General features: G+C 53.4%; 64 protein-coding genes, 2 tRNA genes and 1 pseudogene. 48 read left to right on the top strand and 19 right to left on the bottom strand.

Annotation, left to right across the window (positions count from 1 at the left end):
* Positions 1-7: 7 nt before the first annotated feature.
* Both V7775_RS15505 and V7775_RS15500 read left to right on the top strand, forming a co-directional pair.
* Positions 8-81 (top strand) — tRNA-Gly (locus V7775_RS15505).
* 80 nt (positions 82-161) lie between these two features.
* A complete protein-coding gene (locus V7775_RS15500; protein WP_335752815.1) occupies positions 162-1,418 on the top strand; it encodes a cation:proton antiporter in 1,257 nt (418 codons plus the stop codon).
* Between the two features lie 68 nt (positions 1,419-1,486).
* Here the strand turns inward: V7775_RS15500 and speB are convergent, their stop codons facing one another.
* Entirely contained in the window at positions 1,487-2,446 is a 960-nt protein-coding gene (gene speB, locus V7775_RS15495) for an agmatinase (protein WP_335752814.1), read from the bottom strand.
* 135 nt (positions 2,447-2,581) lie between these two features.
* Between speB and guaB the strand changes: the two genes are divergently transcribed.
* The 3 genes from guaB (at position 2,582) to V7775_RS15480 (ending at position 7,639) form a co-directional block, all read left to right on the top strand.
* Entirely contained in the window at positions 2,582-4,030 is a 1,449-nt protein-coding gene (gene guaB / locus V7775_RS15490; RefSeq protein ID WP_335752813.1) for an IMP dehydrogenase, read from the top strand.
* 3 nt (positions 4,031-4,033) lie between these two features.
* Complete coding sequence (locus tag V7775_RS15485) at positions 4,034-5,197, top strand: RsmB/NOP family class I SAM-dependent RNA methyltransferase (RefSeq protein ID WP_335752812.1); 1,164 nt, start codon at positions 4,034-4,036, stop codon at positions 5,195-5,197.
* A gap of 129 nt (positions 5,198-5,326) precedes the next feature.
* On the top strand, positions 5,327-7,639 hold the full coding sequence (locus V7775_RS15480; RefSeq protein ID WP_335752811.1) for an ATP-binding protein: 2,313 nt from the start codon (positions 5,327-5,329) through the stop codon (positions 7,637-7,639).
* Here the strand turns inward: V7775_RS15480 and V7775_RS15475 are convergent.
* Complete coding sequence (locus tag V7775_RS15475; RefSeq protein ID WP_335752810.1) at positions 7,636-8,235, bottom strand: gamma-glutamyl kinase; 600 nt, start codon at positions 8,233-8,235, stop codon at positions 7,636-7,638. The genes V7775_RS15480 and V7775_RS15475 overlap by 4 nt on opposite strands.
* Positions 8,236-8,438: 203 nt before the next feature.
* Between V7775_RS15475 and recA the strand changes: the two genes are divergently transcribed.
* From recA to V7775_RS15460, 3 genes are all read left to right on the top strand, one after another.
* Entirely contained in the window at positions 8,439-9,509 is a 1,071-nt protein-coding gene (recA, locus tag V7775_RS15470) for a recombinase RecA (RefSeq protein ID WP_335752809.1), read from the top strand.
* Positions 9,510-9,650: 141 nt separating this feature from the next.
* Positions 9,651-12,305, top strand: a complete 2,655-nt coding sequence (alaS, locus tag V7775_RS15465) for an alanine--tRNA ligase (RefSeq protein ID WP_335752808.1) — start codon at positions 9,651-9,653, stop codon at positions 12,303-12,305.
* Positions 12,306-12,310: 5 nt separating this feature from the next.
* Positions 12,311-12,598, top strand: coding sequence for a DUF1330 domain-containing protein (locus V7775_RS15460; protein WP_335752807.1), 288 nt, complete (start codon positions 12,311-12,313; stop codon positions 12,596-12,598).
* 83 nt (positions 12,599-12,681) lie between these two features.
* Here V7775_RS15460 and typA read toward each other — a convergent pair whose 3' ends face one another.
* The 4 genes from typA to V7775_RS15440 all read right to left on the bottom strand — a co-directional run bounded on the left by typA (position 12,682) and on the right by V7775_RS15440 (position 15,644).
* Positions 12,682-14,499, bottom strand: coding sequence for a translational GTPase TypA (gene typA / locus V7775_RS15455; protein WP_335752806.1), 1,818 nt, complete (start codon positions 14,497-14,499; stop codon positions 12,682-12,684).
* A gap of 103 nt (positions 14,500-14,602) precedes the next feature.
* Positions 14,603-14,935, bottom strand: a complete 333-nt coding sequence (locus V7775_RS15450; RefSeq protein WP_335752805.1) for a DMT family transporter — start codon at positions 14,933-14,935, stop codon at positions 14,603-14,605.
* 12 nt (positions 14,936-14,947) lie between these two features.
* Complete coding sequence (locus V7775_RS15445; protein ID WP_335752804.1) at positions 14,948-15,406, bottom strand: Lrp/AsnC family transcriptional regulator; 459 nt, start codon at positions 15,404-15,406, stop codon at positions 14,948-14,950.
* Positions 15,407-15,497: 91 nt separating this feature from the next.
* Positions 15,498-15,644 (bottom strand): hypothetical protein, encoded by a 147-nt coding sequence (locus tag V7775_RS15440; protein WP_335752964.1) that lies wholly within the window; start codon positions 15,642-15,644, stop codon positions 15,498-15,500.
* On the opposite strand from V7775_RS15440, the gene V7775_RS15435 reads away from it, so the two are divergent.
* Both V7775_RS15435 and V7775_RS15430 read left to right on the top strand, forming a co-directional pair.
* Positions 15,582-15,728: a DUF6356 family protein gene (locus V7775_RS15435; RefSeq protein WP_335752955.1), complete on the top strand. Its 147-nt coding sequence runs from the start codon at positions 15,582-15,584 to the stop codon at positions 15,726-15,728. The two genes, V7775_RS15440 and V7775_RS15435, sit on opposite strands and share 63 nt — an antisense overlap.
* Positions 15,729-16,544: a class II glutamine amidotransferase gene (locus V7775_RS15430; RefSeq protein WP_335752803.1), complete on the top strand. Its 816-nt coding sequence runs from the start codon at positions 15,729-15,731 to the stop codon at positions 16,542-16,544.
* Between the two features lie 47 nt (positions 16,545-16,591).
* Here V7775_RS15430 and V7775_RS15425 read toward each other — a convergent pair whose 3' ends face one another.
* The 4 genes from V7775_RS15425 to V7775_RS15410 form a co-directional block, all read right to left on the bottom strand.
* Positions 16,592-17,806, bottom strand: coding sequence for an NADP-dependent isocitrate dehydrogenase (locus tag V7775_RS15425; protein WP_335752802.1), 1,215 nt, complete (start codon positions 17,804-17,806; stop codon positions 16,592-16,594).
* A gap of 91 nt (positions 17,807-17,897) precedes the next feature.
* Complete coding sequence (locus V7775_RS15420; protein ID WP_335752801.1) at positions 17,898-18,485, bottom strand: HD domain-containing protein; 588 nt, start codon at positions 18,483-18,485, stop codon at positions 17,898-17,900.
* Between the two features lie 176 nt (positions 18,486-18,661).
* Entirely contained in the window at positions 18,662-18,898 is a 237-nt protein-coding gene (locus tag V7775_RS15415) for a hypothetical protein (protein WP_335752800.1), read from the bottom strand.
* Positions 18,898-19,551 carry an alpha/beta hydrolase gene (locus tag V7775_RS15410; RefSeq protein WP_335752799.1) on the bottom strand — a complete coding sequence of 218 codons (654 nt, stop codon included), beginning with the start codon at positions 19,549-19,551 and terminating at the stop codon, positions 18,898-18,900. Before V7775_RS15410 ends, V7775_RS15415 begins: the two co-directional genes overlap by 1 nt.
* A gap of 171 nt (positions 19,552-19,722) precedes the next feature.
* On the opposite strand from V7775_RS15410, the gene V7775_RS15405 reads away from it, so the two are divergent.
* The 12 genes from V7775_RS15405 to V7775_RS15350 all read left to right on the top strand — a co-directional run bounded on the left by V7775_RS15405 (position 19,723) and on the right by V7775_RS15350 (position 29,004).
* Positions 19,723-20,181, top strand: a complete 459-nt coding sequence (locus V7775_RS15405) for an Rrf2 family transcriptional regulator (protein ID WP_335752798.1) — start codon at positions 19,723-19,725, stop codon at positions 20,179-20,181.
* Between the two features lie 33 nt (positions 20,182-20,214).
* Positions 20,215-21,315 (top strand): cysteine desulfurase family protein, encoded by a 1,101-nt coding sequence (locus tag V7775_RS15400; RefSeq protein ID WP_335752954.1) that lies wholly within the window; start codon positions 20,215-20,217, stop codon positions 21,313-21,315.
* Positions 21,316-21,334: 19 nt separating this feature from the next.
* Entirely contained in the window at positions 21,335-22,855 is a 1,521-nt protein-coding gene (sufB, locus tag V7775_RS15395) for a Fe-S cluster assembly protein SufB (RefSeq protein ID WP_335752797.1), read from the top strand.
* Positions 22,855-23,043 (top strand): hypothetical protein, encoded by a 189-nt coding sequence (locus V7775_RS15390; RefSeq protein ID WP_335752796.1) that lies wholly within the window; start codon positions 22,855-22,857, stop codon positions 23,041-23,043. Before sufB ends, V7775_RS15390 begins: the two co-directional genes overlap by 1 nt.
* Positions 23,044-23,253: 210 nt before the next feature.
* Positions 23,254-23,568 (top strand): YbjQ family protein, encoded by a 315-nt coding sequence (locus V7775_RS15385; protein WP_335752795.1) that lies wholly within the window; start codon positions 23,254-23,256, stop codon positions 23,566-23,568.
* Complete coding sequence (locus V7775_RS15380; protein WP_335752794.1) at positions 23,568-24,365, top strand: polysaccharide pyruvyl transferase family protein; 798 nt, start codon at positions 23,568-23,570, stop codon at positions 24,363-24,365. The genes V7775_RS15385 and V7775_RS15380 overlap by 1 nt, the downstream gene beginning before the upstream one ends.
* A 55-nt stretch (positions 24,366-24,420) precedes the next feature.
* A complete protein-coding gene (sufC, locus tag V7775_RS15375; RefSeq protein WP_335752793.1) occupies positions 24,421-25,176 on the top strand; it encodes a Fe-S cluster assembly ATPase SufC in 756 nt (251 codons plus the stop codon).
* Positions 25,176-26,456 carry a SufB/SufD family protein gene (locus V7775_RS15370; protein WP_335752792.1) on the top strand — a complete coding sequence of 427 codons (1,281 nt, stop codon included), beginning with the start codon at positions 25,176-25,178 and terminating at the stop codon, positions 26,454-26,456. The genes sufC and V7775_RS15370 overlap by 1 nt, the downstream gene beginning before the upstream one ends.
* Position 26,457: 1 nt before the next feature.
* The gene (locus V7775_RS15365; protein ID WP_335752791.1) at positions 26,458-26,946 is read left to right on the top strand and encodes a YIP1 family protein; all 489 of its coding nucleotides are present in this window, start codon (positions 26,458-26,460) and stop codon (positions 26,944-26,946) included.
* Positions 26,943-27,533: a YIP1 family protein gene (locus tag V7775_RS15360; protein WP_335752790.1), complete on the top strand. Its 591-nt coding sequence runs from the start codon at positions 26,943-26,945 to the stop codon at positions 27,531-27,533. The genes V7775_RS15365 and V7775_RS15360 overlap by 4 nt, the downstream gene beginning before the upstream one ends.
* Complete coding sequence (locus V7775_RS15355) at positions 27,526-28,746, top strand: cysteine desulfurase (protein ID WP_335752789.1); 1,221 nt, start codon at positions 27,526-27,528, stop codon at positions 28,744-28,746. Before V7775_RS15360 ends, V7775_RS15355 begins: the two co-directional genes overlap by 8 nt.
* A 181-nt stretch (positions 28,747-28,927) precedes the next feature.
* Positions 28,928-29,004, top strand: a tRNA-Arg gene (locus V7775_RS15350).
* 30 nt (positions 29,005-29,034) lie between these two features.
* Here V7775_RS15350 and V7775_RS15345 read toward each other — a convergent pair.
* From V7775_RS15345 to V7775_RS15315, 7 genes are all read right to left on the bottom strand, one after another.
* Positions 29,035-29,874: a tyrosine-type recombinase/integrase gene (locus V7775_RS15345; RefSeq protein WP_335752788.1), complete on the bottom strand. Its 840-nt coding sequence runs from the start codon at positions 29,872-29,874 to the stop codon at positions 29,035-29,037.
* Positions 29,875-30,089: 215 nt separating this feature from the next.
* Complete coding sequence (locus V7775_RS15340) at positions 30,090-30,329, bottom strand: DNA-binding protein (RefSeq protein ID WP_335752787.1); 240 nt, start codon at positions 30,327-30,329, stop codon at positions 30,090-30,092.
* 51 nt (positions 30,330-30,380) lie between these two features.
* A complete protein-coding gene (locus V7775_RS15335) occupies positions 30,381-30,602 on the bottom strand; it encodes a hypothetical protein (protein ID WP_335752786.1) in 222 nt (73 codons plus the stop codon).
* A complete protein-coding gene (locus V7775_RS15330) occupies positions 30,602-32,452 on the bottom strand; it encodes a ParB/RepB/Spo0J family partition protein (RefSeq protein ID WP_335752785.1) in 1,851 nt (616 codons plus the stop codon). Before V7775_RS15330 ends, V7775_RS15335 begins: the two co-directional genes overlap by 1 nt.
* 14 nt (positions 32,453-32,466) lie before the next feature.
* Positions 32,467-32,769 carry a hypothetical protein gene (locus V7775_RS15325; RefSeq protein WP_335752784.1) on the bottom strand — a complete coding sequence of 101 codons (303 nt, stop codon included), beginning with the start codon at positions 32,767-32,769 and terminating at the stop codon, positions 32,467-32,469.
* Between the two features lie 47 nt (positions 32,770-32,816).
* A complete protein-coding gene (locus V7775_RS15320) occupies positions 32,817-33,023 on the bottom strand; it encodes a hypothetical protein (RefSeq protein WP_335752783.1) in 207 nt (68 codons plus the stop codon).
* Complete coding sequence (locus V7775_RS15315; protein ID WP_335752782.1) at positions 33,020-33,364, bottom strand: hypothetical protein; 345 nt, start codon at positions 33,362-33,364, stop codon at positions 33,020-33,022. The genes V7775_RS15320 and V7775_RS15315 overlap by 4 nt, the downstream gene beginning before the upstream one ends.
* A gap of 209 nt (positions 33,365-33,573) precedes the next feature.
* Here V7775_RS15315 and V7775_RS15310 point away from each other — a divergent pair, with 209 nt between their 5' ends.
* Positions 33,574-34,329 (top strand): hypothetical protein, encoded by a 756-nt coding sequence (locus tag V7775_RS15310; protein ID WP_335752781.1) that lies wholly within the window; start codon positions 33,574-33,576, stop codon positions 34,327-34,329.
* Here V7775_RS15310 and V7775_RS15305 read toward each other — a convergent pair.
* Positions 34,267-34,911: a hypothetical protein gene (locus V7775_RS15305; protein ID WP_335752780.1), complete on the bottom strand. Its 645-nt coding sequence runs from the start codon at positions 34,909-34,911 to the stop codon at positions 34,267-34,269. The two genes, V7775_RS15310 and V7775_RS15305, sit on opposite strands and share 63 nt — an antisense overlap.
* A gap of 199 nt (positions 34,912-35,110) precedes the next feature.
* Positions 35,111-35,548, bottom strand: coding sequence for a helix-turn-helix domain-containing protein (locus tag V7775_RS15300; RefSeq protein WP_335752779.1), 438 nt, complete (start codon positions 35,546-35,548; stop codon positions 35,111-35,113).
* Positions 35,549-35,599: 51 nt separating this feature from the next.
* Here V7775_RS15300 and V7775_RS15295 point away from each other — a divergent pair, with 51 nt between their 5' ends.
* The 25 genes and pseudogenes from V7775_RS15295 to V7775_RS15175 all read left to right on the top strand — a co-directional run.
* Positions 35,600-35,773 (top strand): hypothetical protein, encoded by a 174-nt coding sequence (locus V7775_RS15295; RefSeq protein ID WP_335752778.1) that lies wholly within the window; start codon positions 35,600-35,602, stop codon positions 35,771-35,773.
* A gap of 337 nt (positions 35,774-36,110) precedes the next feature.
* Positions 36,111-36,830, top strand: a complete 720-nt coding sequence (locus V7775_RS15290) for a DNA-methyltransferase (RefSeq protein ID WP_335752777.1) — start codon at positions 36,111-36,113, stop codon at positions 36,828-36,830.
* A gap of 57 nt (positions 36,831-36,887) precedes the next feature.
* Positions 36,888-37,343: a hypothetical protein gene (locus tag V7775_RS15285; protein WP_335752776.1), complete on the top strand. Its 456-nt coding sequence runs from the start codon at positions 36,888-36,890 to the stop codon at positions 37,341-37,343.
* Complete coding sequence (locus V7775_RS15280) at positions 37,340-38,017, top strand: hypothetical protein (protein WP_335752775.1); 678 nt, start codon at positions 37,340-37,342, stop codon at positions 38,015-38,017. The genes V7775_RS15285 and V7775_RS15280 overlap by 4 nt, the downstream gene beginning before the upstream one ends.
* Positions 38,018-38,133: 116 nt before the next feature.
* Positions 38,134-38,790, top strand: coding sequence for a hypothetical protein (locus V7775_RS15275; protein WP_335752774.1), 657 nt, complete (start codon positions 38,134-38,136; stop codon positions 38,788-38,790).
* Positions 38,787-39,470: a hypothetical protein gene (locus tag V7775_RS15270; protein ID WP_335752773.1), complete on the top strand. Its 684-nt coding sequence runs from the start codon at positions 38,787-38,789 to the stop codon at positions 39,468-39,470. The genes V7775_RS15275 and V7775_RS15270 overlap by 4 nt, the downstream gene beginning before the upstream one ends.
* Positions 39,471-39,614: 144 nt before the next feature.
* Positions 39,615-39,977, top strand: coding sequence for an HNH endonuclease (locus V7775_RS15265; protein WP_335752772.1), 363 nt, complete (start codon positions 39,615-39,617; stop codon positions 39,975-39,977).
* A 72-nt stretch (positions 39,978-40,049) separates the two neighbouring features.
* Complete coding sequence (locus V7775_RS15260) at positions 40,050-40,529, top strand: hypothetical protein (RefSeq protein ID WP_335752771.1); 480 nt, start codon at positions 40,050-40,052, stop codon at positions 40,527-40,529.
* Positions 40,513-42,225: a terminase TerL endonuclease subunit gene (locus V7775_RS15255; RefSeq protein ID WP_335752770.1), complete on the top strand. Its 1,713-nt coding sequence runs from the start codon at positions 40,513-40,515 to the stop codon at positions 42,223-42,225. Before V7775_RS15260 ends, V7775_RS15255 begins: the two co-directional genes overlap by 17 nt.
* Positions 42,222-43,451, top strand: coding sequence for a phage portal protein (locus V7775_RS15250; protein WP_335752769.1), 1,230 nt, complete (start codon positions 42,222-42,224; stop codon positions 43,449-43,451). The genes V7775_RS15255 and V7775_RS15250 overlap by 4 nt, the downstream gene beginning before the upstream one ends.
* Positions 43,448-44,287 carry a head maturation protease, ClpP-related gene (locus V7775_RS15245; protein WP_335752768.1) on the top strand — a complete coding sequence of 280 codons (840 nt, stop codon included), beginning with the start codon at positions 43,448-43,450 and terminating at the stop codon, positions 44,285-44,287. Before V7775_RS15250 ends, V7775_RS15245 begins: the two co-directional genes overlap by 4 nt.
* Positions 44,288-44,297: 10 nt before the next feature.
* Positions 44,298-45,614 carry a phage major capsid protein gene (locus tag V7775_RS15240; RefSeq protein WP_335752767.1) on the top strand — a complete coding sequence of 439 codons (1,317 nt, stop codon included), beginning with the start codon at positions 44,298-44,300 and terminating at the stop codon, positions 45,612-45,614.
* A 57-nt stretch (positions 45,615-45,671) separates the two neighbouring features.
* Positions 45,672-46,103, top strand: a complete 432-nt coding sequence (locus V7775_RS15235; RefSeq protein WP_335752766.1) for a hypothetical protein — start codon at positions 45,672-45,674, stop codon at positions 46,101-46,103.
* Positions 46,103-46,396 (top strand): head-tail connector protein, encoded by a 294-nt coding sequence (locus V7775_RS15230; protein WP_335752765.1) that lies wholly within the window; start codon positions 46,103-46,105, stop codon positions 46,394-46,396. Before V7775_RS15235 ends, V7775_RS15230 begins: the two co-directional genes overlap by 1 nt.
* Positions 46,393-46,731 (top strand): phage head closure protein, encoded by a 339-nt coding sequence (locus tag V7775_RS15225; RefSeq protein ID WP_335752764.1) that lies wholly within the window; start codon positions 46,393-46,395, stop codon positions 46,729-46,731. Before V7775_RS15230 ends, V7775_RS15225 begins: the two co-directional genes overlap by 4 nt.
* Entirely contained in the window at positions 46,728-47,066 is a 339-nt protein-coding gene (locus tag V7775_RS15220; protein WP_335752763.1) for a hypothetical protein, read from the top strand. Before V7775_RS15225 ends, V7775_RS15220 begins: the two co-directional genes overlap by 4 nt.
* Complete coding sequence (locus V7775_RS15215) at positions 47,066-47,476, top strand: DUF3168 domain-containing protein (RefSeq protein ID WP_335752762.1); 411 nt, start codon at positions 47,066-47,068, stop codon at positions 47,474-47,476. Before V7775_RS15220 ends, V7775_RS15215 begins: the two co-directional genes overlap by 1 nt.
* A gap of 101 nt (positions 47,477-47,577) precedes the next feature.
* Positions 47,578-48,024 carry a phage major tail protein, TP901-1 family gene (locus tag V7775_RS15210; RefSeq protein ID WP_335752761.1) on the top strand — a complete coding sequence of 149 codons (447 nt, stop codon included), beginning with the start codon at positions 47,578-47,580 and terminating at the stop codon, positions 48,022-48,024.
* Positions 48,024-48,374 (top strand): GTA-gp10 family protein, encoded by a 351-nt coding sequence (locus V7775_RS15205; protein ID WP_335752760.1) that lies wholly within the window; start codon positions 48,024-48,026, stop codon positions 48,372-48,374. The genes V7775_RS15210 and V7775_RS15205 overlap by 1 nt, the downstream gene beginning before the upstream one ends.
* A gap of 206 nt (positions 48,375-48,580) precedes the next feature.
* A complete protein-coding gene (locus V7775_RS15200; protein WP_335752759.1) occupies positions 48,581-50,920 on the top strand; it encodes a hypothetical protein in 2,340 nt (779 codons plus the stop codon).
* The gene (locus tag V7775_RS15195; RefSeq protein WP_335752758.1) at positions 50,920-51,654 is read left to right on the top strand and encodes a hypothetical protein; all 735 of its coding nucleotides are present in this window, start codon (positions 50,920-50,922) and stop codon (positions 51,652-51,654) included. Before V7775_RS15200 ends, V7775_RS15195 begins: the two co-directional genes overlap by 1 nt.
* Complete coding sequence (locus V7775_RS15190; RefSeq protein WP_335752757.1) at positions 51,639-52,229, top strand: hypothetical protein; 591 nt, start codon at positions 51,639-51,641, stop codon at positions 52,227-52,229. The genes V7775_RS15195 and V7775_RS15190 overlap by 16 nt, the downstream gene beginning before the upstream one ends.
* Entirely contained in the window at positions 52,226-52,648 is a 423-nt protein-coding gene (locus V7775_RS15185; RefSeq protein ID WP_335752756.1) for a DUF6950 family protein, read from the top strand. Before V7775_RS15190 ends, V7775_RS15185 begins: the two co-directional genes overlap by 4 nt.
* Positions 52,639-55,158 carry a hypothetical protein gene (locus V7775_RS15180; RefSeq protein WP_335752755.1) on the top strand — a complete coding sequence of 840 codons (2,520 nt, stop codon included), beginning with the start codon at positions 52,639-52,641 and terminating at the stop codon, positions 55,156-55,158. Before V7775_RS15185 ends, V7775_RS15180 begins: the two co-directional genes overlap by 10 nt.
* 17 nt (positions 55,159-55,175) lie before the next feature.
* Positions 55,176-55,536: pseudogene (locus V7775_RS15175) on the top strand (hypothetical protein); the annotation flags it as partial.

The raw sequence follows: 55,536 nt of genomic DNA, 5'->3' as shown, positions 1-55,536 counted from the left end.
TCAGTGAGCGGGTATGGTGAAAAGGTATCACGGCAGCTTCCCAAGCTTTAGTTACGAGTTCGATTCTCGTTACCCGCTCCAGCTAATCCCACAATTTCACCATCATTGCGCGCAGACGTTTTGCGTGCGACTTATGCGCAATCTGAAACGGAGCGCGCGCCATGAATTTCCTTCAAATCACCTCCTTGTTGATTGTCCTTGCCGGGGGATTTGGTGCGATTAACCATCTGTTTCTCAAGCTGCCATCGGCGATTGGCATTCTTGCTGTTTCGCTGCTGGCATCGTTTGTGCTGCTTGGCCTTGACGTTATGCTGCCTGCCTTGGGGATCGCGGACAACGTGCGCGGCATCGTTACGGGCATCGATTTTTCTGAGGCTTTGTTAGAAGGCATGTTGGGTCTTTTGCTGTTTGCGGGTGCTCTGCACGTCAAACTGGGAGATCTACGCGCGCAGTGGCGGGTAGTGTTTTTGATGGCTACGTTGGGTATTGCACTCTCAACGGTTATTGTTGGCATTGGCTTTTCGTGGCTCACGGGAATGCCTATCCTTATCGCATTGGTGTTTGGTGCGTTGATCTCGCCAACTGATCCGGTTGCCGTGCTGGGTGTGTTGCGCGAAGCGGACCTACCCAAAGCCTTGGAAACGAAGATCGCAGGGGAAAGCCTGTTTAACGACGGCGTTGGGTATGTGGTGTTTTTGGTCCTTGTGGGTCTTGCGTTCCCGCATGAAGATTCGCACGGCGCGGCTTCCAATCCAATCACAGGCGCTGCCATTCTGTTCTTCCAAGAAGCTGTTGGCGGTGCCGTACTGGGGATTGTACTGGGGTGGCTGACCTTCCGCGTTATGCGCCGTATTGATGATTACCCTTTAGAAGTTCTGCTGACCCTTGGTCTGGCGTTTGGCGGATATGAGCTGGCGGTTTGGCTACATGTTTCAGCCCCGATTATGGCGGTTTGTGCAGGGCTTTTGATTGGCGATGTCGGCACGTCAAAAGGTATGTCTGAACAGACCCGCATTTACGTCGCTGGGTTTTGGGAGCTGATCGACGAAATCCTGAACGCGGTTTTGTTCCTACTCATTGGATTCGAGGTCTTTGCCATTGCCTTTGATGACGACGTATTGCTTACGGCCGCTGCGGCAATTGCATTGGCTTTGTTCGCGCGGTTTGTTGCGGTTTACGTGCCGATCACCCTGTTGCGTCCTTTCCGCAGCTTTAACACAGGCGTGGTTCCTATTATGACATGGGGCGGCCTAAAGGGCGGCATATCGGTCGCGCTGGCCTTGTCGTTACCAGACGGGGAATGGAAGCCGCTGATCCTAACGTGTACCTATGTTGTCGTGATTTTTTCGATCATCGTTCAAGGGCTGACGGTTGCGAAATTGGCCAACCGTGTAGGCCGCGCCCCTGACATGATGTAACAGGTTTTGGCTTAACAGGGCTGAGTTCCCATTCAGATGCTTAATGGAAGCTCAGCCAGTGATCAATTTCAGGTTTCCCGTCGCGCATGGAAAATGAAACCTAGAAAATTCAACAAGATCTGCGCCGCTAGGATCTGAGTGGAACCTGATGGATCGTAATCAGGGGCGACTTCAACCAAATCCATGCCAACAACTTCGTGACGCTCGGCCACGGCCTTGAGCAGTTCCAAAACTTCGTAGTACAAGAACCCCCCATGCGAAGGGGTCCCTGTTCCCGGTGCAATGGACGGACAGAATGCATCGATGTCCAATGTCACATACACCCGGGCATCTGCGGGAATATGGGCCATCACGCCGCCCACACCCATTTTGCGGGCTTGGCGCACGCTGATGATGTCTGATCCCATGGAACGGGCATCTGCATAGCCTTCCTTGGCGGTTGAACTGACGTTGCGAATGCCAACTTGGGTTAGGCCCGTGACATAGTCGTGCTCGGCTGCGCGGCGCATAGGGTTGCCGTGACCATGACGCACGCCGTGGCGTTCATCTACAAAATCCAGATGTGCGTCGATTTGAAGGATGTGAATATCACCTTGGCCGTCAAATGCGCGGATACAGGGAATATTGATTGAGTGATCACCGCCGATAATGACGGGCAGGGCGGCGGCCTCTAGCGCGGCGCGCACACCTGTTTCGATATTGGCATGGCTGGTTTCGGTATCTGTGTGGATGATGTCGGCGTCGCCCATGTCGACGATGTTCACATCACCAGGCAGATAGGTCGCATCATCCTCGTGGTCATAAGCGCCAGCGTGGCCAAAGCTAAACAGGGTGGAAGCCTCACGTACAGCACGCGGACCAAACCGTGCGCCTGCGCGAAACTGCGTGCCTGCATCATATGGGGCCCCAAGGATTGCAACATCAGCATCCAGCTTGGCCCAATCGGGTTCATAGGGGCGTTTACCAAAGGTTGAAATCCCAACAAAGGGCAGGTCCAGCCTGCCGCCCTCATAGCCATGTTTGCTCATTACGTACTCCTGTTTGGCCGCAGCTTTGGCCAAGCTTGCACTGATTGCAAGAGATCACGCCATCAGCCCTTTTCAAACCCGCGTATCCGTGAAATAGCAAACCGCCAAATGAACCCATTCCCTATGGAGGTTTTTATGGAGATTCGTGAGGCCCTGACGTTCGATGATGTGTTGCTTGTTCCAGCCGCATCCTCGGTCCTGCCCAGCACCGCAGACACCCGTACACGTGTGACACAGTCCATCGCGCTCAACATCCCGTTGTTGAGTTCTGCAATGGATACCGTCACCGAAGGACGCATGGCCATTGCCATGGCCCAAGCGGGTGGCATGGGTGTAATCCACCGCAATTTGACAATTGACGAACAAGCCCGCGAAGTTCGCCGCGTAAAGCGTTTCGAGAGCGGGATTGTCTATAACCCGATCACGTTGACCGCCAACCAAACACTTGCTGACGCCAAAGCGCTGCAAGCGCGCTATCGCGTCACCGGGTTTCCCGTGGTTGACGAAATTGGTCGCGTGGTTGGCATTGTCACGAACCGTGACATGCGATTTGCCCATGATGATGCAACGCCCGTCCATTTGATGATGAGCACCGACAATCTGGCGATCCTTCACGAACCTGCCGACCGTGACGAAGCGATCAGCCTAATGAAGGCCCGCCGCATTGAAAAACTGTTAATCACTGACGGCGCGGGCAAACTTACGGGTTTGCTGACGCTTAAGGATACAGAACAAGCGGTACTGTTCCCGACAGCCTGTAAAGACGAGCTTGGCCGCCTGCGTGTGGCAGCAGCGACAACAACGGGTGATGCGGGCTTTGAACGCTCACAGGCGTTGGTTGATGCTGGTGTAGACATGATTGTCATCGACACCGCGCATGGTCACTCCGAAGGGGTGGCAATCGCAGTTGAGCGCGCCAAAAAGCTCAGCAATGAAGTTCAGGTGGTTGCAGGCAATGTAGCGACTGGCGAAGCAACCCGCGCGTTGATTGGTGCTGGTGCTGACGCGGTTAAGGTTGGTATCGGACCAGGCTCTATCTGTACCACACGTATGGTTGCAGGTGTTGGTGTTCCGCAGCTGACTGCGATTATGGATTGCGCTAAGGCTGCGGGTGATATCCCTGTGATTGCCGATGGTGGCATCAAGTTCTCTGGTGATTTTGCTAAGGCAATTGCTGCAGGCGCGTCCTGTGCGATGGTTGGATCAATGATCGCGGGCACCGATGAAAGCCCCGGAGAAGTTATCCTGTATCAAGGCCGTAGCTTTAAGAGCTATCGTGGCATGGGCAGCCTTGGCGCCATGGCCAGCGGTTCTGCCGATCGGTATTTCCAAAAAGATGCCGCCAGTGACAAACTGGTGCCAGAAGGCATCGAAGGTCAGGTCGCTTACAAAGGCACTGCAGCAACTGTCGTTCACCAGATGGTCGGCGGTTTGCGCGCGGCGATGGGTTACACTGGTTGTGCTACTGTTGATGAAATGCGCAAGAATTGCTCGTTTGTCAAAATCACCGGTGCCGGGCTCAAAGAGAGCCATGTGCATGACGTTCAAATCACCCGCGAAAGCCCTAACTACAGGATTGGTTAACCCATGACACCTGCCGCACGGGTGGCTGCCGCCATCGAAATTCTCGACATGATTGGCGATGGTCTGCCCGCCGAGCAGGTGCTGACCCGCTGGGGTCGTGGCAACCGCTATGCCGGTTCCAAGGACCGCGCTGCCATCCGCGATTACGTTTTTGACGTATTGCGGGTTCAGCGTAGTGCCGCATGGTTGGGCCGCGCCTCTACGGGTCGTGGCCTAATGATCGGCCTGTTGCGTGGGCAGGGCGTTGATGTTGATACCTTGTTCACAGGCGAAGGTCATGCGCCTGCGCCGCTGGTGGATTACGAGGTTGAACTGGCTTCAGGTGAGATGCCAACTGAAGAGGCGTGGAATCTTCCTGACTGGCTTATTTCACGTTTTGAGGATTCTCTGGGGGATAATGCTGCTGATACAGCAAAGGCCCTCCAAGAGCGTGCACCTATTACATTGCGCGTAAATACAGCAAAAACAAATACTTCAGATGCGACCCTGATGTTGCGAGAGGCCGGAGTAGAAGTAACGGCCAATCCCCTCAGCCCAACTGCGCTTACGGTTACTGAAGGGCCGCGACGTATTCGAAATTCACCAGCCTACCTTGAAGGTTTCGTTGAGCTTCAGGACGCAAGCAGTCAGGCAGTGGTTGATGCATTACCTAAGGTGGCGCGCGTTTTAGATTACTGCGCAGGTGGTGGCGGTAAATCCCTTGCGGTCGCTGCACGCGGAGACGTACGAGTGTTTGCCCACGATATTGAAGCTGCACGCATGCGTGATCTCCCTCTCAGAGAGGCCCGTGCGGGTGCTGAAATCACTCAGCTGGGTACTGGTGATCTAGCCGATCAAGGTCCATATGATCTGGTCTTGGTGGATGCGCCTTGTTCGGGTAGCGGATCATGGCGGCGTGCGCCTGAAGCTAAATGGCGCCTTACGCCCGATGAGTTGGAAAAAACCATGGGTGTGCAGGATGATATTCTTGATGCAGCAATGCGATTGGTGACGCCAGAGGGAACGCTTGCTTATGCGACGTGCTCGATCCTGAAAGAAGAGAACGCAGCGCGTGTTGAGGCGTTTCTAGAGCGCCACACAGGCTGGCGCTGCACATGGCAGCATACCTATGATGTGACTGAATTAGGTGACGGTTTTTATACTGCACACTTGACGCAGAGCAAATAATAGCCAAACCTCAACCGACACGGGAATTACTACGATTTTCTGGTGTCGGTTAATCGCTGATTAACCCTTCAAGGCAAATATAAAAGAACGATTCGGGCTATTGCTCCGGACGTTTCTGGAAGGGGAGACATGCAGCACACCACCAGCGTTTCGTTAACTGAACGGCTGCTCCTAATCGCGCCGCAGCGATTAGGCATTTTGGCTGGCTTGGCCTTACTGCTTGGGGGTGCCGCATGGATGACGCTAGAAGGGCTAGGTCAACGCGCCGCAATCGCCGCTGCGCTTAGTCTTATCTGTGTTGTTCTCATTCTAACATTAGCGCGGTCTGGGTATGGGATTGCCCGCGATCAAAGCCAGAAATCAGTTTCCCATTTTATATCCAATGACAGTGCGCCTAGTTTTATTACCGCATCTGACGGTCAAATCACATCTGCAAACCCTGCCGCGGACCGTGTATTTGGTCAGACACAAGATAAGACACTCGCATCGGTGTTGTCTGAACGGATGGTTAACCCCAGTGCAATCCTGTTTCGACTTCAATCGCGCGCTGAGGTGGGCGGAGCTGCCCGAGAAGAGATCATTACAAACAGCGGTCAGCTTTTGTTGGCGGTTCATGCTATTGGGGCAGGCAGTTTTGCTTGGCGTGTAGAACCCCAAAACACTCAAGCAAGCGGAGCGCTTCCTAGCGATAACCGAATTCTTCCTATGATGATGGTCGGACGAAGCGGCGCAATTTTATCTATGAATCAAGCTGCAAGGCAATTCATCGGTGCGCGGTGCAAATCGTTGGACAACGTATTTGTTGAACAAGTTGTTGTGCCCGGGACAGTGATGAAGATTGCTACCACCTCTGGAAACCAGATGGCTTTGGTCGCACAAACAGACGCCGGAGCAGGACGGCGGGCACTCTACTTTTTGCCACCCCCGGCGACTGATGATGTTGCACAAGATCCCGACTGGCAGGCCTTTCAAGATATGCCGATCCCAATGGTTAAAATTGCACCGGATGGCACCGTTCAGGCATTCAATAAACGTGCTTCAAAACTGATTGGCATAGTTTTGACTGAGGGCGCACATCTGTCTTCCTTGATGGAAGGGTTGGGGCGCTCAATTTCCGATTGGCTTGAGGATACGTTGGCTGGCCGCTTGTCGCAAAAGTCGGAATTTTTGCGGCTGACGCGCGGCGATCGCGAAGCATTTGTGCAGGTTACATTGAACCGTATCGAAGAGGATGGAACACCTGCGTTAATCGCAGTCTTGCACGATGCAACCGAACTAAAATCGCTTGAAGCACAATTCGTCCAAAGCCAGAAAATGCAAGCCATTGGCCAATTGGCTGGCGGCGTAGCACATGATTTTAATAATCTCCTGACAGCGATTTCGGGACATTGCGATCTATTGCTCTTGCGCCATGATCAGGGCGACGGCGACTACAGTGATCTTGTCCAAATCAATCAGAATGCCAACCGTGCAGCGGCTCTGGTTGGGCAATTGCTCGCGTTTTCGCGCAAGCAGACGCTCCGGCCTGAAACCTTAGATATGCGTGACACGTTGGCTGATCTGACCCATCTCCTTAATCGGTTGGTCGGAGAAAAGGTGACCTTAACACTGAGCCATGATCCAGTTCTTAAACCTATTCGTGCCGACAAAAGGCAACTTGAGCAGGTCCTGATGAATCTTGTTGTTAATGCTCGAGATGCATTACCCAGTGGGGGAGAAATCCGGATTTTGACAGAATGTACAGACTTGATAGAACCGCTCCACCGGGATCAAGTTACTGTACCCGCAGGAAACTATATCACTATCAAGGTGTGTGATGACGGTACTGGTATTCCCCCCGACAAATTGCAAAAGGTCTTTGAACCATTCTTCACAACAAAACGTACGGGTGAGGGTACAGGCCTTGGGCTTTCCACAGCATACGGAATCATTAAGCAAACTGGCGGCTACATTTTCGTCGATAGCGATGAAGGGGTTGGTACATGCTTTACACTGTATTTCCCCGTTCTTGCGCCCTCAGAGCAGATTATTATTCCAAAAGCTGTTGAAACGCCGAAAAATATTTCAAATTCACCAAATGGCGGTGTGATTTTGCTTGTCGAAGACGAAGCACCAGTGCGGGCGTTTGCCAGCCGCGCCCTTCGATTGCGCGGATATACGGTATTGGAAGCTGAAAATGCTGAAGCGGCTTTAGAAACCCTTGAAGATACCAGCCTGAAGATTGATGTCTTTGTCACTGATGTTGTTATGCCGGGGAAGGATGGCCCTAGCTGGGTCCGTGAGGCGCTAAAAGAGCGACCCGGAGTACGGGTTGTCTTTGTGTCAGGCTATGCCGAAGATAGCTTAGGCGAGGCTCAAAAGAAGATTCCAAACTCGGTCTTCTTACCAAAACCATTCTCGCTCAGTGATCTCACTGAGACGGTGAACAAACAGCTTCACTAACCTTGAGAAATACTGTCGTACAACGCAAACTCTTCCGCGAACTTGCGGCGAAACCGTTCCTCAACATCTGATGATAAATCCACTTGGATGCTAGGCGAAACATTTTCACGTGCAAGATCCAGTTTGATACTTAGGCGGTCTTCCAAGAAATTCTGTAAACGGTCTTGATCTTCGTAGGCGAATAAATGGGTGACGCCAGTGCCGTTTGGTTGCTTCTCCAAGAATTTTAGTTGGCTGCCAACTTCGGCAAATCCAGGTCGTTTGCCCTTCATGTACGCTAACACAAATTCTTCAAAGCTGATTCCATGGGTGTTGTTAGGACGATCCTTCATAAAGGGGCGTTGTCTGTAACGATACCAACTACTTAACCAGCTCACGGGATGGCGCATCACAGCCATCAGTTCCATCTCGGCATCACAAACATTCAAAAACATGGGGCGAATGAAGCGATTATATCGGTAAACGGGCGCATGCTTTAAAAGCGGTGGATCTGTTATCACCAAATCGGCCCGAGGTGCCAAAGCGGTCTGATAAGCAGTGGTTCCCGTTTTGGGAACAGATAGGAACGCAAGACGTTCTTTAAAGAAAACAAGCATTTGCGGTCTCCATTCAGACTACCAGTACGACACTTAGCATTATAAACACCTTATTAACCAATCTACTCACAAGATGGCATAAGAAAATACTTATTGAAATGTTCCTTCTTTGTACTCATAAGAACATTAACAGAACATAAGAACTTGTTGGTCAGGGGCGATTGCCGCCACCGCCACCCTGTGACAGTAAAGGTAGAACCCCAATGGCAACGGCAGATCTTTTGAATATGGATAAGAAATCGGCAGACAAGCAAAAGGCGCTCGATAGCGCACTGGCGCAGATTGAACGGCAATTCGGCAAAGGCTCAATTATGAAGCTGGGCGCCGAGGGGGCAGTTCAAAATATCACATCATCTTCTACAGGATCACTTGGCCTTGATATCGCACTTGGTATTGGTGGCTTGCCAATGGGGCGGATCGTTGAGATTTACGGCCCGGAATCGTCAGGCAAAACAACGCTGACACTGCATTGCGTTGCGGAGCAGCAAAAAGCTGGCGGTGTCTGTGCATTTGTAGATGCCGAACATGCGCTTGACCCACAGTACGCCAAAAAGTTGGGCGTCGATATTGATGAACTGCTCATCTCCCAGCCTGACACTGGCGAACAGGCGCTTGAGATCACGGATACGCTGGTGCGTTCTGGCGCTGTAAACATGGTTATCGTGGATTCGGTTGCTGCACTTACGCCAAAATCCGAGCTTGAGGGCGAGATGGGCGATAGCTCAGTTGGTGTACAAGCGCGCTTGATGAGCAAGGCAATGCGTAAGTTGACCGGATCGATATCGAAGTCGAATTGTATGGTTATTTTCATCAACCAAATCCGGATGAAGATTGGCGTCATGTTTGGCTCACCTGAGACAACTACTGGCGGTAACGCCCTGAAGTTCTACTCCTCTGTGCGTCTCGACATCCGCCGTATTGGTTCACTTAAAGACCGCGATGAGGTTGTGGGCAACCAAACGCGGGTTAAGGTTGTTAAGAATAAAGTTGCGGCGCCCTTCAAACAGGTCGAATTCGACATCATGTACGGCGAGGGCATCTCGAAGATGGGTGAACTGCTGGACATGGGTGTCAAGGCGGGCCTCGTGGACAAATCCGGCAGCTGGTTCTCTTATGGAGATGAACGGATCGGGCAGGGACGTGAGAACGCGAAAAACTACCTGCGCGAACACGAAGCCATGGCTATCGACATCGAAGACAAAATCCGGGCGGCACATGGGCTGGATTTTGACGGCTCCGAAAATATGGATGATCCCGACATTCTTGACGGTTGATAAGCTAACATTGACCAAACAAACTTGAAAAAGGGGGCATGCCGCAAGGTGTGCCTCTTTTTTACTGTGCCGCCTGTGGACAGACCCTTGTGCCAGCGTTATCTCAAAAGGATTATTTCGCGTGCCCAAAGGACGGACATCATGCAAACGCTCAACGAAATTCGCTCGACCTTCCTGAACTACTTTGGGGACAACGGCCACGCGATAGTGCCGTCTAGCCCGCTGGTCCCACGTAACGATCCAACACTCATGTTTACTGCTGCGGGCATGGTTCAGTTCAAGAACCTATTTACGGGTGTTGAGACGCGTGACTACAGCCGCGCTACATCATCGCAAAAATGTGTCCGTGCGGGCGGTAAACACAATGATCTGGATAACGTTGGATATACTGCACGCCATCACACGTTTTTTGAAATGCTCGGTAACTTCAGCTTTGGCGACTACTTCAAAGAAGATGCTATTCCATTGGCATGGGACCTGCTGACCAAGGTATTGGACATTGATGCATCACGCCTGCTGGTTACGGTCTATCATACCGATGACGAGGCAGTGGAAATCTGGAAAAAACACGCGGGCCTTAGCGATGACCGGATTATTCGTATCGCTACGGACGATAACTTTTGGTCCGCAGGCCCAACAGGCCCGTGCGGTCCATGCACCGAGATTTTCTATGATCACGGCGATCACATCTGGGGTGGACCTCCCGGTTCTCCTGATGAAGACGGTGACCGGTTTGTCGAAATCTGGAACCTCGTATTTATGCAATACGAGCAATTTGAAGATGGGACCCGTCAGGACCTGCCGAACAAATCCATCGACACTGGCATGGGGATCGAACGGGTTGCAGCATTGCTGCAAGGTACCAACGATAACTACTCCACCGATCTAATGCGCAGCCTGATAGAAGCCTCGGCCCATGCGACCAGCAGCGATCCTGATGGCCCAAGCAAAACGCACCACCGCGTTATTGCGGATCACTTGCGTTCGACATCGTTCTTGATGGCCGATGGCGTGATGCCCAGCAATGATGGCCGAGGATATGTTCTGCGCCGGATCATGCGCCGTGCAATGCGCCACGCGCATCTTTTAGGTGTCCAAGATCCGCTGATGCACCGTTTGGTCCCGTCGCTTGTTGCTCAGATGGGGCAAGCCTATCCTGAGTTAGGACAGGCCCAGTCGATGATTGAACAGACGCTGCTGCAAGAAGAAACGCGTTTCCGCCAAACTCTGGATCGTGGCCTGAAGCTGCTTGACGATGAGTTGGTTTCATTGCCGGAGGGCGCGAACCTTTCTGGGGAATCTGCGTTTAAACTATATGACACCTTTGGTTTCCCGCTTGATTTGACCCAAGACGCGCTGCGTGAAAAAGGCCGTGCAGTAGACACAGACGGCTTTGTTGCCGCCATGGCCGAGCAAAAAGCCAAGGCGCGTGCGGCATGGTCGGGGTCTGGCGAAGCTGCTGATGCTGCCATCTGGTTTGATGTTGCCGATAAATCTGGCGTGACCGAATTCCTTGGCTATGACACTGAAACGGCTGAAGGTAAGATTGCTGCCTTGGTTCAAGATGGCAAAGCCGTCAATGAAGTCGCAGTGGGTCAAGAGGTCCAGATCGCGCTAAACCAAACACCGTTTTACGCCGAAAGTGGTGGTCAGCTGGGGGATACTGGTATCATCCGGACAGATACAGGCACTGCCCGTGTGACAGATACGCGCAAGGCTCAGGGTGTGTTTATTCACTTTGCAAAAGTTGAAAAAGGCAGCATTTCCAACGGACAATCCGCTGTTCTTGATCTGGATAATGCGCGCCGGACTGCGATCCGTGCCAACCACTCGGCAACACACTTGTTGCACGAAGCGCTGCGTCACGCGCTAGGTGATCATGTTGCACAGCGCGGCTCACTTAATGCGCAAGACCGCCTTCGGTTCGATTTTAGCCACAACGAGGCGATCAGTGCCGAGGATATGACGCGGGTTGAGACCGAGGTGAACAGCTACATTCGGCAGAACAGTATGGTTGAAACCCGTATCATGACGCCAGATGACGCACGCGCTCTTGGTGCGCAGGCGCTGTTTGGTGAAAAATACGGCGACGAAGTACGTGTTGTCTCGATGGGTCAACAGGCTGGTTCCGGCAAAGGTGTTGAGAAGAACACCTATTCGCTTGAGCTGTGTGGCGGTACGCATGTTGAACGCACAGGCGATATTGGTGCATTTGTGATGCTCGGCGATAGCGCAAGCAGCGCAGGCGTACGCCGGATTGAAGCATTGACGGGTGAGGCGGCAATGGCGCATTTGCGGGGGCAGGATCAACTGCTTGTACAGACCGCGCTTGAGCTTAAGGCACCTGCAAGTGCAGTGCCTGAGCGCGTGCGCGCCTTGATGGACGAACGCCGTAGCCTGAGCAATGAGGTGGCGCAGCTGCGTCGCGAATTGGCGATGTCAGGTGGGGCGAGCACCCCTGATGCTGTTGAAATCAACGGGATCGCTTTCCACGGACAGGTTTTGTCAGGCGTGACAGGAAAAGATTTGCCCGCGCTGGTAGACGAACACAAAACCCGCCTTGGTTCTGGTGCTGTTTTGTTGATCGCTGATACTGGCGGCAAAGCTGCTGTTGCAGCAGGCGTGACCGATGACCTTAAAGGTAGCTTGTCTGCCGTAGACATCCTGCGCGCGGCGGTTGCCGAGCTGGGTGGAAAAGGCGGCGGTGGTCGTCCCGATATGGCTCAAGGTGGCGGTACATCAGCTGAAAATGCTGACGCTGCTATTGCAGCCGCACAAAACGTCCTGAAAGGATAAATACTATGCCAGCACTTTGGATTGCTCACGTTACCGTAACAGACGAAGAAGCTTATAAAAAATACGCTGCGGGGGCGACTGTCGCCATCGCAGAGCATGGCGGCGAATTCATCGCACGGGGTGGGCGTTTTGTTCAGCTCGAGGGGAAAGAGCGCGCGCGCAATGTTGTGGCAAAATTCCCCGACGTTGACACGGCTGAACGTTGCTACCACTCGGAGACGTATCAAGCCGCACTTGCCTTTGCAAAAGGCGCATCAGAGCGTGAGCTGATGATTGTTGAAACAACCGAGTAAACCGGAAATGAGCTGAACAATGTGTCAGCTTAACAATCCTAGAATTAGAAAAGGCGCCCCGATCCGGAGCGCCTTTTTTTATCTTACTTAGCTTTGGACATGCGCTTGCGCTCATGCGGGTCAAGAAAACGTTTCCGCAGACGAATGGCTTTTGGCGTAACTTCTACCAGCTCGTCATCGTCGATGTATGCAATCGCTTCTTCAAGGCTCAGCGTGATCGGCGTTGTCAGGCGAACCGCTTCGTCTGTGCCAGAAGCACGAACGTTGGTCAGCTGTTTGCCTTTCAGCGGGTTCACTTCAAGATCGTTCTCACGGCTGTGTTCGCCGATGACCATACCTTGGTAAACATCAGTTTGAGCGCCGATAAAGAACTTACCGCGATCTTCCAACTTCCAAAGAGCGAAGGATACAGACACACCATTTTCCATTGAGATCAGAACACCAGCGCGACGGCCAGGGATCTTACCACGATGTGGTGACCAGCTGTGGAAGACGCGGTTGATAACGCCTGTACCGCGTGTGTCGGTCAGGAATTCACCGTGATAACCAATCAAGCCGCGTGAAGGTACGTGTGCGATAATACGGGTTTTGCCCGCACCAGCTGGACGCATTTCAACTAGCTCACCCTTGCGTACACCAGTGATCTTTTCGATCACCGCGCCAGAGTATTCGTCATCAACGTCGATTGTTGCTTCCTCAATAGGCTCGTGACGTACACCATCGATGTCTTGGAACAAAACCTGCGGACGCGAGATTGAAAGTTCAAAACCTTCGCGGCGCATGTTTTCGATCAAAACACCCATCTGCAATTCGCCACGCCCAGCAACCTCAAACGAGTCGCCGCTTGGACTGTCGGTCACTTTGATCGCAACGTTGGATTCTGCTTCTTTCATCAGACGATCACGGATAACGCGCGACTGAACTTTTTTACCATCACGGCCAGCCAGCGGGCTGTCGTTGATTCCAAAGGTCACTGTGATTGTCGGAGGATCGATTGGCTGCGCAGGGATCGCATCAACAACGGACTGTTCGGCCAGCGTATCAGCAACTGTTGCCTTGGACATACCAGCAATGGAGACAATGTCGCCAGCTTCGGCCAATTCAATGGCAGTTTGGTCCAAGCCGCGGAACGCCAAGATTTTGGTTGCGCGGAAGTTTTCGATCAATGTGCCGTCACGTGACATTGCTTTGATCGTTTGACCGGCTTTCAACGTGCCGCTTTCAACGCGACCCGTCAGAAGGCGACCCAAGAACGGATCACCGCCCAATGTCGTAGCAAGCATTGTGAACGGCTTGGCACTGTCAGCAATCTGCGCAGGCGCAGGGACGTGCTTGAGCACCAGCTCAAACAGTGCGGACAGATCTTTACGTGGACCGTCCAGTGTCATGTCAGCCCAGCCAGAGCGGCCAGAGGCGTACATGTGCGGGAAATCAAGCTGTTCGTCTGTCGCATCTAGGTTGGCAAACAGGTCGAAACATTCGTCAAGCGCGCGATCAGGTTCGCCGTCAGCTTTATCAACCTTGTTGATAACAACGATTGGTTTCAAGCCAAGCTTCAACGCTTTGGATGTAACAAATTTTGTCTGTGGCATCGGGCCTTCGGCCGCGTCAACCAACAGTACAACACCATCAACCATGGAGAGGATACGTTCAACCTCACCACCGAAGTCGGCGTGACCCGGTGTATCAACGATGTTGATACGTGTGCCGTTCCACTCAACAGAAGTCGGCTTGGCAAAAATTGTGATGCCGCGCTCGCGCTCCAGATCGTTGCTGTCCATGGCGCGTTCTGTCGTCGCCTGGTTTTCACGATAAGTGCCGGATTGTTTCAATAGTTCGTCCACCAGCGTCGTCTTGCCGTGGTCAACGTGTGCGATGATTGCGATGTTGCGCAGGTCCATTTGGATTACCTTGTCTCAGGGGATTGAGCGCGCTCTAACGTGCAATGGGCACAAAGGCCAGCGAAAAACCCCTCAAGCTTAACAGACAGCGTAATACCTGCGTTTAATGTGGTGCTGTTGCTGAAAAGAGGTGGATGACGGCAATTCCGCCGATGATCATCGCAAGTCCCAACAGTGCGGGCAAATCCAGCCGTTGGCCAAAAACGACCCACCCAATGCCCGCAATGAGGATGATGCCAAGGCCACTCCATAATGCATAGACAATGCCCACAGGCATCGAGCGCAATGTAATAGACAAAAGGTAAAATGAGATGGCATAGGCCACAACCACCAAAACTGACGGACCAAACCGTGTGAATTGTTGGCTGGCCTGCAGGGCGGTTGTGCCAATTGTCTCGGCGAGAACAGCCAAAGCCAGTATCAGATAAACGGGCATATTATAGACCTTTCACAATGGCAGCTCAGTGGTTTCTTTTATCTCTTCCATCACAAAGCTGGCAGAAACATCCGACAGAGGGACACGCGAAATCAAACGTTGATACAGCGCGTCATACCCAGCCATATCCGTAACCCGCGCACGAATAAGATAATCCAGATCACCGCTCATTCGGTAGACGCCTTGAATTTCGGGCATCATCTTTGTCGCAGCCGAGAATTTTTGGAGCCAGTCAGGCGCATGCGCGTTTGTTCGAATTTGCATAAACACGGTTAGCCCAAGGCCCACTTTGGCAGGATCGACCAGCGCGATCCGTTTAGTGATCACGCCGTTGTCCTCCAACGCGCGAATGCGCCGCCAACAGGCATTGCGCGACAGGCCTACTTCAGTGCCAAGTGCGTCCAGAGATTGTGCCGCGTCGCGCTGCAAAGCGGTCAATATCTTACGGTCTAAGGTGTCAATGTTATCCATTTTCATATTATTGTGTGAAATATTCCCAATATCAATCAAAATTCCGATAAATTTGGGATCAATGAACAGGTAAGGTCGGGTAAGTTGTCCTTCAGATCAACGCAATGGAGCTAACATGATCAACCGCATCTTCCTCGACCACCCCGCAAAAGTTGACGAAACATTCTTTGAACACATGGCTTTCGCAGGCAAATTCGCGGCCAAATTGTTTTTGGCTGGTGGTGCGGCGCTTGTGCATGCGCTTATCCCCTGCCTTTTTGAAAAGACTGCAAGTAAGATTATCGCAGATTTATACGAAAAAACTCACAATCGGGGCCAATAAATGTGTCGTTGGGCCGCGTGGCAAGGCGCGCCTTTGTTTATCTCCGAAATTCTATCCGCACCTGATCATTCATTGATCCATCAGTCGCGCGAAGCGTCCAAGTGTAAGACGGCGATCAATGCTGATGGGTTTGGCGTGGCGTGGTATGATCAGCGTCCTGAACCCGGCCTATACCGCGATGTGTATCCGGCGTGGTCTGACCCCAACCTGCGCAGCATCGCCGAGCAGGTCCGCTCGCCTCTGTTTATGGCCCATGTACGTGCGTCGACAGGCACCGCCACCAGCCGCAATAATTGCCACCCGTTTGTCCAAGGCCAATGGGCGTTTATGCACAACGGTCAGATTGGTGGATTTGAGGGGTTTCGGCGCAAGGCCGAGCATTTGATCACAGATGATCTGTACCTGACCCGCAAGGGGGCAACCGACAGTGAGGCCTTATTCCTGATTGCCTGTGGCTTGGGGTTAGATGCGAACCCAAAGGGGGCAATGGAACATGCTGTGGACCTCCTTGAGACTATGTCGCGGGAAGGGGGCATTGGCCCCCACATGAGGTGCGCGGCGGCCTTTACCGATGGCAAGGCGCTTTATGCTGTGCGCTATGCGTCGGATGACCTGGCGCCATCGTTGTTTTATCAATGGTCAGAAGAGTGGCAGGGTTGGGCCGTCGTTTCAGAGCCCTATGATACCGATCATGGAAACTGGATTGAGGTCCCCAAGGGGAGCTTTTGCCGATTTGAAGGCCGTCACTGTGAAATCACACCGTTTGTTCCTGCACAAAACAACACGGTGCGGCATTTCGAAACTGCATTTAGATAGAAAAAGGGCCGCATCATCTGCGGCCCTCAATTATCAAACGGTTGGTTTTAACCTTTGAGCGCTTTGTTCAGGTTCTCGTCAACCTTTTCCAAAAAGCCCATCGTGGTGAGCCAGCTTTGATCTGGGCCTACCAGCAGCGCGAGGTCTTTTGTCATGTCGCCGGCTTCAACGGTGTCCACAACAACCTTTTCCAGCGTCTCGGCAAAGGCGGTCAGTGGTGCGTTGTCATCCAACTTGCCGCGGTGCTTGAGACCACCAGTCCATGCATAGATTGACGCAATGGAGTTGGTGGAAGTCTCTTCACCTTTTTGGTGCTGACGGTAGTGACGTGTTACCGTCCCGTGCGCCGCTTCAGCTTCAACAGTTTGGCCATCTGGGGTCATCAGGATAGAAGTCATAAGACCAAGGGAGCCGAACCCTTGTGCGACAGTGTCTGACTGGACATCGCCATCATAGTTCTTACACGCCCAGACATATCCGCCATTCCATTTCATCGCACATGCAACCATGTCGTCGATCAAACGGTGCTGGTAGGTGATGCCCAATTCTTTGAACTTCTCTTCAAATTCAGCTTCATAGATCTGTTGGAACAGCTCAAGAAAGCGGCCGTCATACTGCTTGAGGATCGTATTTTTTGTGCTGAGATACACAGGCCAGCCCATGTTTAAACCATAGTTGAGCGAGGCGCGCGCAAAGTCGATAATGGATTTATCGAGGTTATACATTGCCATAACCACACCGGAATCTGGTGCATCAAACACTTCATGTTCGATTTCGGTGCCATCTTCGCCGACGAATTTGATCGTCAGCTTACCTGCACCCGGGAATTTGAAATCCGTCGCGCGGTACTGATCCCCAAACGCGTGGCGGCCCACAACGATTGGTTTGGTCCAGCCCGGAACAAGGCGCGGCACGTTGGAACAGATAATAGGCTGGCGAAAAATCACACCGCCCAAGATGTTGCGGATGGTGCCATTGGGCGAGCGCCACATCTTCTTAAGACCGAATTCTTCAACACGTGCCTCATCGGGCGTGATGGTCGCACATTTGATGCCTACACCATATTTTTTGATCGCCTCGGCGGAATCGATGGTGATCTGGTCGTTCGTGTCATCGCGGGCCTGAATGCCTAAGTCGTAATATTTCAGGTCCACATCAAGGTAGGGTAGGATCAGCTTTTTCTTGATGAAGTCCCAAATGATGCGGGTCATTTCGTCACCGTCAAGTTCGACGATGGGGTTTTCTACCTTGATCTTGGTCATATACATTCCTTTGACTTGGACCTCATTTAAGGCCGTTTAGCGTATAAATCGTTAAATTGAAAGACGGTATGCAATGGTATACCGAATTAAGTTACTTGTTCGCGCGTGCTGCAAAAAATGCCGTGATCTTTTTCTGTGCATAGGTCCATAAAGCTGGCGCACCAACGGATATCTTGCGTCCAACCCGTTCCTCAATCATTTCCTGCGTGACGTTATAATCTATCCAGCTACCTCCCCCGGACTGCAGGTTTTGCATCGGCGGCTGGAAGCGATCTAGTGATTTGGCGAATTGTGCTGACGGCGTTTGAGCGGCTTCAAATTCCTCCCAAATCGCTCTCAGATCAGACCCCAAATTATTTGGAAGGAGGCCAAAAATACGATCAGCCGCTATCTGCTCTTGGGCCTCCATCGCTGCAGGGTCATGATCCCCAAAGATTGGATTATCCCCCGCATCGATCTCTACCAGATCATGTAGGATCAGCATCTTAATCACTCGATTGATGTCGACGCCGGGTTTTGCATGATCCGCCAAAACCAGCGCGTAAAGTGTCAAATGCCAGCTGTGTTCGGCCGAGTTTTCGTAACGGGAATTGTCGCACAGCTCAGTCGCGCGCACGACTGATTTAAGCTTACATGCCTCATTGAGAAAGGTGATTTGCTGTTCAAGCCGTTCGGTCATTTTCGGTCTTATCCTCAGTCTATTGATACAAAGGACGGCACACTAAAGGGACGGCGAGCGCCTCCCGTAAAAGAAGAGCGCCGTTCATTAACTGGCATCCCAGCATGGTGTGTTTTGGTTGTTTGGTTAAAAGGCGTGCTGCACCCCCTCTGGTTACGGAGGGGGTGTTAAAGCATTCAGCCATTCGTTTCCGTCCGGTGACGTTTTAGTTTTGTCGCCAGAAAGGCACGGCCCTTTAGTTCGGCCATTCGCGTACGAATAGCTGTGAGGAAGGCCTCCTCAAGTGTTTGAGAAGAGGTGCCTAACACGTCGCCCACTTCCATAAACAAGCGATCCTCGCCGGTCTCTTCTTGAACAGCGAGGCATTCTTCGGCCAGTTTGTTGGCCATTTTGGTGACTGCTTCGTCAGCCATTAGCGTGTGTTCTCTGTCAGGCGACGACGGACATACTGCGTTGTTGAATCGATCAACGTGTCCATATGTGGCTCTTCAAAGAAGTGACCGGCGCCCTCAACTTCTTGGTGGGTAATGGTGATACCCTTTTGCTCATGCAATTTGTTCACCAAGCCAACCGTATCGGCAGGGGGTGCCACGCGGTCGCCAGTTCCGTTGATGACCAGACCTGATGCAGGGCAGGGAGCAAGGAAGCTGAAGTCATACATGTTTGCAGGTGGCGCTACCGAGATAAAGCCAGTGATCTCGGGGCGGCGCATCAACAGCTGCATGCCGATCCACGCACCAAACGAAAATCCGGCAACCCAGCAGTGTTTGGAATTGTTGTTCATCGACTGCAGGTAATCCAGTGCGGAGGCTGCATCTGACAACTCGCCGATCCCTTGATCGTATTCACCTTGGCTACGGCCAACACCACGGAAGTTGAACCGCAGAACGGTGAAACCCATCTTGTAGAAAGCGTAGTGCAGGTTGTAGACCACTTTGTGGTTCATCGTCCCGCCGAATTGGGGATGAGGGTGCAACACGATCGCAATCGGGGCATCGCGCTCTTTTTGCGGGTGGTAACGCCCTTCTAGACGACCTTCAGGACCTGGAAAAATGACCTCGGGCATGGGTGTACTCTCTTACTGGTTCAAAAGGGCGGATGATATTCTTGACGAAATCTGTCGGCTACCTTAGAACGGTTCTAATATGAGGCACCCGAAAGATCGGATGCGTCACTGGGATGTAGGCATTACACGCGCCTTCGTCAAACAAAAGCCTTACAAGGCGGGGAAGTAGCAATGAAGCTATCGACAAAAGGACGTTATGCGATGGTGGCGCTGGCCGATATCGCGCTGCAACCAGCGGATTCGCTTGTCTCTCTTGGCGACATTGCTGAACGCCAACAAGTGTCGCTTCCCTACCTTGAACAGCTGTTTGTTAAACTGCGCCGTGATGGGCTGGTTACATCAGTGCGCGGTCCGGGCGGCGGCTATCGTCTTGCGCGGCCCCCGTCCGACATTCGTGTTGTCGATATCCTGAGTGCGGTAGATGAAACCGTTGATGCGATGCATAAGGGGGCAGGTGCCTCTGGCGGCGCGTCTGGCACGCGCGCACAATCCCTGACCAACCGTTTGTGGCAGGGGCTAAGCGCGCATGTCTATGTTTTCTTGCACCAAACGCGGCTTTCGGACGTTGTGGAAAATCAAATGACACCCTGTCCGGCCGTGCCGACACTGTTTGCTGTGGTGGATGAATAACGTCATGACCTTTGGATTTTTGGGCAATATTTGCTGATGCGCACCTATTTGGATCATAACGCAACCACACCGCTGCGGGTCGAAGCCCGTGCTGCAATGGTTGACGCGATGGACATCGTGGGCAACCCGTCTTCGGTTCATGCTGAAGGGCGCGCAGCCAAAATGATGGTCGAACGGGCGCGTGCACAAGTTGCTGAATTGGTTGGATGCAAACCCCAACAGGTGGTCTTTACGTCCAGCGCAACTGAAGCTGCCGCTCTAGCTGTGGCACAAAAGGCGCGTCACGGCGGTGTTTTTGCCGCACTGCCTACGGAACACGATTGTTTGCAGGTTTGGTCCGAGATTACCGTGCTGGCGCTTCATGATCGCAACGGTACAGCTGTGCGCGCCGAATCTGAGCTGATCGATTCTGGTTTGATTGCGCTATCTGCCGCGAACAGCGAAACAGGTATTATGCGTGATACTGCACGTGTAGCAGGCAGTGGCGTCGATTATTCAACCATCTGTGACATTACCCAGATGGCCGGAAAAATGCCCGTTACCTATGAAGATATCACACCATCCTACGCGATCCTTTCGGGCCACAAAATTGGCGGCCCAAAAGGCATCGGCGCATTGATCAACTTTACGGCCGAAGACCCTGAACCGATGCTGCGCGGTGGCGGGCAAGAAATGAACCGACGTTCCGGCACTGAGAACATCATCGGCATCGCCGGATTTGGCGCCGCAGCGCAGGCCGCGCAGCGTGACGTTGCGGCAGGGCGTTGGGCAGAAGTGGCCGAACTTAGAAATATTCTAGAAAAGACCATTGAAGCCACTACACAACTGACTATTTTTGTCGGAAAAGGCGTGCAACGTTTGCCAAACACGTCGTGCATTCTGACACCCGGCTGGAAAGGCGAGACACAGGTCATGCAGATGGACTTGGCGGGCTTCGCAATTTCTGCAGGGTCTGCGTGCTCTAGCGGCAAAGTAAAGGCCAGCAAAGTACTGCTGGCGATGGGATACAACGAGGCCGAAGCGGCATGCGCAATTCGCGTGTCCATCGGCCTTGAGACTACAGAAAACGATGTGCTGCGCTTTGCGGATGCTTGGGCGGCAAAATTCGAGAAACACCAGATGCGGGCGGCGTAATGCCAGACGTGAGAGGAACATGAGCGTGGACAATACAATCGTAAAAGACGGCGTCGATCAGGACACAGTAGACGCGGTGCGCGAAGTTGGCGGCGCCTACAAACACGGCTGGTCAACTGACATTGAGATGGATTATGCCCCGCTGGGTCTGAATGAGGACATCGTCAAGCTGATCTCGTCCAAAAACGAAGAGCCTGAGTGGATGACTGAATGGCGCCTTGGTGCTTATGCACGTTGGCAGCAAATGCGCGAACCTGACTGGGCGATGGTCGACTACCCCGAGATCAACTTCCAGAACCAGTATTACTATGCCCGTCCAAAAAGCATGGCCGTAAAGCCAAAGTCACTGGACGATGTAGATCCCAAGCTGCTGGATACTTACAAAAAATTGGGTATCCCCCTCAAAGAACAGGCTATCTTAGCCGGCGTTGAGGGCGCTGAAGAAATGTCAAACGAGCCACGCAAAGTTGCCGTGGATGCGGTATTTGACAGTGTGTCACTGGGGACGACCTTTAAGGATGAGTTGAAAAAAGCAGGCGTGATTTTCTGCTCGATCTCCGAGGCGATCAAAGACCACCCTGAATTGGTCAAGAAATACCTCGGCACAGTTGTTCCTGTGCAAGACAATTTCTATGCCACGCTGAACTCCGCAGTGTTTTCAGACGGCTCGTTTGTCTATGTGCCGCCAGGTGTGCGCTGCCCAATGGAACTGTCCACGTATTTCCGTATCAATGCTGAAAACACGGGCCAGTTTGAACGCACGTTGATCATCGCCGACAAGGGATCATACGTGAGCTATCTTGAAGGCTGCACCGCGCCGCAGCGCGACGAAAGCCAGCTGCACGCCGCCGTGGTTGAAATCATCATCGAAGAAGATGCTGAAGTGAAATATTCCACCGTTCAAAACTGGTACCCCGGTGATGAAAACGGCAAAGGCGGGATCTATAATTTTGTGACGAAACGCGCCGATTGTCGCGGTGATCGTGCCAAGGTGATGTGGACACAGGTCGAAACCGGCTCTGCTGTGACGTGGAAATACCCGTCGTGCATTCTGCGCGGGGATGACAGCCAAGGTGAGTTCTATTCCATCGCCATCGCCAACAACATGCAGCAGGCCGATACGGGAACCAAAATGGTCCACTTGGGCAAGCGCACAAAGTCGCGCATCGTGTCCAAAGGCATCAGCGCGGGCAAGGCGCAAAACACCTACCGTGGCCTTGTTTCGATGCACCCGAAAGCCAAAGAAAGCCGCAACTATACGCAGTGTGACAGCCTGTTGATTGGTGATAAATGCGGCGCGCACACCGTGCCCTACATCGAGGTCAAGAATAACTCCTCTCGTGTTGAGCATGAGGCGACAACGTCCAAGGTGGACGATGACCAGCTGTTCTATTGCCGCTCACGCGGGATGGATGAAGAAGAGGCCGTGGCGCTGGTGGTCAACGGGTTCTGTAAAGACGTGCTACAAGCGTTGCCAATGGAATTCGCAATGGAAGCACAGGCACTTGTTGCGATCTCACTGGAAGGTTCCGTAGGGTAATGCCTAAGCTTCTTAAGGAAACAGCTGTAGCTGCCGTGATTTACCTCATCGCGAGCCTTGGCTTCGGCTTTGGTGTCGAAGAAGGCGATGGCTGGCAGGAAGCAGTCTTGTCTGCTGTTGTCTTTGCCGGCTTCTACTTTGTTGTGGGGCTTGTCATTCGCTGGTTTAAGGCACGCAATTCATCATGAACTTAACTTTTGATAGAAAAGTTTTGGGCGCGTTCATCCTATGCTTTTTGGTTGTAGTGTCACCCGTCAGTGTCTCTTTAGCAGGCGGGGACGTTTCTGCGATCGACCCAACCGTGCTGCCGCGTGTGTGTGGTGACATTGCTTGCTTGATGTTGGTTTCTGGTTCCAGCTGTCCTCCACACGTATTTTGCTAACCTGAGGAAACGTAAAATGATTGTCACCACCACAAACAGTATCGAGGGTCGGCCCATCGCTAATTACCACGGCATTGTTGTGGGCGAGGCGATTATGGGGGCCAACATCGTGCGCGATATGTTTGCGCGGGTCACTGACATTGTTGGCGGCCGATCAGGTCAATACGAGAACAAGCTGCGCGATGCCCGCGAAGCCGCAATGGCTGAACTGACGGAGGCTGCACAGTTAAAAGGTGCTGATGCGGTAGTTGGTATCGACATCGATTATGAAATCATCTCGGACAGTATGATGATGGTTTCTGTTTCCGGCACCGCAGTGAGCCTGAGCTGATGACAGTTGCGTCCAATACAAACCCCCTTCACCTGCATTGGTGGAAGGCAGAGCCAAACTTTGGCGATGCGATCAACCCGTTGATCGTTGGGCATGTGGCTGGGCGTCCTGTTGAGCATATCGGGCCTCGGCAAGCGGATTTGTTTGCGATTGGCTCCATGTTGCAGGTGGTCAAACGTACGCAGAAAGAACCACGAAAGGACGGTGAAAAACCATGCGTTTGGGGGACTGGTCTACTGAACCCCATCTTTGGGCATGATTTTTTGGATAACGTCGAGCTCGCTTTGGTCCGTGGCCCTATCACTGCGGCCCTGCTGAAACGCGAGATGAAACGCTTTGGCGATCCGGGTCTATTGATCAACGAAGTGTTGCCGTTTGAAGGCACACGTCAGGACCGGGTCGGTATTGTGCCGCACCTATCCCTGATGGAGGACCCAGAGGTGTTGGCCTTTGCTGCATCTGATCCCGCCTATTTGTTGATTGATCCGCGCGGGGATGCCGCTGAGGTATGTCTGCAAATTGCGTCTTGCGCGCATGTGTTTGCATCCTCATTGCATGGGCTGATCATGGCTGATGCCTACGGTGTACCAAGCACATGGATTGAGCCCAAGGGTCAGAGCTGGCTCAAATATCTCGACTATGCGGCCTCCATCGGGCGGCGTGACATGACAGCGCCGCTTAACTTTGATGAAGCCAAGGCAGCCACATCCGCAGCCATACCTTATAACGACGCCATAATCGCTGCGCGCGAAGCTCTGTATCAGAGTTTTCCTGCGCGACTGAAATCAACGGCCTAAGGGCCAGACACATCATTGGCGCCCCGCGCCGCACAGATTTAAAAGGAATATTCCCATGCTGAGCATCAAGAACCTACAGGTAAAACTGGAAGACGAAGACAAGCAAATCCTCAAAGGCGTTGATCTGGAGGTTGAAGCCGGCAAGGTGCACGCGATCATGGGCCCAAACGGCTCTGGTAAGTCCACGTTGTCCTACGTGCTTTCGGGCAAAGACGGCTATGAAGTCACGGATGGCTCTGCCACGTTGGAAGGCAATGATCTGCTCGACATGGAACCAGAAGAGCGCGCCGCCGCGGGCCTGTTCCTTGCGTTTCAGTACCCTGTTGAAATTCCGGGCGTTGGCAACATGACGTTCCTGCGTACAGCCGTAAACGCACAGCGCAAAGCGCGCGGCGAAGACGAAATGTCTGCGGCCGAGTTCCTCAAAGTGGTACGTGCCAAAGCCAAAGATTTGAAAATCGACGCGGACATGCTGAAGCGCCCCGTCAACATGGGTTTTTCCGGCGGTGAGAAAAAGCGTAACGAAATCCTACAGATGGCCATGCTTGAGCCAAAGATGTGCATCCTTGACGAAACCGACTCGGGTTTGGACGTTGATGCGATGAAACTGGTTGCTGAGGGCGTGAACGCGCTACGCTCAGAGGGCCGCGGATTTTTGGTCATCACACACTACCAGCGTCTGCTGGATCACATCAAACCGGATGTTGTGCACATCATGGCAAACGGTCGTATCGTAAAAACGGGTGGACCTGAGCTGGCACTTGAAGTCGAAAACAACGGCTACGCAGATATTCTTGCCGAGGTGGCATAATGGCTGACGCAGCACAAAAAACAGATCCAACTGAGGCGATGATTGCATCCCTTGCGATGCCAGCCGGAACATGGGCCGCATCGGCCCGTGAAGACGCGCTGGCACGTTTGCGTGTGATGGGCCTGCCTCAGCGCCGTGACGAATATTGGAAATACACCCGTCCTGATACGTTGACCCAAGTAGGGGCGCCAACGGCCTCGGTGCTTGAAACCGACGAAGAGCCTATGTTTGACGGTGTAGACCGCTTGCGCATCGTCTTTGTTGATGGCGTGTTTGATGCTGAGGCGTCTGATGATTTCAGCCTTGAAGGCATCACTATCGAACGCCTTGAAGCGGCGGATAGCGATCTGCACTGGGCCAAGAACCTTTATGGTGTGCTTGAGACTCGTGGACAAAACCCAGTTGAACGTCCTTTGGCCGCCTTAAATACGGCTTTTGCGACAGACGGCGTATTGATCCATGTTACGGGTAAACCAAGTAAGCCAGTAAACATCGTTTATCACCATAAATCAGATACTTCTGATGTGATTCTCCATCACTGCATTAAGATGGACGCTGGCACCGAATTGACGTTGCTGGAAAACGGTCCCGCCGCCGCGCGCTTTAATAAAGTGATCGAGGTTGAGGTCGCTGATACGGCATCCTTCCACCATGTCCGCGCTCAGGGTCGTGACCATGAACGCCGTGCCGCCACGCATATCTTTACCCGTCTGGGCACGGAGTCTGCGTTCCGTTCCTTTACGATGACAGTTAACGGCGTGTTGACGCGTAATGATTGCGTCATCGAACTAACTGGCGATGACGCAATTGCGAATGTTGCGGGTGCTTGTGTTGGGGATGGCGATTTTCTGCATGATGACACAGTGTTCATTACCCATGACGCGGTTAATTGCAAAAGCCGTCAGGTTTTTAAGAAAGTCTTGCGCAATGGCGCCACGGGTGTTTTTCAAGGTAAAATCTTGGTTAAAGCTGGGGCACAAAAGACTGATGGCTATCAGATTAGCCAGTCGTTGTTACTGGATGGAGACAGCCAGTTTTTGGCCAAACCCGAGCTGGAAATCTACGCAGATGATGTTGCGTGTAGCCACGGTTCGACCTCTGGTGCCATTGACGAGGATGCATTGTTTTATCTGCGCTCTCGTGGTGTTCCCGCAGGGGAAGCCACAGACCTGTTGACGCTGGCCTTTTTGGCGGAAGCGGTGGATGAGATTGCGCACGAAGACCTACGCGAAGACATGACCGCGCGCCTTGGCGCATGGTTAACACGTCACAGGGGCTAACATGGCGCTAACGCAAGATATCATGGCCACCTACAAAGGGCCGGGACGGGTTGTCTCGCGGTTTTTGGCACAGGGCCGCAATGAAGTGCGCGGATTGCTGTTTTTGTTGATTGCTGGGGTGTTGATGTTTGTTGCATCAACACCTTATCAAGCACGCGAAGCGCAGCTGAATCCAGATGTCCCATTGGCAGCTCGGATATATTGGAGCGCCTTTTTATACGTGTTTATGATGCCAATCTTTGTGTATCTTTTTGCTTTGGTGATCTGGTGTCTGGCACGTGTAGCGCGACGTCAAGTCACGGGGTTTGAGATACGATTTACCTTGATTTGGGCATTGCTGGCGTCAACACCTGTAATACTGCTGATGGGGCTGACAGCCGGATTTATCGGAACTGGATTACAATTGCAGATTGTTGGATATATCTGGATCGCCGTGTTCGGCTGGTTCTGGGCTGCTGGCCTGTTAACTGCGGATGGATCGATTAAATGATGGATCAAGATGCCTTGAAAAATCTAGCAGTGGAAACGCTCCAGAGCCCACGCACTGCTGCCCAAAAGATTATGTCCCTGAACCTTAGCCGCGATGTTCTTTGGTCTAGTTTGGTGCTGGTTGCCTGCCTCAATAGTATCATAACGGGCTTATCTTTGATGTTGGGCGATTCATCCGTTTTGCCTGTTTTGCTGCGTAATCCTGTCCTGTTTTTTGTGATCTTTGCAGGCCTTCAAGTGCTAAGCATTCATGCCTTTTATTGGACAGGCCTTGCGATTGGCGGCAAAGGGGATCTGGGGGATGTGCTTGCACTTTTGGTCTGGCTGCAGGCACTGCAACTTGTTGCGCAAGGTGTCTTGTTTGTCCTCGTTTTTGTGTCTCCGGGGCTGACTGATATATTGGCCATGGCGATCAGTGTTTTTGCGTTGTGGATTACTGTAAATTTCCTAACCGAAGCCTTGAACCTGCCCAGCTTGCTACATGCGGTAGGTGCAATGGTCTTAGCAGCTGTAGGCATCGCGTTTGGATTGATGATACTCGTCGGGCTGATCGGCCTTGGCGCTATGGGAGTTCCCGCAAATGTATGACGTTGCCGCAATCCGCCGTGATTTCCCGATCTTGTCGCGTGAAGTAAACGGCAAGCCGCTTGTGTACCTCGACAACGGCGCTTCAGCGCAAAAACCGCAGGTGGTGATCGATGCGATCACCACGGCCTACAGCCATGAATACGCCAATGTGCACCGTGGTCTGCATTACCTGTCCAACCTCGCGACAGACAAATATGAAGCCGTACGAGGCAAGGTAGCTCATTTCATAAATGCCGCTTCCGAAGATGAGATTGTCTTTAATTCGGGCACCACAGAAGCGATCAATATGGTCGCCTATAGCTGGGCCATGCCATACATGCAGGCAGGTGATGAGATCATCCTGAGCGTAATGGAACACCATGCAAACATCGTGCCATGGCATTTCTTGCGTGAACGTCAGGGTGTTGTGATCAAATGGGTCGATGTGGATGCGTCAGGTGCGCTGGACCCGCAGGCAGTGATTGATGCAATTACACCGCGCACAAAACTGATTGCGATCACACATATGTCCAACGTTTTGGGCACCGTTGTTGACGTAAAAACCATCACACGTGCCGCTCACGAAAAAGGTGTACATGTTTTAGTGGATGGGTCGCAATCAGCGGTTCATATGCCTGTGGACGTTCAAGACATCGGCTGTGATTTTTACTGCCTAACGGGTCACAAACTATATGGACCATCCGGTTCTGGCGCGATCTATGTAAAGGCTGCGCGGATGGACGAAATGCGTCCCTTCATTGGTGGCGGTGATATGATCCGTGAAGTGACCAAAGAAGGGGTTGTCTACAATGACGCGCCCATGAAATTCGAGGCGGGCACACCTGGTATTGTGCAAACCATCGGCTTGGGTGTTGCGATCGATTATATGACAGATGTCGGGCTGGAAAACATAGCAGCACATGAGGCAACTTTGCGCGACTATGCTGTGTCCAAGCTGGCTGGCCTAAACTGGATCACGGTTCAAGGCACCACACCTAACAAAGCTGCTATATTCAGCTTTACCATGGACGGTGCAGCACATGCGCATGACATCTCGACCATTCTCGACAAAAAGGGTGTAGCGGTGCGGGCAGGACAACATTGCACAGGTCCCCTAATGGAACATCTGGGCCTTAACGCCACATGCCGCGCGTCCTTTGCAATGTACAACACGACAGACGAAATCGACGCATGGATTGAGGCGCTTGAACTGGCGCATGATCTTTTCGCCTGACATGTTCAGTTTTTGAATTGCAGGGGCAGGGTGGGCAGACTATACCGCCCCTGTAGACAACTGATGCAACCGGATCGCGCGTTGCCCTCCAAGTGTTGAGGTTTAGCGATAATCCGGCCACCTTGTGTAACGGTTTACAAATACTAACGAAGCCTAGTTTCTGTTATTTATAACAAAACATGGTCCCATAGCTCAGCTGGATAGAGTGCTCGCCTCCGAAGCGAGAGGTCGCTGGTTCGAATCCAGCTGGGACCACCATTAAAATCATAAGTTTTTGAAATTAAGTGTTTAATTTGAATTTTTTGGAAACTTTTCAATACGGTTTCCTAGATTCACACTTTGTTCTCCTCCAGAAAGAATGCTGATTTGATCAGCAGCGCGCGTGTAGTGTGCTATCTCTGCGAGGCTGACGTGGCCAGTCCAAGCTCCTATCTGATGAGTCGTAGCACCAATCTCTGCAAGTGCAGCGGCACGGGCAGCGCGTAGGCCATGGGCGGTGCAGTGTGTGGGAAGGCCTGCCTCTGTGGCGATCCTGCTCATCCATTGTGATAGACCTTTTATGCTGCGGGGCTTTCCGGATTCGGTCACAATCCATTGAATTCGATCAGATGGTACACATGCCATAAAGTGGGCGTGGTCTTCTGAAAGTCCGCGGCACCATTCAGGCAGGTTGTTGATTGGACATGTGGCAGGACCTCCTGTTTTACTCTGTACGAAGTTGAGCCATCCGTCCTTCACCATCTGCGTGCCGAGGCGCACAGCATCGACGCAGCGTGCACCAGTCCAATATATCACTTCCATTGCGGTGCGCTGCGGCGTTCCAATGGGCCAGTAGACGCGGAACATCTCGATCTCTTGTGGCGTCCATTGGTGGTGGGAAATGGTCACGCTTTTGGGCGCGCTTACGTCACGGGCAGGGTTGCTATCTATCAGGCCTTCATCGACAGCAAAGCGCAGCATCGCACGCCACGCCTTGAGCCGGTTTGATGCTGCGCCGGGTGTCAGGCTTCGCACGTCCTTCCGGATGTGATCAGAGCGCAAATCGTGGATCATGCCCGCGCCACGTTCTATGCTGATTTTGTCGATGATACGGCGGCGCACAGATCGAGTGCCAGGAGAATCCTTCATGTATTCTCCTGAGCTCAGATATTGAGTGCACAAGGCCGCAATCGAGCCAGCTTTGTTTCTAGCCTTAGGAGCTAAATCGGCACCCTCGGCGGCAGCGTAAGCAGCTAGAAAGGTCGGGTGGTTCTCTGGCAGATTCGGCAACTTTACAAACCCACCCTTCACGCGTCGGTAGATGTACTGCTTACCATTGGGCTTAGTGACGACCTTAATATCCTTCAGTCTTCGAACACCTTGTCGCATGTATTTTCCTCTGATTTTCCCTCATAGGGCAACGAGTCAGCATAAGCGTCAAGGTCATAGCGGTCATAGACCCGTTTACTGCCCATCGGTTTGCGCGGGATGCTCGTGGTACGTAGCGTGCTTTCAGACACGCCAAGATAGTGCGCTGCCTGCGGCGCGGGCATCAAACGGGGTGGAAAATCACGGGTTACGGGCATGGGGAGGCATTTCATCATGAGTGCGATCATGCGGTGTGCGGCCAGCTGCCTTTTTGCCAATCTTTGACATCAGTTGGTCCTGCCTTTTGATCCTGCATTCACAGTAGCCAAAGCGTCGACCATCATGGTGTGGCTTTGTTTCAGCCTCTCCTGAAGTTCCAACAGAGGAAGCTCTGTATGTGACCAGTGCATTGCCGCCGCATCGATTAAGAGCGCAGCCGCGTCAGTTGGTGAAGGCTCTAGCGCGCTTGCTAGCGTGGCAAGTTGAGCTATGTTTTTTGAGGCTTCCATCAGGCATCGCCCCGCATAATCACGGGCACCCAAGCATCTATCGTGGCGATCTGCGCGCGGGACAGGACAAGAGCCTCCTGTACTGATGTATCGTTGAATAGGGCTTCCAGCTCTTTGGCCTTGTCGCCCTTTTTGAGCTTCTGGAACCGCGCCATTTCGGCGTCACCTTCATCGTCCTGAATAACCAGTTCGCGCCATGTGCTATCCATTGAGGGCACGCTGCAGGCTTTAAAGTGATTGTCGGCGGTGGGTGTCCAGACATCGCGGGGGCTGACGTCCAGCGCCTCCATAAGGGAAAGGTTGATAGGGCTGCCCCAAGGCTGGTTGAGCGTGCGCGCCAGCGCCAATGCCAACGTTTTGTTGCGGTGCGCTTTGCCTAGTTTCTTGAATTCTGTGAATGCCTCAAATGGAGAGTTCGTCAGCGGTTCAACGCCACCCTTTGATAGGCGTGTATCTATCCGGACCTCATCTGTGCAGCTGGGGGTGTTGGGCTGTTCGTTGTCTTGGATGTTGAACGTGGCGCTATAGCTGGGGATGTCGTGGCTAAGCTGGAAGGCTAGAAGTTCTAGCATGAGGTCGGGCTTGTCGATCATCTTCTTTTGTAGTGCCAGGAGTTGAATGCGGCGCAGATCGTCCATACCGCCTTGGGTGATTGGCGGTTTGCTGGGAACCTGCGTTGCGGTGCCGTCCGCTGAGGTGTCTGCGTTGCCATTGGCGGCGCGGGGCAGGTAGGGGCCTTCTGTTTGCAGGTCACCTTTGTGGTCAACGTAGGCAAAGGTGACGCCGCGTGCGACGTCGTCGTCGCTGTAGGTGCCCATGGTGCGTTCGTGTAGTTCTTGGATGCGGGCATACTCTTGGCTGGTCATGTCGTCACCGTCTGCTTCGCGGTGTTCCAGTTTGGCAAGCTCTGAGGCGTCTGCCTTTGGCAAGTCGATGGGAACGCGGGTGGGGCGGGTCATTTCTTGGGTGTGAGTGTAGCTGACGTGCGTTTCAAAGGTCGGGATGGTCTTGGCGTAGCCGTGTTCGGCATTGATACGTTCGGCGGCGGTGGTGAGCTTCGCCTCAAACAGGTTTTTCAGCAGCGTCTCATCCGAAAAAATCATGTGATCGCTGAACAGATCCTCGACCACGGTGCCGCCTTCCATGGTGTAGAGGTCAGGCCCTACAAAGATGGCGCGGCGGTCGTCGCCATTTACGCGATCGGTGAGGATCTCACGCTTGAGGTTCCCGATATGCCAGTGAGGGTGTTTAATTGCGGTTTCGAGCATGACAGTGTGCTGTTCGGGGCTGTTGCAAAGGGTCAGCGCGGCGGCGTGATCAAGGGTGATTTCATCTGCGCGCAGCGCGGTTAGCGTGGCATCCGGCAGATTGGCCAGTTTTAACCGGCGATTGACGTGGGCCACCGTGCAACCAAAGGCACGCGCAATTGCAACGTGATCACTGCTACTGTCAACCATGGCGCCATAGGCGCGGATCTCGTCAGCGGGGTGTAGGGGGCGTTGTGTTGCAGCCTCTGCGCCAGCCCAGCTGAGCGCAAGTGTGGGATCAGTGGTATTGATCACCGGAATTTGTGTCAGGTCGATTTGCATACCACCTTCAAAATCGGACGGGTGATCTGCAATGTGTTGGAGTGCAGCAAGTCTGCGCCCGCCGGCGACGATCCCCAAGCCAATTTGGGCGGGATCAATGTATCCACTGAGGTTTTGAAGTAGGCCTACGGTGGAAATGGATTGCGCTAGGCCAATAATATCAGCCTGATCGTGCGATTGTCGCGGGTTCATGCTGTGCTGATAGAGGCTGTCCAGCGGGACGGTTGTGGTTGTTTCTGCGATATTTGCGTGCGCGTTCATGCTGGTAGTCCTTGCTAAACTGATCTGAGGGTGAGGGTTTCGGTCTGGATCATTGCTGCCGACACAGCAGAGCAATTGCTTGCGCGCAGGGTGATTTCACCGATGCGCGCGACCTCGCCTGAGATATCGTGTTGTGCGAAAAGCTGGATTGCGACGGAGCGAATGATGCCGCTAAGTGGTGTTGTGTCGGGTATCTGCACATGTTGCTCGGTGACGGTGCCGTCGCACATCAGCAGCGTGACGTGCATCTGCATCATTTGGGCGGGCAGGTGGCGCGGTTGGCGCCATCCAAAGAGGGTTGCAAGATACTGTTTCATGCTGTGCCGTCTCCTGTTCTGTTACGTGCGCCGCCAATTTCGATTGCCTATGGCGCGGGTTGTTCAGCTTTGATGATTTCACGCACGAAGGTTGATTTTCTGAGGGTGTTCGGATTACGCGAGAACCGTTCAATCGTATCGCAGGCGGTTGCGAGGGCGGTTGTGCTGTGCTGTGTCACATCGGCCAGCACGCCCATGGCATCCCGAACGGCGCACTCTTGATCAATGAGGCGGGATTGGGTTGTGCAGGTCATGCCGCATCGCCGCCATGCGGACCCATCGTATGGCCGATGGTGAGTGCATGATTGCATACGCGTTGTTTGATGCGGATCTGACGGGGGACGTTTTGGGGTGTGGTTTCGTCCAGAGCGGTTTCGATCTGTTCGCGGGTGTCTGCAATGGTTTTCGCAGTGACTGGTACGCGGTGGGTGTCGAGTAAGGTGTAGGCCATGCTGTTTAGGCTGATTGCGTTGTTCCGTGCAGTCATCATTGCCGCCCACGCCGCGGCGCGAAGGATCGGTTGATCAGTGAAATCATTGGGATTTGTTATGATGTGATGGGCGGATTGGGTTCGATTTGAAGTCTCTAAATTCATGACGTATCCTCGTCTAGTCGGGTCAAATATGGGCCATTCGTACATCTATTTTAATAGATAATCAATATGAATATCCAAAATAATAGATGTATTTGTCGCGCTGACGTGGAATCAAGCTGACGAAAGCCAGCACAAAGCAGTTGGACTTGTTGATGTTCTTGGTTCTTTCGTATGGGTGCTGGATCTTTAAGAGCAAGAAAGGATGACCCTTGGACATTTTGGAGCGATCTCATTCGATCGGAATTTTGCGGGAGGATCTCATTCGGCAAGGTCTGACGTTGGAGCTGGTTGAGGACTATTCGCGTATTTCTGAGATGATGGAATTGTCTGGGAAGGATCATCTTTCTCCCTTCACGTCGCCGGAATTCAATGACTTTACGGCTGGGAATTGTATTTGGCTGTGTCTGCATGACGCAGATGGTCCGGTGGTGATGGGGGCTGCGCGACTGGAGGATCTACGCGGTGAGACGTTAGATCGGTATTGGCCCCGCATTTTCCGCCGAGGCTACCTTGATGGTGGGATGCAGCGGATTGAGAATGTTAGTCCGGCGATATCAAGTGTCGTCCAGGGCCGGCTGGTCTATTTTGGCGATCTATTTGTTGCGAAGCGCTTAAGGCCATCTCTCGTGATCTTGCAGAGCTTCACGGCAATCGGACACCTGCTGTGTTCCTTAAAATGGGAGCCAGACTGGATCTATTGTTTTTTGCGGAGGCGCGATGCTGCGAGAGGCGCCGCCTTTCAGTATGGCTTCAGTGTGGTCGAGCGCCAGCCCTATCGCTGGGTCGGTGATCCACCGGAAGGTAGAAGCAACGATGAATGCGCCGCGTTCCTTCCTGCACGCAGTTTAGAAGGGTCCGTTCGGTCAGTGATCGAAGTTGTACAATCGGGAAAGGGTGGGCCATTAAGTGCGGAAGCAATAATTGAACGTAAAGGCAGCTCCCGCACTGTCGGTGAGGCGAGCTAGTACCCGAATGTAATCAACCTTAATCCGGTGGGGTTCGCTTGGCATTGGGCTGTTGATTTCTTCGGGCGTGGCAAAGCAATGCTTCGTGTTGTTGATACTGTGGTCGCGAATTGTATTTCTCAGGAGATCAGAACCGACCAATTCATCGAGTACTTTTTGCAGATTTGCTGTGCTAGGGCTTGGCATCATTTGAGCGGAGAGGCTGTTCTTCCCTTGTGATATCAAAGTTAAGGTGGTGTCCGCTTCGGATGCTGGATGGTAGAGGTCAGCCATAGGTAAAAGGTCGGAAAACCCTTCAATTCTTCCGCCTGTCGATCTGAAGCGTTCAATCACCATGTTGGGTGTTGGCCTGTCGTCGAAGTTTTGACCTACAAGGTAATCAAGCGGAATTCCGAGTAGATCAGCGACACGCTTCATTCCGAATAAGCCTGGGCCCGCTTTTGCAGTATCTACAGATGCGTTGTTTAACATGTTGCCAAGCGTTTTTTCGCCGAGCGCGGCGTCCATCGAGAGCTTGCTGACGGACTTGGAGTAGGGTGAACTATCGATGGCTCGCTTTAAGTTTTTTCGAAATACAAACATGTCAACGCTCCAGATTTCCTAAATTAAGGAAATCATAAACTTAAGTTTGACACAACCCTAACCGTCGCAATACCAACTTATGGTAGTATCAAACCTTGGAGCCAGCATTGGATATTTCGTTAGAAGAGCTAGTTTTGAGAATTTCGCAATTGAATGAAGAAGAGGTTCGCGACACTTTGAGGCTGGTGAGCGATGGCGATCAACGCTTGATCAATGCCAAGATATTGTCGCGCTGCTCTGGACGAGATTCGAACAGTGATATCAGCTCTTCGGTTTCAGACGATATATGAAAGCCAAAAACAACATACGCAAAGGATATGTTGTTTGCGCGACATATGTTTGCAAGCTTTTTTGTGCCAGGGTCGGCACTTCCCGCAACGATCGAATGAACATAGCCAGTTGATGCGCCAGCCTTCTGAGAGGCGGCAGCATAGCTGATGCCATTGTCTTTCAGTGCTGAGGCGAGGCGCAGTCGCATTGCAGCGATGTCGTAGGATTCAATCATGGTCACAGTATCTATTTTAACGGATAAAATTGCACTCCCTTTATTTTGGATGTTGGCTTCGTCTATTAAAATAGATATAGCGGTTTTATGGATGAGGAAATCAAACGTAAAAATCAGACGCTGACGGAACATGCCGTAAAGGTATTGCTCGCACGAGTTGAAGGCGTTTTGAAGCGGCGAAATATGGCTGAAAGCTACTTTGGCAAGCGTGCATTGGGTGATGACAAGAGTATCGGAAGGTTGCGTGAAAACCGCCTGACAATTCGTAAGGCGGTACTGTTGGAGCGCTATATTGATGCTTGTGATCTTGAGGATGGGTTGCCTGTAGGTGATGGCGCTGCCGAAGAAGCAGCATGAAAATTCAAATGCAACATCAGGAAGGGGCTGCGGTTTATTCTGCTAGAGTTTTCGCCGTTCCGCTGGCGCGCGTGGGTGTTCCTTTGCCCAGTCGCCGACTGATGTGCAGTGCGCGCAAATCCTCGGGGGATGGGGTTGCGTGCGCGGGGGGCGGTGCGGTGTGGGGACGCTGTGCCGCTCCTCAACAAGATTTCCACGGCCTTTTCTCCTCCAGAGGCAATGATCGTGGGAATACCTGGTGTGCGCGGCGTGTTCGTCGTGCGCACCGCCTCCCTGTCAACTGGCCGCGTGTTCCTATTCGGGCACGCGGCCTTTTTTTGTTGGGAGCTGCGGCAGCATGATTGGTCAGATGGTCACCATTGGCGAATGCACGCTGTATCACGGTGACGCGTTAGATATCCTGCCGGATCTGCGCGGCTGTGCTGATCTGATCGTTAGTGATCCGCCCTATAAGTTGACCTCTGGCGGCACCGGATCGGCCGCGATGGGCGGCAAGTTTGATGATGAGGTTTATGACAACACCGGACTGTTTATGGATGTTGTGAAATGGGCTGAAATTGGCGGGCCGTTGTATCGTGCGCTTAAGGCGAATGGCGATTGTTACATCATGTGCGAGGACAAGAACCTATTCGCGGCGCATGGCGGTTTTCTAGGGGCAGGGTTCAAATACCACGGCCTGTTGAGCTGGGATAAGATCAGCCCTTCGCGGTCCCGATATTACATGAAGCACGAAGAATTCACTTTGTTCCTTTGGAAGGGCAAGGCCCGCGACATCAACCATGGCGGCGATAAGCGCGGGCAGACAATGCCGCGCCCCAAAGATGCGGTGCATCCGACACAAAAGCCCGTCGAGCTGATGGCGATGTATGTGCGCAATTCCTCTGAGCCCAGTCAATGCGTTCTCGATCCCTTCATGGGGTCGGGCACGACATTGGTTGCTGCCGTTCAAGAGGGGCGCTGCGCGATCGGGATTGAGAAAGATTTAGCGCATTTCGAAGCGGGCTGCCTGCGTGCGCAGACAGCTGTGGTTGCACGTGAGGAGAGTTTGAATGGGTGATTTTCAAAGGCTAGCTAAGCAAACGTTTGCGGCTGGGTGTGCCGAGGTGCTCCACTGATGGTCACCTATAATGTTCAAAAAAACCTAGCACGCGCTGTAATCTTTGGCGAAAAAGCGTCTGTTCTTAAGCCACATCAAAAGCGCAAACACGCCGCTGAGGGTGATTTGTTGCACATCGATTGCGGCAACCTGCCGCCTGATTATGCCAAGTCAGAGGGCTATCATCGCCTGATGGTGGTCCGGTGCTGTCTGTCGATCCCCGTGACGATCACTGAGGGCGGCTTTTTACGCGACGGGGTGCCAGACGCGCATGGGCATCGTTTGGATCTGATGGCCAGAGCTGAGGGTTTTGATCGGTTCACAGCCTTACAGCTGCACTACGACAGAATGAGTGGCCTGCCATGGGAAGGTCAGTTGCTGCGCTGGAAGCCTGCGGAAGCCGAGTTTCGGGCGCAGTGGCCTTTGCTTGAAAAGGTCGCAGTTGCTGAAAGTGATGGGGAAGTTGGGTCATGAGGTTTGCGGGACCGGAACATATGGATGCTGGCGGCGCTCCAAGGCTGGTTGATACGGGAGGTCTGGAAGTTTACCCGATCGCGTCAACCGAGCGGCTTGATTCTCATTATTTCGTTCAGTTCAATCACGCACGATACGACCGCAGCAACTTTCGCAAGAAGGCTTATCGCGATCCCGAAGTTGGGTTTTTCGGTATGGAACTGTTCTGGAAAGCGCATGGTGAGACGCCTTTGGGTACGCTGCCAGCAGATGATGACAGCCTCGCGTTCTTGTTGGGGGTGCCGCTGGAAAAGTGGATTTCATTGAAGCAGCGCACGTTCAGCCCGCTGTACAATTGGCATCCTGTGCAATGTGACAATGGCGAAATCCGCTTGGCCCATCCAGTTGTTCAGGAGGTGATGACAGCCGCCCTGCATGGCCATCAGGAACATAAGGCCAGCAATGAAAGTAAAGCTGTGGACGCGCGCCGTAGGCGGCTGGTTGGTGTGCTGCGGGAATGTGGCTGTGGTCCCGATCTTTGCAAGGATGAGTATGCGGTCGGGTGGTTGGATGACTGGCTGCTGGAGCATCACAATGGGCAGCGCCGGATGCCTCAGTTTCAGCATTCGATCGCGCGCGCGCTCAAGGCTGCGGCAGCGGAGAGTGTTTTGGGGCGTTCGCGCCCTTCGGGCTGAATTCATTGAATAATTTCGGCAACCTGTGGGTGGAACAGAACGGAACAGTTCCGAACAGAATAGAACTGTTCCAGACATAAGAGAGGAAATGAAATGAGAGAATAGAAAAGGAGAGTGTGGATCGCTCAGACTTGAACGGTTGGCCTGTGGATAAGTTGGAATTGCTGAGAAAAGGGGAAGTGAGAATGGACGCAGTGGCGCAAAAGATTGGTGAGCAGCAAGTGCGGGAGTTGTTGATTGAACCATTGGAGCGGTTGGGATTGGTGAAGCCCTCACTCTTGAACAAGATCAAGTTTGACGAAATGAAAACCGAGATTTGCCAACGATTGGCCTACATGAATGCGCTAAGCCTTGGTGGGCTTTGCGAGGAGTTGGCTGGCTGCGGCGGTGGGCCCCAACGGGATAGGTTCCCTTTGGCGACGGTTGTGTTGCCACTTGCCATGAAACACCAGCCGCCCGTCGGTGATGCATCGCCATTGATGCGGGCGGTGTTTGCGCATTCTGTTGGTGAGGCGGCGCTGAGTGGCGGCTACGCGCCAGAGTTGATGAAGTGGCTGCGTGAAAATCGCAAGTTCCCTGGTGGATATGTGTTGGGGCAGATCAGCGAGATGGGCCGAAGCGCGGCACGCCGTGCCGAAGGGGTAAGAGCTGACCGTGAGGCGGGGCGCGACCTGAGTGATGTGGATGCGTCTTGGTTGGAGCGTCGCATCAGTGCAGAAAAACGATGTGAAGATGCGCGTGAGCTGGGTCTGGCTGAAAAGGCCAAGGCATGATGGTGGCACGACGAATGGTTTTGGCCGCGCCGCGTAGTCGCGTGAAAGTGCCTGATGAGGTGGGTCGTGTGCGGCAAGAGATCAGCATCCAGCGGTTGTTGGAGTGGGCATTTGCGGATGAATGCGCGTCTGTTGATTTCGAGGACGAAGGGACGCTAGCACAGGGTTTTGGCCAGTCGGGCAATGCTCACCGGATGCTTGAGCGGGGCAGGTTGGGTTGCCGTATCGATGGTGGTGGGCGGTCTGATCCACACCCCGACGCTGATTTGGTAGCCGCGGCGGTTGCTGTGCTGCCGGAAGGATGCGGCGGGCGGTCGATGGCTGTACAGATTGCTGAGCTGTCGCGCACGCGGCGTGTGCCGGATGCGTTGGTGGGTAGGCAAACGCGGTGCGTTCCTGTGGCTACACGTCAGAATATGCACGGGACTTGGGGTGTCACTGAGACGATTGGCGTTGTGGTGGACTGCTCTGGGCGAAAGGTGAAGCGGCATGATGTGATGGTGTGCCCGGTGACCTACACGCTGTCCGATGTACATATAGCCCGTGCAAGGCGTAACTACTTGCAGTGGCGATTGGCGTTAGTTGAATTGCGTCAAACCTTTGTAAATTATAACAATATGTCCCGTTGGCTGGTGTCCGATAGATTGCCTACAATGCGGCCTTGGCAAAATAGTATTTGACGAATAAATGATGACCCCCTAGACACAGTGCCAACACCACATCAGCGCCCGCCAAGGTTAATCCTCGGCGGGCGCTTTGCGTTCTAGGTGGGAGGTTCCCATGCATTTGTCGGGCTAAAGCCCTGAGTGGAAGGTAACGCACAGATGGGCCGATTAAAGGTTACTGGCTCAGCGCTGAGTGTCCGGCGCGCTCCATTGCAGGCGGCACCTGGTGAACAGGCTCGTAGCCGTAGCCGCGATCAGGCTCAACCATGGCGCGCTTGGTACAAGACAGCACGCTGGCGCAAACTGCGGCGGGAAGTGCTTAAGCGTGACGGATATAAGTGCAAGCAGACAGGTCAGCCGCTTGTGGGCAAGTATCCAGCGGACAATAGCGCAGTGGTCGACCACATCATTCCGCATCGTGGAGATCCGGTGCTGTTCTGGGATGAGCAGAACCTGCAGTCAGTGACGTCGGGATGGCACAACAGCACGAAACAAAGCTTGGAGCGGCGCGGTCTGGCATGAAGGGGGGTGGGTCAAAAGTCCACAACCGCCAAGCCTGTAGACCCGCCTCCATAACATTGAGGGATTTTTTTCTTGAGCGACGGTGATTTTGACCTGTTTGGCGACCCAGTGCGGTTGCCAGGGGGGCGGCGTGGGCGTCCCGCTCATATAGCGACTCAAGAAAATCGTAATAAAACCATCATGTTAGTAGCTATGGGGTGGAGCAATGAGCGCATTGCAGCAGCTTTACATGTCTCTCAACCCACGCTGAGACGGTATTACTTTTCAGAGTTGAACGCTCGGCTTGTTCAGAGAGATCGGTTGGATGCTCAGCGTCTCATGGTTGTTTGGAAGGCTGCGGATGCTGGCAATGTAGGAGCGATGAGGTTGTTTAATCAGATGGTTGAGAAAAACGATTTGATGATTACTGAAGCGCAACTGCGTGCGCGCGGGATCGACAAGAACGCGCCAAAGCCGGGTAAGAAACAAGTGAATCAAGAGGCCTCGGCCAGTGCAGAAGAACGTATCAAGGCCCGCGTGACAGAGGAGGCAAATAGTGCTCGACAGCATTGATGACATGCCACGGTTCTCTTGCCTTGATTGGTGGGAAAAGCTGCAAGCCGGCGAAACACCGATGGCTGATGTGCCGATTGATCAGGATCGCGCCGCCGAAGCATTGGCGTTTTTCAATCAGCTCCGGTTGCCTGATGTTGTTGGAAGTCCAGCGCTGCAAGACGCCTGCGGAGAATGGTTCAAGGACATATTGGTCGCCTTTCTCGCTAGTTCTGATCCAATCACGTCAAAACGGATTGTTTGGGAACTTCTGTGCATGGTGCCCAAGAAGAGCTCGAAAACAACCTACAGCGCAGGCCTCGGCTTGACGGCCCTCTATCTTGAAGAAACGCCAAATGCGCAGATGTTGATTGTCGCGCCTAGCCAGAATATTTCCACACGTTGCTTTGATCAGGCGCAGGCAATGATCCGGCAAGATCCGGACCTGAACGCAATCTTTCAGATCATCGACCACAAAAAACGGATAGTGCGCCGCAAAACAGGTGCGAAGCTGGACGTTAAGACGTTCGATACAGGCATCATCACTGGCGAAATTCCAGTGTTGACGATCATCGACGAGCTGCATGAACTGGGTAAGAAGAAGGACGCCTTTGGTGTCATGCAGCAGATCCGAGGCGGGGGCATCACAAAGACTGGCGGTCAAATCCTGATGATCACAACCCAGTCGGACAAAGAACCAACAGGGGTCTGGAAAGCTGAGCTTTTGAAGGCTCGCAAAATCCGTGACGGTAAGGCGGGCAATAGCTCAATCATGCTGCCTATTCTGTATGAATTCCCGCAGGCTGTTCAGAAGGACGAGGCGTTTTGGCGCGACATGACAAACTGGCATCTGGTGTTGCCGAACCTTGGGTTCTCCATCGATGTGGAGCGTCTTGAAGCTGACTATCAGAACAATGGTTCTCAATCACCCGAAGCTGAGCAAATCTGGATCAGTCAACATCTGAATGTTGAGATCGGCCTCGGGTTTCACAGTAATCGTTGGGTTGCTGCTGATTATTGGGATGATTGCGCGATCGAGGGGCTAACCCTGACAGAATTGATTGCGCGCTGTGACGTTGCTGTGGTCGGCGGTGACATGGGAGGCGCGGACGATCTTGCATCTTTGAACGTGACCGGGCGCTGCTTGGAGACAAAAGCGCGTTTGACCTGGTCAAAGGCGTGGTGTGTCTCTGGGGTTTTGGAGCGCAGACAGGAGATTGCAACCAAACTACTTGATCTACAGCAGTCAGGCAATTTGGTGATTGACGATGACACTGACCTGCATGTGCAGGAGATGGCAGACGTCTGCGATCAGGTTCGCGCCGCAGGTATTATGCCTGACAAAGGGGGCATCGGCCTCGATCCATGGGGCGTTGCGGCCTTGCTGGATGAGCTGCGGGAGCGCGGTTACGATCTCGAACAGATTGAAGGCGTCGGGCAGGGCTTCCGGCTGAACGGAGCTATCAAAGGGATCGAGCGCCGGCTGCTGAACGGCACGATGCTGCATGGCGGTCAGCCGATAATGACCTGGTGCATGGGGAATGCAAAAGCAGAAGCACGCGGCAACAACATCATGATCACAAAGGAGAGGGCGGGAGTGGCAAAAATTGACCCCCTGATTGCGATGTTCAACAGCGCGCAGCTGATGGATCAGAACCCCGAAGCGCCATCCACGAAGATCGATGACTTCCTGAGCAATCCGGTGATGGTTATATGATCAAAGTTGTTAAAGCGGTTGTGCGGGCGGTACGCAACGAACTGCAAACTGGTGAATCGGGGTGGGTGAGTACATCGGCATCGGACGCTCTGATGTCGAGTGGATACAGCTCTAAAGCGGGTCAATCCGTGACGGCAAAATCATCTCTTGAGATTTCTGCAGCTTATGACTGCGTGCGGAAAACTTCGCAGTTGATCGGGACATTGCCGCTGACGATGTACGAGCGAACATCTGATGGCGGCAAACGTCCTGTTGAGACAGAGCTTTCAGATATCTTGCGCCATCAACCCAACAGTGGCCAGACGGGCGTCGAGCACTGGGAGGGTCAGGTTGCCGCAATGGCGTTGAAGGGGAATAGTTACGCTGAAAAGTTAGAAATTGGTAATAGATTAGTTGGCTTACGGCCTATGTTTAACGTTACGCCTGAAGCTGACGGGAGCAACGGAAAGCTGAAGTATGTGGTCCTTGATCGGGGCAAAAAATACTATCTCCCAGCCGAAAAGATGTTCCATTTGCGCGGCTTTGGTGCGGGCGACGGGATGGGGCTATCGGCTATCAAATACGGGGCAAATTCAATTGGTGCCGCGTTGGCTGCTGATGAAACTGCGGGTCGCGTGTTCTCAAATTCGATGATGCCCTCAGGATTGATCACAAGCGAGCAAACCTTGAATGCAGAGCAACGCCCGCAGATCCAAGACATGTTGAGCAAATACGTGGGTTCTTCGAGGGCCGGAAAAACGCTCATTCTGGAAGCTGGCCTGAATTACAAGCAGATCCAAATGAACCCCGAGGATGCGCAACTGTTGGAGACGCGGCGCTTTAATGTTGAAGATGTCTGTCGTTGGTTTGGTGTGCCGCCAATTATCGTTGGCCATGCGTCCGAAGGCCAAACCATGTGGGGCAGCGGGATTGAAGCAATCATGCTGTCGTGGCTGACATTGGGGATCAATCCACTTCTGACGCGGATCGAAGCACGGATCTTGCGGGATCTCATCCCTGCAAAGGATCAGCGGCGTTACTTCTTTGAGTTCAACCGCGAGGCGATGCTTCAAATGGACAGCCAAGCCAAAGGTGACTTCCTGCTAAAAATGCGAATGGGCGGCTTTATGTCCGGTGATGAAGGTCGTGACAAACTCAATCTCCCCCGTCGCGGCGGTTCGAATGATGATCTGATTGTTCAAACATCGCTGACGCCGGTTGATCTTCTCGGAAAGGGTAACAAATGACAAAACGCAACCTGCCAAAAGTGGATATGAACGCGCGACCCGGTGTGAAATCTGATTTTTCACAACAGGCGCTGAGCCGATGGAATCCTGATGTGAAAGCGTCGGTTTCCAATGAAGGTTCGATCTCAATTATCGATCCGATCGGGGAGAATTGGTACGGCGACGGCGTCACGGCAAAGCGCATTGCAGGCGCGCTGCGCGAAATCGGAAATGACGACATCGTGGTGAATATCAATTCACCGGGCGGTGACTTTTTCGAGGGGCTTGCGATCTACAATCTGCTGCGGGAACACAGCGGCAAGGTCACGGTGAAAGTCCTGGGCATTGCGGCGTCGGCTGCATCGGTTATCGCAATGGCGGCGGATGAGGTGCAAATTGCACGCGCTTCATTCTTGATGATCCATAATACATGGGTCTGTTCATGTGGCGATCGTCATGCCTTGCGCGATGTGGCTGATTGGCTTGAGCCTTTTGATAATGCCGCTGTGGATATTTACGCTGCGCGCACCGGATTGCCGAGCGCCGAACTTGCAACGATGTGCGATCGCGAAACATGGATCGGTGGCGCGGCTGCTGTCGAAAAGGGTTTTGCTGATGCGTTGTTGGCCTCTGATGAGGTGGACAGCAGCCTATCGAATGCCTCGCTTACAGAGGTTGGGGCACAAAAGAAACTCGATGTGGCACTGGCCTGTGGTCACAGCCTCCCGAAATCCGAGCGGCGTAAACTCTACGCTGCCCTGAAAGGGGGCACGTCACGCGCTGCCCCATCCGGCACGTCTAGCGCTGCCGTTGAAACGTTCGCCGCATTAGCGCTGACGAAACTCGAATCTCTCTGAGGATAACAACATGAACAAACGTATGATGATGCCCGCCATTTCAATGGCGGCACTTGCAGCCGCACGCCCTGTGGGTGTGATCGGTAGCCCAATGGCAGATGCCGATACTGAAACGATGTTGAAAAAAGTGTCGCAGCAGCTCGATCAGCTGAACGGTGAAGTCAAACAGACTGCCGAGAAGGCACTGAAGGAAGCGACAAGCGCGGGCGAAGTGAGCCAGCAAACCAAAGCTGCTGCTGACAAACTACTCACGCAGCAAAGCGATCTGTCGAAGGCCGTTAAAAACCTGACCGATACCTTGGAAGGAACAGACAAGAAGTTGCTGGATCTGTCCCAACAGGTCGCCGAAGGTGGCTCAGGTCGTTCAGGCGGCGGAGCTGTCCAGTCATTAGGTCTGATGGTTGCATCAGATGAGCGCATCGGTCAATTCGTGGAAGCCGGGGCTAACGGCACACTTTCAATGCGGGTGAACAATGCTGTGACCACTGCAGCTGGTTCTGGTGGTGGGTTGATCTACAACGAAGAGGAGCGCGATCCAGTACGGATGCCGCGCCGTCGACTGTTGATACGCCAATTGCTAACGCAGGGGAATGTTTCCTCTGATTTGGTCAAATACCGTAAGCAGGTCGTGCGGACCAGTCAGGCGGCAATGGTGGCGGAAGGTGCTGCAAGTGGGGCATCAGAATACGGGTGGGACAAAGCGACCGCCGAGGTTAAAAAGATCGCACACCACACCAACATCAGCGAAGAGACGATGCAGGACGCTGATCTTCTTCAAACCGAGATCGATGGCGAAATGCGCTATGGCCTGGACTTGGAAGAAGAGAAGCAAATCCTTGCGGGTGATGGCCTTGGTGAAAACCTAAGCGGCTTGTTGACTGACGCGCCAAGCTTTGCTGCGGCTGCTGGCTTGCCGAACGCAGTTCGCATCGATCGGCTGCGCCTGGCAATCCTACAGATCACACTTGAAGATTACATTGCCTCATCATTTGTGCTGTCGCCATTGGATTGGGCTGCAATCGAGCTGGAAAAAGTGGGCGCTGCTGATGGTCGCTATATCTACGGCGATCCGGCAACGGGAACTACGCCGATGCTGTGGGGGAAAGACGTTGTGGAGAGCAACACCATGACCTCTGGCGAATGGCTGGCAGGTGACTTGATGATGGCCGCGACCTTCTATGATCGCCGCGAAACGGAAGTGTTGATCTCGTCTGAGCATGACACCAACTTTGTCGAGGACATGTTGACGATGAAAGCGCGTAAGCGTGTCGCGCTGGCTGTGAAGCGTGCGTTGGCGATGGTGACGGGCGATTTCACCTTCGCCTGATCATCCTGATCACTGAACAATTGAGCGCCGCGCGGTTTGACTGCGTGGCGCTTTCTTATGGAACTGGAGAACAACATGCATTTCATGCCAAATACGACACGTCACACGTCCATCGGAACATTCCGAAAGGGTACTATTTACAAGGTGGATTCCAAAGACCAGCGGGTGAAGAAATCCGTCGTCCCGCATCTTATTACCAAGGATAACCCAAAGGGCGTCTTTGTTGAAATGACTGACAAGCAAGTCAAAGAGCACAACAAGGATGTCACATCGGTAGCGCCTGCTGGAAAGACCGCTATTAAAACGTTGAAGCAAGCAACGAATGCGATGCTTGAAGCGCAAAGAGACGCAGCCAAATTGACCACCGAACGCGCAGCTGCGTTGGAGCAGCTGGAAACGGCGAACGATCAGCTGGGTGCCGCTACGACAGAGATTGAGGACCTGAAGGCCGCGCTAGTGGCTGCACAATCAGGCGCGACCCAGGGCTGATGGTTACGCTCGTAGATATGCGTGGGCACCTGAGGCTCAGTGGTGATGAGGGTGAGGAACATGATGCTGGGCTTGAGGGCTATATCGCCAGCGCGCGTGATTATATAGCACGTCACACACGCCGGGATTTGGATGTCGATTATCCAGCTGGCTTGCCGCCTGCATTGCTTCAGGCGCAGTTGTTCTTATCCGCGCATTTCTATTTGAATCGAGAGGCCGTCGCGAGTGGCGATATCGATGTTGTGCCGTTTGGCATACAAGATTTGCTGGCGGATTTTCGGGTGTTTACATGAAGATGGGCGCGGGGGCTTTACGGCACCAGGTTAAGTTTCGGCGCAGGGGATCTCAAGTAGATGATCTCGGAAATCCGGTCGGTCAATTCGAGGATCTGTTTACGGTCTGGGGAAATGTGCGAGAAACCACAGGCAAAGAGCGTGTTGCAGCCGGATCAGTAGAAAACTTGCGCACGGCGACGATCAGAATTCGTAAATCTCCCCAAACGAGTGGGATCACAGAAGCGGATCAAGCCGTCACGCGAAATGAAGAATGGAACATTCTCGGCATCGCCAACGTTGGACATGATGATGCTATGCTGGACATGTTGGTGCAGGCGGGTGGCGCGCAATGAAGAAAACTGGCTTTAGCGCAACCAAGCGCATGTTGGCAAAGATTACTCCGGAAATTGAGGCGAAGTTTGCGACGGCGAACAGAGAAAATGCCGAACTGATCGTGGATGTTGCAAAGGTTTTGATCCCCGAAATCTCGGGCAGTAGTCGGGGCCAAATCAAGAATGTTGCGGTGGAAGAGGGCGCGCAGTTAGTGGATTTTGGACCAAAGGCGAAGGTTATTGAGGGCGGGCAAGCACCTCGACCGTTTAAGAACCCAGCCATGAAGGCCACCCACAAGAAACGGCGTGCGCGCAACAAAAAGGCAATCCGAGATGCCATTAAGGCGGTGAGTTGATGGCGCGCGGATATGCGTTGGCCTTGCAAGCGGCATTAATCGCAGCTCTAAAGGCGGATGGCGGTATTTCTGCGCTCGTTGGGGTGCGGATCTATGATGAGCCGCCACAAAATGCTTTGCGTCCATATATCTCTATTGGCGGAATTGAACTACGGCCTCTTCGCAGTGATTGTGGGCGCGCAGCGACGGTCACATTCGGAATTGAGGCGCACAGTCGGCCCGATACGTCAGGTCGCGGCGAAGCCACAGAGTGCGCCGAGGCTATTGTGTCAGCATTGGATCAAGCGCCGCTAGAAGTTGTCGGGTTTACGGTGATCCAGATGCATTGGCTGACGCAGAGCGTCGAGCGGGATGTGGATGGAAAAAGTTACACAGCCATTGCCACATTCTCAACTATTTTGGACGGTTAGAAATTGCAGGGGAAAACCCTGCATGCCCATATCCGCACCTTGGGCAAGTGCCGGAACGAACGCCTTGAAGCGTCGATTTCCCTTAAAAGGAGTGCCTACCCATGACAAAACAAAACGGTCGTAAATTACTGATAAAGATTGGTAACGGTGAGGAAACGGAAGAGTTTACTGTACTCTGCGGCCTCACCTCGAAAACGATCACCGTCAATAACAGCAACTTCGATGTTACCACGGATGATTGCACCAATCCTGGAGGGCAGCTCTGGCAGGAAGTCATGACGGGAATGCGGTCAATTTCCGTATCAGGAGACGGCATCTTCGAGGGTGGCACATCCCTTACGCGCTTTAAAGCAATTGCGTTTGGTGCGGGTGAAGCCGACTCAACAGACGCGAAAGGAAACTTTCAAATCATTGTACCTGATTTTGGTACATTTGAAGGGACGTTCCACGTCGATAACGTCGAGTTTGGCGGGACTCAGGAGGGAGCAGCGACATATAGTATCTCGTTGGCATCTGATGGGTACATTGCCTTTGCAGACGCCTCCTGATGCCAATCACAGCCGAAGCCCCAGCAGGCGGCATTATTGAACAGATGGGCGGTGAGAGCCGCCCCCTGATCTTGCGTAATGGCGAGATTGAGCGTTTTGAAAAGCAGCATGGCTTGGGTATTTTCGCCATGATCGACCAGTTGTTGGGTAAAGGTGACCCGCAAGCGCGTCATTGCCGTGACCTGATAGCCTTGGGTCTGGTTGGTGGTGGCCTAAACGACAAATCGGCTGACAAGCTTGTTGACGATATGCCCCCAAGCGAAAACCACCGCATACGCGCGATGGCTCAGGATTTGGTTCTTTCAGCGTTTGTGCCGGCTGACTTAGATAAAAAAAAGCAGACGATTTAGCTGGATCGTCCGAAGCGAGCGCCCCGAAACCTACGAAGCGCAAAGCAAAATCAAAAGCGCAATCGGCGCAGGACTAAGCATCTCCGAATGGCGGGCCATGACGCCCAGTGATTGGTCTCTCTTTGTTGAGGGATGGAACCAAGCCCATGCGGGCGAAGTGACTGCCCCGCCTACGTGGGATGAATTCCAGGAGCTAAAGGCAAAACATGGCTGAACCAACAGAACGCATTGCCATCCTTCTTGAATTGCAACAACAGCAGTTTGAGAAGAAGGCCAAATCGGCGGGCGCGGCGATTGATCGACTTGAGCGTAAGTTCAATCCTCTTGCTGCCGCCGAAGCGAAGCTGACCAAAGAGCAACTTCGCTTCAATGCGGCTCTTGAGGCCGGAACCATTGACGCGGCACAGCACGCAAAAGGCATGGATCTTGTTCAGCGTGAATACGATCAAACAATTGCGAAATCAAAGACCCTCACAAGCAACGTAGTCGCGATGAATAGCGCGGTAGCGGCTCAGACAGGATTCATGACCCGCAATAGGCATGTGTTCCAACAAGCGGGCTATCAGGTCGGTGACTTCGCGGTGCAGGTTCAGGGCGGTCAATCCGCGCTTGTAGCTTTCTCTCAGCAAGGCTCGCAGATGTTGGGGGTCTTTGGCCCTTGGGGCGCGGTCATGGGTGCAGCTCTAGCCGTTGGCTCATCATTGGCAGGCGTCCTCCTTAATCTTGGGGATGCTACTGAAGAAACTAAGAAGAAGGCAAAAACCTTCACCGATAGAGTGGAGGAGGCTGACGCGGCTCTCGCGGCAATGTCTGGCACGGCTGGCGACTTGACGGACCTTGAGGGGTTGCGCAAAAAATACGGCGAGCTGACCGACGAAGTTCAGCAAATGGCGCTCGCGTTGTTTGAGATAGACAAGCGCGCGGCGGTTGAGAAAGTCATTGGAATTATCACTGAAGTAACCGGGGAGATTGCCAAAGCAGCGGAGGCCACAGCGGGAACGGTAGCGGCGGCTCTGGCAGCATCTGGCACAGATGCTGCGCGTGCTGAGGCTGCGGCATACCGTCAGGAGATTGAAAGCATTCAGGCGGCTATCGAAGCGCGGCAAGGTGCGGGCCAGTTTGTCAGTCCCGAAGAAATAGCCATCCTTGTAGAGATGCGTGAAGAACTGGCGGCAATTGAAGGCGACTTCGCTAACATCGGAGCGCTTGTCGATGATATCAATATTTCGCCGGATCTGCTTTCCCAAATCTCTGAGGCGCAATCAGGGCTTGAAGCAGCGCGGGATGTTGGCGACTTCTCGGCAATGGCAGATCAACTTGGCACAATCCGCGACCTGCTGATTGAGGTGGGCGACAAGGTAAACCAAGACGTTATTGACGGTGTGACCAAAGCAGAGGAACTGACGCGTGAGTTTGCGGCGCGGCTAGAGGAAGGCAAAGACGCTGCCGAAGGTATAGCGTCCGTTGACTTGGCTGGGGGGATATCCCCTGCAGTGGACGAGGCCCGAAAGTTGGCCGAAAACTTTGGTATAGCCCTCAGCTTGGCGCGACAGCTCACTGCAAATGCAGCGGCTGCGAGTGGAGCGGGTCGTGGTCGCGGCGGTGACCCTAGTGATTTTGGTGGTAGCGCCGGAGACATTCAGAAAAACAATCTTGCGGCTCAACTCGCTTATCAGCCCGGTGGCACTGCTGGTGTCCCTTTGCCAAAGGTAAAGGGGGCAAAAGGCGGCATCGGTCGCAAAAAGAAGAGCCGCGCTTTAGCGCCTCTATTTAGCATTGCTGAGGGTGAGCTGGAAAAACTGCAGCGTCAAATCGACATGATCGGCAAGAGCAAGGGCGAAATTGCAGCACTGACCACAAAGCACAAGTTACTCGATGAAGCCAAAAAGCGCGGCATGTCGATCACTGAAGAACTAACGGAAAAGATTGATGCCGAAGCGGCGGAAGTCGGAGACCTTGCAGCGAAATACGACCAAGCACGCGACAAAATCGCAGCGATGGAGCAAATCCAAGGCCAGTTCAAGGATAGCGTGATTGACGCTGCCATGGGCGGCGCTGATGCCTTTGACAACTTCAAGGATGCAATCAAGCGGGCGGCGTTTGAGTATGCGCTGTTTGGCACTGGCTTATTTGCCGGCGGCTCAAAAACGTCCGGTAGTGGATTGCTGGGAGGTCTGCTTGGCGGCGGCACTAGCGGCCTGTTAGGCGGCTTGCTGAATATTGGCTCAAACGCCAACGGCACGTCTAATTGGCGTGGGGGGCTGACTACCGTTAATGAACGCGGTGGAGAGCTTATGAACCTTCCCGATGGAACGCAGATTATTCCACACGATCTATCAAAGCGGATGGTTGATGGAAGCGGCGGCGGTGCATCCAGCCTGAACGTCACTGTAACAATGGACCCAAGCACAGGAGCGCTTGGCGCATTTGTGACCGATCGGACGGGACAGGTTGTTGCGCGGGCCATCCCGAATATTGTTGATCAATCAGTGCAGGCCACAGGAAAGCGCATGTCTCAAACCTCAGCATTTGGAAGGGCACCATAATGCCCGAGGTATTTGCATGGCCTCCCGTCTTTATGACGGGACATGAGCGCACGCAGGATCGTCCTGTTCAGCGCAGTGAGGGGCTTTCTGGCGCTGTAAGCCTGTCACAATCGGAACCTACACGGCGGTTGGTGAGCGCGGATATTGCTGGGATCGGGAAAACCAGAGACGGGGCTGCCTATGTTGAGGCGCTGAAAATGCTATTGGACGGCAAGCCCCCATTTGTACGGATGACGCTTTTGCCGCGGTTCTGGTTTCAAGCGTTGGAGGGGCAGGGGTTTAGGCGTGGTGCGGTGGATACAAACTTTTTGGCGGCTGGCGCTGATGTTGACCTGACTGCAAATGGCGTTGGTCTGAACTTGACTACCGGATCTCGGATTGACGGCGTAGCGGGCCATGATGGGTGGCCCTATCTTGATTGCACGGGTTTCGCCCCGAATAAGGTGGCAGTCCTTCCAACTGAGCGCGTCACTGTTGGTGATGTGACCGCAACTGTTTTGCGAACTGCGCACGCGGACAGCGGTGGCAATGCCCGTGTTTATCTTATGACGGCTCTTGCGGATGGTGAGGTCCAGATCGGGATTGAAGAGACTGCGGTGTTTGAGATCTTGAATTTCCCGCGCGCGAAGCAACCACTTTCCGGCAATTACAGTTACGGATTTGAGCTGAGAGAAGCTTTCGCCAGCGAATACGCAGACGGATTCACGGAGGTAAACCCATGGGTTTCGACTTAGAGCGTGATATCGATCCGCTGCTATTGGCGGAATATCAAAAGCCAATCTTTTACCCTATCGCCATGGTCTATTTGGACGTGCCGGATGGTGAGTTGTTTCTACACTCAGGCGTTGGCGAGTTGTCTCTTGATGGCCAAACTTGGCTGGGCCTTGGTAAAATCGGTAGCATCACTATTCCGATTGAAGCAGGCGGCGCCGTGCCAGAGGAAGCGGTTTTAGGCGTTGCTGGGCCTGCTGACGAACTTTTGGCGCTTGCTGATGATCAAAACACTAGAGGGCGGCAAGTAGACATCTATTCTGGCTGCACCACTACACCAGGCGGGGCCATTCTTATCGGCGCACCGTTGCGTGTCTTTACAGGTTCGATGGGCAAGTCTGATTTCAATTTGGGCGAAGGCCGAAAGCTCTCAACGTTTTCCGTCAAGGTGAAGTCTGGCCAGCCTGCAAGGTCGGGTGCCCAAATCGTTCATTCTGATGAAGAGCATCAAGCAAAGCATCCGGGCGACACGATGTTTAGACGTGTCAGCAACGCGGCAAAGTGGGCAAAAAGCCCCCCTCAGTGGCCCGCTGCGTGATTGTGCGCTCTGTGTCGCCTGATGCGGCGCTTGCGGCTTGTATGGCGGAAATGTTCGGCCCGCATGATGTGGCTGGGCGTGATTGCTGCAGGACGGCAGGGTGGGCGTTTGAGCGGTTGTTCGGTGTAAATCCGGTGACAAATGCCAATTACAAAACGAACTGGGGTGCATTGCGCTATCTGGCGCGCTTTGGCGGGGCCGAGGCGTGTCACGATGCGCTTGCTTTAGCAGCGGGCCTTGTGCCCTGCGCGCCGTGTTCTGGGGTGATCGGGTCTATCGCCGTTCCTGTTGAGGCAAGCCCGTTTGGCTGGGTCTTAGGTATCAATATTCAAGGCAATGAGTGGGCAACTAAAGGGCCAAACGGTCTTTGTGTTCTGCCACATAATTGCGCGCGCGCGTGGGGTGTTTCATGGGAATAGGTGCATTGTTATCCCTGTCAGGTTTGGGGGGGATTGGTGCGGGCGTTGCATCGGCTTACAGCGCCATAGGGGCGGCGGCACTTCGTTTTGCGGGTAGCGTCTTGCTGTCGCGCGTGGCGGCATCTTTCGCAAGCACGCCCAAGCAACAGGACTTAAAGAGAGACCTGACATTTCCAACTTCGCGACCTTCATATCGCTATCCATATGGGCGCTTTCTCGTTTCAGGAACACCACTGCCATATCCTGTTGTAGGAGAGTACGCCTATGCGTGTTGGCTGATATCAAGTCGTCCGAGCGATGGCGGCTTCACCCTCTATATTGATAACAGGGAAGTTGAACTGACAGGTGACCCGTATGATTTCACGTTAACAGGCGGGGCCACCGCTACAGAATACCCGTTTAAGGATCACGCGACGTTTTGGATTGGTTTGGGTGATCAGACGCAGCCACCGCAGGTTTTCCTTGATGAAGCGGGTTATATCGATGACAGCGACGAACTGAAATGGAAGGCGTCTGATATCGGGACCGGATGCACGTTTGTCTGGGCGAAGTTAAAAGCCGGGGATAATGGAAAGCGATCTGAGCGCTGGCCATCTGCTGTTCCGTCACTTGAACCGGAGGGGCGGTTTTCACTGGTTTATGATCCGCGTGAGGCGGCACATGATGCCGATGATCCCGACACTTGGGAGTGGTCTGAAAACGCAGGTCTATGCGCCTTGGACCTCTGGCGGCAAAACCCCTTTCGGCCTTACGAGCTGCGCAATCTTGCAATGCCAATGTGGGACGTTTGCGCTGATGTTTCAGCCGAAGCTGTGAGCCTGAACTCTGGCGGGACAGAGCCGCGTTATGCCACGTCTGGCGTTGTGGTTTTTGACGGGTCTGAGTTGGAGCAGTTGGTCCAGCCATTATTGGCTTGCATGGGTGCGCGGCTGACCAGATCGGGCGGGCAGCTTGGTGCGGTTCCGGCAGCACCACGCACAACGGCGGTGACCATCACCGATAGCCTAGAGGGTTTCGCGTATTCCGCGCTCTTGGAAGATGCCAGCCTTGTGACTGATCTACGGGTTAACTATTCGCCCTTTGCGCGCGGTGGTGAGCCGGCAGAGTTGACGCCTTGGGCTATTCCGGGTGCGCTGGATGCTGATGGTGGCCAGCCCAGCGTTAAGACGCTTGATTTATCGATGGTTTCATCTGCGACCCAAGCGCAGCGGTTGCGCAACATCTTTGGCAAGATATCCAGATTGCAGCGGGCGGTATCCTTTGTTGCGCCACCGTCTGCAATCAAAGCGGTGTCAGGGTCTGTGGTTGATCTGGGTGTTATCCCGCCATATGGGACTTACGCAAATGGCCTTTACGAGGTGCAAGATATTGGCGCCGCGGTCCATATGGTCAGTGACGATGGTGTGGCGATGCGCTGCCCAGTTGCGCTGCAAGAATATTCAGACGCTGTTTTTGATTGGAACCCTGCAACCGACGAAGAGGAAGTTGTCCACGTTGATTATGATAGTCAGCGTGATGGGGTTGCCAAGCCGGGGGCGTTATCGGTCACAAGTGGCGATGGCATAGACCAGAACACGGGCGGCGCTTTTGTGCCTCGTTTCTTGTTCCAATTTGATCCCTCCACAAGTTCCTCTGTTGAACAGTATGAATGGCAGTGGCGATTAACCGATGGGGACTATGAGACAGGCGGCTATGTTTCTGCTGAAACGCTGAATGATGCTGACAAGGTGTTTTTCTATCTGAATATTGCAGCAATCGCAGGCGGTCACGATGTGCGCGTTCGCTCGATTTCCTCGTCTGGCCGTAGTGATTGGACTGAGCTAACGGGCGCTTTCTATTCCTTCGACATCGTTGGCACTACTGCTGTCTCTGAGCCGGGGCGGGTCCTGTTCGCAGGGACAGGCCCTAGCAGTATGGCGTTTAGCGGCTTGCAAGCCTTTCGCGCGGATGTCGGGGCGGGCTTTGATGCAGCAGAGCGTTTGGGGCAGGTTGTTGATGCCGTGCCGGGGGAAGCGTTCGACATCATCGTTGGCGATGCCGATGCCGTGAATTTGCTGGCGAATGGTGACTTTGCCGATACCTCAGCTTGGACGCTCGATGCGGGCGGTTGGTCCATTGCAGGTGGTACAGCAAGCCACACGGCAGGCGTGTTGAGCTGGTTGGAGCAGACAGTTTCAGATGTTGCCGAGGGTACGTCTATTCGCTTCACGTTTGACGTGATCGGAAGGACTGCAGGTGGTGTCGGAATGCGGGCCACTGGCGATACAAATATGCAGCGCCAAACAACCTCAAACGGCACATTTAGCGACTTTGTGACCACACCTGCAAATACCGTCAAAATCAGCTTTTATGCTGGCTCTACGTTCGACGGCGATATTGACAACGCTTTTGCAGTCGTCAGCACGCCGAATACAGTTCCACTGGGAGAGGCTGATTTTTGGCTTGTTCCGGTTACGGTTTCGGGGGCCGAAGGCACACCCGTTGGACCGTTCACACTGCAAATTCCATAATAGAAAGAGGTGAGCTGATGGCCGCACCAACAGTCACGTTTCCTGTTTCAGGGGGCGATGTAACGCTTGAAGCAATGCAAGATGAAATCGATGTAGCGCTTGGGGTTCTTTACGAAGGTTCCGCTGCATCTGATCATGACCATGCAATTGGCGACGTCACAGGTCTGGAGACCGCGCTAGGCGGCAAGGCTGCATCTGATCACGACCACGCGATTGGCGACGTCACAGGTCTGGAGACAGCGCTAGGTGGCAAGGCTGCATCTGATCACGACCACGCGATTGGCGACGTCACAGGTCTGGAGACAGCGCTAGGTGGCAAGGCTGCATCTGATCACGACCACGCGATTGGCGACGTCACAGGTCTGGAGACAGCGCTAG

Source organism: Sulfitobacter sp., assembly GCF_036960155.1.
Taxonomy (GTDB): domain Bacteria; phylum Pseudomonadota; class Alphaproteobacteria; order Rhodobacterales; family Rhodobacteraceae; genus Sulfitobacter.
The sequence above is the reverse complement of the archived record's forward strand: the minus strand, read 5'-3'. Positions and strand labels throughout refer to the sequence as shown.

Bases quoted from the DNA above. Each gene is read 5' to 3' on its own strand.
- V7775_RS15460 (WP_335752807.1), top strand. From the start codon at position 12,311: ATGCCAGCACTTTGGATTGCTCACGTTACCGTAACAGACGAAGAAGCT.
- V7775_RS15215 (WP_335752762.1), top strand. From the start codon at position 47,066: ATGGCGCGCGGATATGCGTTGGCCTTGCAAGCGGCATTAATCGCAGCT.
- V7775_RS15180 (WP_335752755.1), top strand. From the start codon at position 52,639: ATGGGAATAGGTGCATTGTTATCCCTGTCAGGTTTGGGGGGGATTGGT.
- V7775_RS15285 (WP_335752776.1), top strand. From the start codon at position 36,888: ATGGTCACCTATAATGTTCAAAAAAACCTAGCACGCGCTGTAATCTTT.
- V7775_RS15425 (WP_335752802.1), bottom strand. From the start codon at position 17,806: ATGACCAAGATCAAGGTAGAAAACCCCATCGTCGAACTTGACGGTGAC.
- V7775_RS15420 (WP_335752801.1), bottom strand. From the start codon at position 18,485: ATGACCGAACGGCTTGAACAGCAAATCACCTTTCTCAATGAGGCATGT.
- V7775_RS15225 (WP_335752764.1), top strand. From the start codon at position 46,393: ATGAAGATGGGCGCGGGGGCTTTACGGCACCAGGTTAAGTTTCGGCGC.
- V7775_RS15305 (WP_335752780.1), bottom strand. From the start codon at position 34,911: ATGTTTGTATTTCGAAAAAACTTAAAGCGAGCCATCGATAGTTCACCC.
- V7775_RS15365 (WP_335752791.1), top strand. From the start codon at position 26,458: ATGGCGCTAACGCAAGATATCATGGCCACCTACAAAGGGCCGGGACGG.
- V7775_RS15235 (WP_335752766.1), top strand. From the start codon at position 45,672: ATGGAACTGGAGAACAACATGCATTTCATGCCAAATACGACACGTCAC.
- sufB (WP_335752797.1), top strand. From the start codon at position 21,335: ATGAGCGTGGACAATACAATCGTAAAAGACGGCGTCGATCAGGACACA.
- V7775_RS15500 (WP_335752815.1), top strand. From the start codon at position 162: ATGAATTTCCTTCAAATCACCTCCTTGTTGATTGTCCTTGCCGGGGGA.
- V7775_RS15380 (WP_335752794.1), top strand. From the start codon at position 23,568: ATGACAGTTGCGTCCAATACAAACCCCCTTCACCTGCATTGGTGGAAG.
- V7775_RS15195 (WP_335752758.1), top strand. From the start codon at position 50,920: ATGCCCGAGGTATTTGCATGGCCTCCCGTCTTTATGACGGGACATGAG.
- V7775_RS15330 (WP_335752785.1), bottom strand. From the start codon at position 32,452: ATGAACGCGCACGCAAATATCGCAGAAACAACCACAACCGTCCCGCTG.
- V7775_RS15325 (WP_335752784.1), bottom strand. From the start codon at position 32,769: ATGAAACAGTATCTTGCAACCCTCTTTGGATGGCGCCAACCGCGCCAC.
- V7775_RS15200 (WP_335752759.1), top strand. From the start codon at position 48,581: ATGGCTGAACCAACAGAACGCATTGCCATCCTTCTTGAATTGCAACAA.
- V7775_RS15280 (WP_335752775.1), top strand. From the start codon at position 37,340: ATGAGGTTTGCGGGACCGGAACATATGGATGCTGGCGGCGCTCCAAGG.
- V7775_RS15230 (WP_335752765.1), top strand. From the start codon at position 46,103: ATGGTTACGCTCGTAGATATGCGTGGGCACCTGAGGCTCAGTGGTGAT.
- V7775_RS15205 (WP_335752760.1), top strand. From the start codon at position 48,024: ATGCCAATCACAGCCGAAGCCCCAGCAGGCGGCATTATTGAACAGATG.
- V7775_RS15190 (WP_335752757.1), top strand. From the start codon at position 51,639: ATGGGTTTCGACTTAGAGCGTGATATCGATCCGCTGCTATTGGCGGAA.
- V7775_RS15295 (WP_335752778.1), top strand. From the start codon at position 35,600: ATGGCTGAAAGCTACTTTGGCAAGCGTGCATTGGGTGATGACAAGAGT.
- V7775_RS15415 (WP_335752800.1), bottom strand. From the start codon at position 18,898: ATGGCTGACGAAGCAGTCACCAAAATGGCCAACAAACTGGCCGAAGAA.
- V7775_RS15435 (WP_335752955.1), top strand. From the start codon at position 15,582: ATGGCTTTCGCAGGCAAATTCGCGGCCAAATTGTTTTTGGCTGGTGGT.
- V7775_RS15480 (WP_335752811.1), top strand. From the start codon at position 5,327: ATGCAGCACACCACCAGCGTTTCGTTAACTGAACGGCTGCTCCTAATC.
- V7775_RS15405 (WP_335752798.1), top strand. From the start codon at position 19,723: ATGAAGCTATCGACAAAAGGACGTTATGCGATGGTGGCGCTGGCCGAT.
- V7775_RS15450 (WP_335752805.1), bottom strand. From the start codon at position 14,935: ATGCCCGTTTATCTGATACTGGCTTTGGCTGTTCTCGCCGAGACAATT.
- typA (WP_335752806.1), bottom strand. From the start codon at position 14,499: ATGGACCTGCGCAACATCGCAATCATCGCACACGTTGACCACGGCAAG.
- V7775_RS15240 (WP_335752767.1), top strand. From the start codon at position 44,298: ATGAACAAACGTATGATGATGCCCGCCATTTCAATGGCGGCACTTGCA.
- V7775_RS15370 (WP_335752792.1), top strand. From the start codon at position 25,176: ATGGCTGACGCAGCACAAAAAACAGATCCAACTGAGGCGATGATTGCA.
- guaB (WP_335752813.1), top strand. From the start codon at position 2,582: ATGGAGATTCGTGAGGCCCTGACGTTCGATGATGTGTTGCTTGTTCCA.
- V7775_RS15335 (WP_335752786.1), bottom strand. From the start codon at position 30,602: ATGGAAGCCTCAAAAAACATAGCTCAACTTGCCACGCTAGCAAGCGCG.
- V7775_RS15390 (WP_335752796.1), top strand. From the start codon at position 22,855: ATGCCTAAGCTTCTTAAGGAAACAGCTGTAGCTGCCGTGATTTACCTC.
- sufC (WP_335752793.1), top strand. From the start codon at position 24,421: ATGCTGAGCATCAAGAACCTACAGGTAAAACTGGAAGACGAAGACAAG.
- V7775_RS15290 (WP_335752777.1), top strand. From the start codon at position 36,111: ATGATTGGTCAGATGGTCACCATTGGCGAATGCACGCTGTATCACGGT.
- V7775_RS15345 (WP_335752788.1), bottom strand. From the start codon at position 29,874: ATGAAGGATTCTCCTGGCACTCGATCTGTGCGCCGCCGTATCATCGAC.
- V7775_RS15430 (WP_335752803.1), top strand. From the start codon at position 15,729: ATGTGTCGTTGGGCCGCGTGGCAAGGCGCGCCTTTGTTTATCTCCGAA.
- speB (WP_335752814.1), bottom strand. From the start codon at position 2,446: ATGAGCAAACATGGCTATGAGGGCGGCAGGCTGGACCTGCCCTTTGTT.
- V7775_RS15440 (WP_335752964.1), bottom strand. From the start codon at position 15,644: ATGCACAAGCGCCGCACCACCAGCCAAAAACAATTTGGCCGCGAATTT.
- V7775_RS15475 (WP_335752810.1), bottom strand. From the start codon at position 8,235: ATGCTTGTTTTCTTTAAAGAACGTCTTGCGTTCCTATCTGTTCCCAAA.
- V7775_RS15320 (WP_335752783.1), bottom strand. From the start codon at position 33,023: ATGACCTGCACAACCCAATCCCGCCTCATTGATCAAGAGTGCGCCGTT.
- V7775_RS15385 (WP_335752795.1), top strand. From the start codon at position 23,254: ATGATTGTCACCACCACAAACAGTATCGAGGGTCGGCCCATCGCTAAT.
- V7775_RS15360 (WP_335752790.1), top strand. From the start codon at position 26,943: ATGATGGATCAAGATGCCTTGAAAAATCTAGCAGTGGAAACGCTCCAG.
- V7775_RS15340 (WP_335752787.1), bottom strand. From the start codon at position 30,329: ATGATGAAATGCCTCCCCATGCCCGTAACCCGTGATTTTCCACCCCGT.
- V7775_RS15265 (WP_335752772.1), top strand. From the start codon at position 39,615: ATGGGCCGATTAAAGGTTACTGGCTCAGCGCTGAGTGTCCGGCGCGCT.
- V7775_RS15355 (WP_335752789.1), top strand. From the start codon at position 27,526: ATGTATGACGTTGCCGCAATCCGCCGTGATTTCCCGATCTTGTCGCGT.
- V7775_RS15485 (WP_335752812.1), top strand. From the start codon at position 4,034: ATGACACCTGCCGCACGGGTGGCTGCCGCCATCGAAATTCTCGACATG.
- V7775_RS15220 (WP_335752763.1), top strand. From the start codon at position 46,728: ATGAAGAAAACTGGCTTTAGCGCAACCAAGCGCATGTTGGCAAAGATT.
- alaS (WP_335752808.1), top strand. From the start codon at position 9,651: ATGCAAACGCTCAACGAAATTCGCTCGACCTTCCTGAACTACTTTGGG.
- recA (WP_335752809.1), top strand. From the start codon at position 8,439: ATGGCAACGGCAGATCTTTTGAATATGGATAAGAAATCGGCAGACAAG.
- V7775_RS15250 (WP_335752769.1), top strand. From the start codon at position 42,222: ATGATCAAAGTTGTTAAAGCGGTTGTGCGGGCGGTACGCAACGAACTG.
- V7775_RS15445 (WP_335752804.1), bottom strand. From the start codon at position 15,406: ATGGATAACATTGACACCTTAGACCGTAAGATATTGACCGCTTTGCAG.
- V7775_RS15410 (WP_335752799.1), bottom strand. From the start codon at position 19,551: ATGCCCGAGGTCATTTTTCCAGGTCCTGAAGGTCGTCTAGAAGGGCGT.
- V7775_RS15315 (WP_335752782.1), bottom strand. From the start codon at position 33,364: ATGAATTTAGAGACTTCAAATCGAACCCAATCCGCCCATCACATCATA.
- V7775_RS15300 (WP_335752779.1), bottom strand. From the start codon at position 35,548: ATGTTCCGTCAGCGTCTGATTTTTACGTTTGATTTCCTCATCCATAAA.
- V7775_RS15245 (WP_335752768.1), top strand. From the start codon at position 43,448: ATGACAAAACGCAACCTGCCAAAAGTGGATATGAACGCGCGACCCGGT.
- V7775_RS15270 (WP_335752773.1), top strand. From the start codon at position 38,787: ATGATGGTGGCACGACGAATGGTTTTGGCCGCGCCGCGTAGTCGCGTG.
- V7775_RS15210 (WP_335752761.1), top strand. From the start codon at position 47,578: ATGACAAAACAAAACGGTCGTAAATTACTGATAAAGATTGGTAACGGT.